Source organism: Candidatus Omnitrophota bacterium (genome assembly GCA_040755155.1).
Taxonomy (GTDB): Bacteria; Hinthialibacterota; Hinthialibacteria; order Hinthialibacterales; family Hinthialibacteraceae; genus JBFMBP01.
The window spans coordinates 57672-115342 of sequence record JBFMBP010000153.1; the positions used below are offsets into that span (position 1 = coordinate 57672).

Here is a 57671-nt window from a genome sequence, read left to right on the forward strand (position 1 = left end):
AAGAATTCGAGTGAACTGCCGAGGTGACCGAACAACCTTCGGAGTTTCGAAGGTTGGCGTTGGCGGAGCTGACCAACAGCCTTCGGTAACTTAAAGGCCGGGAAACAAGCGGAGCTTGCGACCGGTCTTTTTCTTTATACCCGCTATGCTACCGTACAAAACCGGCGTATCTTGTCTCTTCCCGTCAGACGATTAAACTGTTAGAAATTTGTTAGAATTTATTTTAGGCCATACCACACTATAGGCATATTTTTATTACCTCATTAAGCTCGTTTGTAATTCCCCGAGCGAAGGAATGAATGCAATCCCCAATACTTTCCGAAAATAACTTTAATGGGGACGCTTGTATCGAGATTCATAAGCTTCATAGATGCAGAAAGAGGAAAAACATGTCGCTCTATTTTTATCTAGCAGGCGCGATCGCCATTGGAATGCTCATCTGGAATACGATCGAAGTAGGACGCAATGACGCTACGAATGTAGTCAACGCCGTCTTTGGATCGCGGGTATTGCGGAGAAAGACAGCCGTTTATCTTTCGGGAATCGCCGTCATTTTCGGCGCATGCGCCGCAACGCCGGTTATGGAAACGGCGCGAAGCGGCATTTTCGATCCCGCTACTATTCCCGTTTTGGAGGATTGTTTATCGATTTATATCGCCGTTTATTTGACGAATACCGTTTTACTTTACTCCTTCTCCGCTTTTGGTATGCCCATCTCCACGACGGCGTGTCTGGTCTTCGCGTTGTTGGGCGGAGGCTATGCGATAGGCGGGGCGGAATCGGTAAAATGGGCGAAAAGCCAGGAAGTGGTTCTCGCCATCCTATGTTCCATCTTCATCAGCGGAGCAGCCGCCTTTTTTATCCAACGGGCGTTTCGCGGCGCTATGGGCCGCCAATGCGACGATCCGGAAAAAGTAAATTTGCACGGCCCCTGGATCGGGGGACTCTTGCTGACAGGCCTGGTTTATTTCGTGTTAATGAAAGGCATGAAAAATGTCGATTTCGTGAAATTTCTGCGAAAAGCGACTTTCGACGAGTTCGGAGCGCCTCTTGTCCTCTTTTCATCCTGGGCGGTTATGGCTTCGTTCGTTTGGCTTCTGCTTCGCATTGGCGGAGACGCCATCCGGCGCAAACTTTTTGGAGGGATGGCCGTGTTAGGCATGTTAGCCACCGCCTTCGCCTTCGGCCAGAATGACTTGGCGAATTGCGCTTCGCCCGGCATAGCGGCATGGATGATTATCAAGGAAAAGCACTTAGCCTATAATTCGAATGTTCCTTTATGGTTCTTGCTTCTTTGCGGCTGCCTGTTGGCGATGGGTATGGCCACTCGCAATGCGCAGCGGGTTACGCGCGCCGAAGTCAACACCGGCAGCCAGGGAGACGTCGTGCGACTCTATGCGCCGCGATGGTGCGTGGGTTTGGCGAAATTCCTATTGCCCAAACAAAAAACGGACGCCTTGGCGCCGCAGCCGGTGCTGGACGAATCCCACCGGAAATTGCAGCATTACGACGCTTTGCGCGCCGCCGTCATTACCTCCATTTCCGGCAGCGTCATCGCTTTCGCTTCAGGCCGGGGGCTGCCCGTATCGACGACCTACGTCGCCTTTGCGGCGGTAATAGCGACGGGATGGGCGGATCGCATCTTCGCGCGCGGCGACGCCGTATTGAAAATGGGACGTACGATTTGGGTCGTCTTCTGCTGGTTTTTCTCCGCTTTTCTCTCCGCCGTCATTACGGGAATGGGGGCGCTCGTCATCAGTCGATTTTATACGATAGGCATCCTGGTTTTACTAGCCATTAATCTATTGGTTCGTTATTATATGGATCAACGCGCAAATCGGCAGGAAGAAATTTTGCAGTTGGAAGCCGCCGAGAGAAAGAAAGCGATCTATGGCGAGTTGGGCGAGCATCACGTTATCGCTTCAGAAATGGATGACGAGCATTGATGCTAATTACTAACTATGGCGCCTTACATCTTTTTCTATTTATAACTCATGTTACTCTCAATGGAAAAAGAGGAATGGTTTGCGCCGCTTATTGAATCACGAAAACAGGAAAAAAAAGAAAAACACGAAAAAGGAATCCATTCCTAAACCCGCCGTTGAAACGGCGGGCTATTACCGTTTGCCCCTTTAAAGGGGCATTTGGCAATAGCCCAGCCTTTCAAGGCTGGGATGAGAAATTTCGTGAAATACGAGTTACTTTTTTTTTGCGATTCAAAAACGCAACAGAACCGTAACAGATTAATTATTAGTGTTTCATAAGAGTAACGATATTGCCTCCTCTTCGTAATGTAATTGTCTTTTAGGAATAATCGAATAAGAGGTTCCGAGATGAAACGACGAAACTTTATGCAAATCAGTTCGGCGGGAACAATGGGAATTGCGTTAGGAAGTTTCTTCTCGCAACCGGCGCAAGCCAGTTCTCCCCTGCGGATCGAAGAGCCGTTTCACGGCGCTGTGCTTAACCATCGGCATGGAAAAGAAGATAACAGCGCTTTGAAGATTATTGTGCAAGGGCAGGCTCCTCTGCGCGACGCTGTCATTGTGAATGGGCAGCGCGCCCGGCGCGAAGGCGATCGATTTATCGCCGAAGTCCCCCTGCGCGAGAAAGAGACGGACATCATCGCCGTTTCCGAAGGCGTGAGTGGACGCCAGGAGCATCGCGTCCGCGTTGTATGGGATCGGAAATCGCAGCCGCGTTATCGATTTTCCATCGATGACAATAGTTTCTTTTTGCGGGATATCGCCCAGAAAGAATATACATCTCTCTTCGATTGTTTTTATTTGAATATCTTGCGGGAGCTTCACGCCAAGTATGGGACGCGCTTCTCGGTTAATATTTACTTTACGACGGAGGACGGTTTCGATCTTACGCAATTCCCCGACCGTTACAAAGGCGAGTGGCAGGATAATTCCGATTGGATGAAACTGGCGTTTCACGCCTACGCCAATTTGCCCGATCGGCCTTATCAATACGCTTCCGCGGAAAAACTGATCGGCGATTTGGATCAAGTGGCGGAGCAAATCCATCGTTTTGCGGGCGAATCCGTTTACGCGCCGCCGACGGTCATCCACTGGGCAATGACGCAGCCCTCTGTCTTAAAGCCGCTCGCCGAACGCGGCGTGCGCGCACTGAGCGGATATTTCGACCGCAGCCCCAGCGGGTGGGACATCAATTATCTTTTGGACGACGAGCGTTCCGAATATCTATCCCGTCACGATGCGCTGAAAGATTTCGCCAGCGGCATCGTCTTTTCGAAAGTCGATATCGTTTGCAACACTACGCCTGTGGATAAGATCGTTCCCACTCTCGAACCGCTGACGCATAATCCCAATACCGCCGAGATCATGGACCTATTCACCCACGAACAATACTTCTGGCCATTTTATTCCCATTACATTCCCGATCACGCCCAACGGTTGGATGCCGCTATCCGCTGGGCGACGGAGCAAGGCTACAAACCCGTCTTTTTCCACGAAGGGCTTCTTGGCGGCCCCGAAGAGTAAACTTCAAGTCCTATTAAGAATGTAACTTAAAATTCCCTCGCCCTTTGGGAGAGGGTTAGGGTGAGGGGGCGAATCCTCAATGGTTTGACATCTATCCAAACCCGAATATCCCTAATTTTTATAGTCTTTTAAGGCGGATATTACGGTAAGCAACGTCAGCGCCGTGATCCGTCAGAATGATGAAGCCGTCGCGCAGGCGGTATTTCAATTCATCGTAATCGTCAAAATTGAGGTCCTGCGCCGTTTGTCCATTTAGGATGACTTTGACGCGCGGGCCGTTGCAAGTAATTTCCATCGAGTTCCAATCGCCGGAGGGCTTATTGGCGTTGACTTGGGGCGGGATTTCATAATAGATGGAACCGGTGCTGTTTTTATTAGGTTTATCCCCATAATCTCCCATGATTTGCACTTCGAAACCTACTTTGGATGCGCGGTTGGTGCGCGGGCAATGCACTTGAACGCCGCTGTTTCCATTCTTTACGATTCGATACTCCAAGCGCAGGATAAAGTTGTCGTATCGTTCGACGGTTCTCATCGATCCGCCGCCCGGCGTTCTTTGCAAAAGGCCATCTTTGGCGATGAAGCCGCGCCTTCCTTTGGATAACGGCAGCCAGCCTTTCGTCGTTGCGCCGTCGAAGAGCGAAACGAATCCATCTTGGCGTTCTTGTTCGCTTAAATGGGAATTGTCGGGTTGCCAGGGCTTATATTCTTCGAGATCGGCGTTCCACTGATCGAAAGTATTAAGGTCTTCCGACGTATCTTTTAATAGGAAATGGATGTTTTCCGGCTTCTGGGAAGGCGTCGGCCCGATGACGATAACCGGTTTTTCCGGCGCTTCTTTTGGATAGGCGTCAACTACTTCCATATCCCCTCCCGGAGCGGCTACGACTAAGCCCGGCGCGATTTTCTTGAATTCCTTGGCCAGCGAAGCCGCATCCGGTCCGTCGATCCAAAAGATAAACTGATTTTCTTTTTTGAAATAATCCGCTACGGTTCGGACTGTATGTAAACGAATCGCGGGATCTTTGGTAGCGGCGGCGCCGAATACTCGGCAAAAGCCGTTGAGTTTCATATAGAGCAGCCGGTCGATCATTTTTTGATAGAAAGCGTCGGCTTCTTTAGAAAAACTATTCCCGTCCGGATTCAAGCCGTATAGATCGAATGCAAGAATATTCCCGCCGCCATAAGATATTTTGCTGATGGATTCGATAAATGTTTTGGGCGCTGTTTGGGGATCGCCCGCTTTGGCAGTATAGATGGACGCGATGCGGAAAGGGATTTCTTCCCGCATCAAGCGATGGTCGACAACGCTGAACTGGCATTCGTAGACCTTTTTCAATAAATCCCCGTTTTCTCCAATGGATATTCTTAACCGGCGCTCCGTGCGGCCTTGAGCGGCAATCAAGTAAGCCTTTTTCCCTTCGTAAGTTGTTTCCACGGCGCTGCGTACTCGGTAATTGTCCAATTCCCGATCAAGAGTATTGCGAACCGCTTGAGGAAGGTTCAATTCCACCGCCTGGCAAACGTTCATAACGAATAGACTTACAATGGCAGTTACCCATACTCGAATAATTAAAAAGAATCTTATCATGGCGCTTATTACTCCCCATTAATGGAATCAATTTTACGCAGTTTTGCTGCATGAACAGGGAAGACAGCCGCTGCTTCTTATCGATCGTCCGTTTTCCGGCGGGCGGCGCCGCTGTCGATAGCCGCTTTGGCGACGGCATTGGCTACGGATTTGAAGACGCGCCGGTCGAAGACGCTGGGAATGATGTATTCTTCGGACAATTCCTTTTCCGGGATGGTGTTGGCGATGGCCTGGGCGGCGGCGAGTTTCATCTCTTCGTTGATATCGCTGGCCCGCACGTTGAGCGCTCCGCGGAAGATGCCGGGGAAGCAGAGGACGTTATTGATCTGGTTGGGATAATCGGAACGGCCAGTGGCCATGATGCGGCAGTGGCCAAGCGCCGTTTCCGGCGCGATTTCCGGATCGGGATTGGCTAAGGCGAAGACGATGGGATCATCATTCATGGATTGCAGCGCCTCGAGGGGGAAAAGATTCGGCCCGGAGAGGCCGAGAAAAACGTCCGCTCCTTTCGCCGCTTCGTAAATGGAGCCTTGAATCCTTTCGGGATTGGTGTTTTCCGCAAACCATTCCTTCATAGAGTTCATGCCTTCTTTGCGGCCTTGGTAAATGACGCCTTTGCTGTCGAGACCGACGATGTTGCGCACGCCCAATTTCATCATCATCTTGGCGCATGCGACGCCCGCCGCTCCTACGCCGAGGATGACGATTTTAATTTCCGCAATGCTCTTGCCGATGAGTTTCAGCGCATTGAGAAGGGCGGCGGAGGCGACGACGGCGGTGCCGTGCTGGTCGTCATGGAAGACGGGAATGTCGAGCCGCTTTTTCAAACGCTCTTCAATTTCAAAACAGCGTGGGGCGGAGATGTCTTCCAGATTAACGCCGCCGAAGCCGGGAGAGATGGCTTCCACGATGCGGACGATCTCGTCAGGATTTTTCGTCTTCAAGCAGATGGGGTAGGCGTCGACGCCGCCGAATTCCTTGAAGAGCATCGCCTTGCCTTCCATGACGGGCATAGCCGCTTCGGGGCCGATGTCGCCAAGCCCCAGCACGGCGGTGCCGTCGGTAACGATGGCGACGGAATTGGATTTGATGGTGAGGTTATAGGCGGCGGAAGGATCTTTGGCGATAGCGCGGCAAACGCGGGCGACGCCGGGAGTGTAAGCCATCGACAGCGCATCGCGGGTATTGAGCGGCGCTTTGTTTTCCACGCGGATTTTGCCGCCGAGGTGCAGAAGAAAAACGCGGTCGGAGACGTTGCGCACTTTGACGCCGGGAACTCTCTTGACCGCGTTGACGATATCTTCCGCATGTTGCTCATTACGCGTATTCACCGTAAGGTCGCGGATCATCAATCCTTTTTTCACGCCGACGATGTCCACGGCGCCGAGATCGCCCCCTTGATCGCCGATGACGGTGGCGATTTTGGCGAATTGGCCGGGAACGTTATTGATTTCCACCCGGATGGTGATGCTGTGGCTGGGTCCTGTGGGGATATTTTGCATATTCTTTCTTCCCTTGATTGGAAAAAAATGGGCGAGCGGCGCGACGGGCGAAGATGACGGGCATAACTCCACAGTGTACCAGAAATCTTAAACTTTGATAACTTCAATTTACCGAGAAATGATGGAATCGTTGTCCGCTTCCATCCATATCAGCATCAAGACCTCGGAATGGCGAATGGCGGTTGTGGGAAATAGCTCATTACGTCTTATGGGGAATTGTGTTGCGCCCCAGGTTCCAAAGAGCCAGCCGTTAACATCATGATTGCGTACGATCACATCGCTGGCGCCAACAAAAGAAGCGGACCAGACGTCGTCATCATCTAAAATATTGAGATCCCAGTAACGGCCGAAGGGATCGTTAAAGCATTCCCCAGCGGATTGCCCTTCGCCATCGATAGTGCAGACCGCCGCGCCGAAAGAGTATTCGGCGTAAACGAGTTGCAATCCGCTCTTAAGCAAAAGTTGCCATCCGGTTATGGTCTCGCCGGGAAATTCAACGATTTTTATCACTCGTTCGCCGTCGCTGTGATCGATGACCAGCGCCGCTTTGCTGACCGTTTCGCAGACGGCGGCGAAATCGAGAGCGGGCGGCTTTTTCTCATAAGTCGGCGCCACGCCGCTGGGACCGCATACGAATCCGATCAGCGAACCGGGAACTGTGATGACTGTGGAGATATCGTCCGAAACAAGCGTCCAATCATTGCTTTCGCGGCGATAGGTTCTCCACGCCAAACCGCCAGGGATCATGGAGCAATCCGAACGCCCGTCGTCGTGCAGAAAGCAGAGGCGTTCGCCGGAATCCGAAGTATTAACGATCATTTTGAAGCCGCTGCGTTGCAACAGTTCTTTTAGGGTAAGCGACGCTTCTTCGAATTCCACGCAGCGGGTAATGATTTCGCCCGTCGAGTTTTGAATGACGATTCCCGCCTTGTTGGAGGCGAAAGCCGCCGGAGCCGTCAAACCCAATGCTACTAAGATTACCATCCATCGATTCATCTTGTTTTTCTCCTTTTGAACTTAACGTTATTTTGAGGAAAGGGGAGGCGGCGAGTGCGGAGGAGAGGAACCGGAAAGAAAACGCCCCGGTCACCTCACGGTCCGGGGCGTTGAACGATCGAAGCATCCTTCGTGTTGCCACGCTCTCTCTTTCCGAAGAGGTGACATCGTCTCAAGCGGCAGGTTTCCTGGCTTCCGGATTACAGCCTACTTCCTCGCCTTCTCATCCAGTGATGGACAATGGCTCGTTGAGGTTTCGTCTCCGGTTACAGTGGCGGGACCGCGCCGGTTTTGCACCGGCTTCCCTTTTCATCCGCACGAAGCGGACGCCGTATGAGTTTTTGTCGAATGGCATTATAGAGAATCCCGCCGAACGCGCAAGAGAAGTATATTGAATTTTGAATTTTGAATTTTAAATTAAGAATTAAAAATTAAAAATTTTTCACGCTGGATTCTCTTTCTTAATGCTGACGCTGCCGTTCGTGGAACTGATGTTGACTTTGGCGTCGCCGCCGGAACCTACTTTTCCATAAATGCTTTTCTTGGTTACTTTGCCATCGATGGGGAAATCGCAACTGACGCGGCCGTTCCAGGTAGAGGCGTCCAACTGGCCGTTGAAATCAGGCGGCAGAGTAACATTGACGCCGCCGTTGGTCGTGGACGCTTTCAGCGACGCAACGCCTCCCAGCGCTTTGACAGTGAGGCCGCCGTTGGTGCTGGAGACGCGAATGGGCGCAACGCCTTTGGATATAGTAACATTGACGCCGCCATTGGTAGTGGAGAATTCGCCTTCTTCCTTCAACTCGCCGATGACTGCTTTCAAGCCGCCATTGGTCGATCCCGCTTCGATCCGGCCATCGACGTTTTCCAGTTCGATGCCTCCGTTCGTAGTATGCGCTTTGACGCCATTGGTCATATTCGAGACCGCCACTTTGCCATTGGTGGAGTGAAGATCCGCCATCAGCGATTTGGGGGCTTCGATGGTGAAATGGACGGAGACGTTGATTTTGAAAGTGGTTTTAGGTTGTTCGCTGTATACCTTAACGACATCGCCTTCGCGCTCGACGTGAATTTTCACTTTCGGAGCGAAATTCTCCGCTTCCTCTTTCGTCCAGGCACGGACGACTTTACGCGAATGGACTTTGACTTGATTCGAGTCGACGCCGGTAAGAACAATGGCGCCATTCGTCGTGTCCGAATCGAGCGCGGCGGCTCCAGTGGCGTCTACGGTAAAATCTTCTTCTTCCACGTACTCCTCTTGCGGAAAATTAAAATCGCATCCATAGGCCAATAGGCAACAAACCGCGAAGGCCGCCATCATGATCCATCGATAATTTGTTTTCATCGTTGCGTCTCCATATGGGTATATTAACCGATCCATACAATATTGGTTTCTTTCGTTTGTTGAGAGAGGCGCGTGGGGCAGCCGCATTTTTCTACGAATTGCTGGAAGCGCTTCATGCGGTTGTCGGTTTCTTTCGGGGATGCGTTTCGAGCGCCGGATTTTGATTTAGGATTTTCTTTTCTAAACGGTTTTTCGCGAAACATGGTCTTATACCTATCCTGTAAGAGGATTTGAGAGTTCATGATTGCGATTTCAGTTATTTATACGCTTTAAAAGGGGAAATGATTCAAAAAATCAGGAAATTTTTCGCGGGGACGAGATTTCCACATCGGCGCCGTCAAAGCGGAGACCGAAATAGGATCCCGGCGTAAGGACTGAAAATTCTTGAGTTGGCTGTTGCACGATTTCCACCCGGCAGAGGCGGCAGCGGGCGCGAAAGACGACGGAATACGCATGAACTGCGTCTTGGATAAAAGTAAGATAATTCAGAACGCGCTGGAAGGGAAAATGGAAGCCAAACTCGCGCCAGCGCATTATAATTATGTTTTCTCCGAGATTTAGTGAAGCTTCGCCCCGTGTGCCGTCGACGGCGATTTCGATTTTTCCCATCGTTTTATTAAGTCCCCAGATTTCCCGCCCACCCTTGTAAGCCGCTGGCGAATCGACGGCCATAGCGTCGATATGCAAGCCCCGGATCTTGGCATAGCGGGCATAACATGCCACATTTCCCCATTCATGCCAGACTTCAGGTTCGCCCGGCGCAAGAGGCGAATAGTATTGTGCGATGTAATAGCCGCCGAGAGTGCGTCCGGGCAGAATGCATTGAATGGCGCAATGCGGCGGCGCTTGCGTTTGCGCGGCGGGAATGGCGCGGAAGACGATCAAACCGCTGCCAGAACAGCGCCAGGGCGGCGGTGGATAGAGGACGTTATCGGATGTGTCATTCATGGCGCAAACGAAGCTGACCGCAGGCGGCGTCAATGTTGCGGCCGCGGCTGTAGCGAACGGTGGCGTCGATATGATATTGCAGCAATAGTTTTTTGAAGGTTTGGATTTTGTCATGCGAGGGTGGACGATAGGGAAATTCGCCGACTTTGTTGCAAGGAATAATATTGACGTGGCAAAGGAGGCCTTCCATGAGTTTTTTCATCCGTTCGGCGTCTTTAGGCCGGTCGTTGACGCCGTCGATCAATAAGTATTCGAGGCTGATTCTCCTGCCGTTCCGGCGCTGGTAAAAACGCAGAGCGTCCATGAGCTGATCGATTTGGTAAGCTCGCGCCAGGGGCATTAATTTTTCACGGCTCTCGTCCGTAGTAGCATGAAGCGAAGCCGCCAGTTTGACTTTCCAATCTTCCAAGGCGATCCGGTAGATTTCCGGCACGAGACCCACGGTGGAAACCGTCAGGCGTCGAGAGGATAAACCCAATCCCTCCTTGGCGCAAAGAATATCGATCGCATCGCGCAGAGCGTTCAGGTTGTGCAAGGGTTCGCCCGTCCCCATGAAAACAGCATGAGTGATGTTTTTGCCTTCCCAAAGAAACGCGAGGACTTGGGCCACGATCTCGCCAGCGGTAAGATTGCGCTTCCAACCGGAGCGCCCGGAAGCGCAAAAGCGGCAGCCGAATTGGCATCCGGCCTGGGTAGAGAGGCAGATCGTATATTCTTCGGATTCGGACGGCTCCCGCTTATTTACTTTTCCCGTTCGCGGTTGAGTTTGGATTTTTTCGGAGTAATAGGGCATGACTACGGTTTCTACGCCCTCGCCGTCGGGAAGCCGAAACAACGCTTTAACGGCGCCGTCGGCCTGATCTTCCTGGCGCGAGGCGATTTCCGGGATTTGCAAGGCGAAATGCGCTTCCAACTCCCCTCGCAGAGATTTGGATAGATTCGTCATTTCCCCGAAATTTCTCGCTCGTTTTCGATAAAGCCATTGGTAGAGTTGCGCGGCGGCGTAAGACGGATGTCCATGCTGACCTAGCCATTCGCGCAGGGCGGGCATGGGATAATCGAAAATGGAAGGGCGATCCGCTTCAATAGGGGATTTTGGTTCGATGGTCATGGAATCTTTCTAAAAAATCGCGTCGATCAGCGAGTCATTATTAGGCCGTTGGGGACGAATGGTTTGCCCAAATCGTTTTCGATGGTAAAATTACATTCATTCAGAATTTGATTGCTTATTCGCTCCCAATCGCCTGGGAGGAATAAAGGAACCATGCAAGAATTTTTATCGTATGCCATTAAAAGGATAATCCTTTTTCGCTCGCCGAGAAGCGCAGCGATCGCCGTTCTTCACAGAAGGAGAGATAAAATGCTCTGCCTCTGTTGTCGCTAAACCTCCGACCACCCATTCCATTCGCTGAAATAAATACCGTTTTTTTTTCGATAAGGAGATATAAGCCATGTTTGGCCCTATTAAAATTATTGTAGAAGATTTTCGTTCTTGCATGGAGAACGATCCAGCCGCCCGCGGATTCTGGGGCGCGGTGGAAGTGATTTTTACCTATGCGGGCTTTCACGCCATTATCGCGCATCGCATCGCGCATTTTCTACATGCGAAACTGCATCTGCCATTCATCCCCCGCGCCTTATCCCAATTCAGCCGCTTCATGACCGGCATCGAGATTCATCCCGGCGCCCAAATCGGCAAAGGATTCTTCATCGATCATGGCATGGGCGTCGTTATTGGGGAAACCGCCATCGTGGGGGATGGCTGCGTACTTTTCCAAGGCGTTACGCTCGGCGGAACCGGAAAGGAGACCGGCAAACGCCATCCTACGTTGGGGAATAATGTCATGGTTAGCGCCGGAGCCAAGGTGTTGGGCAACATCACGTTGGGCGATAACGTCAAAATCGGCGCGCAGTCGGTGGTGTTGAAGGACGTTCCTGCAAACTGCACCGTCGTTGGAGTGCCGGGGCGGATCGTGATCCGGGAAGGTCAGAAAGTAACGCGAGGCGTGGACTTGGATCAGGTCAATTTGCCTGACCCGATTATGGAGCGCTTGGAAGCCTTGCACCAGGAAATTCTCGACGTTCATCAAGAAATCCACAAATACCACAAAGAGGAAATCGAGAAAACCGTTGCGGATGCGAGAGAATAAATCTTGAATCGTCAATTCCCCTCTCCATTCTTGGAGAGGGTTAGGGTGAGGTCTTCCTAATCTTGAACCAGCACGATCCCCTGTGGCTGTCGTTTCCCCGTTGGATTGAAGAAAGTAGCCTTCCATCGCTCATGAGCGAGGAAATCGGCTCCAACGCTTGGCTGCTGTTCCGTAAGTTGGTGGAGATGGAATGCGGCGCCAACCTGACGCCGGATTGGTTTCCCTTCACCGTCGATCTTCTCGCCCGCTGGACGGGAATTCCCGCCGCTGAAATCGAGCCGCTGCTGCAAGGGCTGGAAGCGGGGGGCTGGATCGATCGCGCCGACGCGGAATGCGCAACGCAGCGGGCGCGCATCGCCGCGCCGCTGCCGGTTCCCTTGGAAGAAGAGGAAATCCGTTCGCGGCTGGAGGAGAATGGAGCGCGGCTGGGGCGATGCATCTGGCGCTATTACCAAACCTTGGACGGCCTCAGCCAGGTGGAGCGCGTCGTCTTTCTCTACCAAATGCTTTTCGGCGCCCGTTTTACGCCCCGCATCGTGGAAGATTTGGAATGGATCGCCAATACGTTCGATATGAGCGTGATCTATGACGCCTTTCAAGAGGCCTACGCCAAAAAAGTAAAAAGCCTGTCGTGGATCAAAACCCACTTGCATTTGGAGAGCGAACCGGAGTAAAGTAAATGATGAATGATGAATGATGAATGATGAATTTCATGTTACGCGCGATGAAAAAAGAGGAAAGTTAACCCGCCGTTGAAACGGCGGGCTATTGTCGTTTGCCCCTTTAAAGGGGCATTTATAATAGCCCAGCCTTTCAAGGTTGGGATAAGAAATTTCGTGAATATCGAGTTACTTATCATTGATTTCAATTCCGGACGTTCTTTTCGGCCATTCTGCGCGATTTCATGGGGGTTGAGGAAACGATGAAAACATTCGCCTCGTTAAATAAAAACATTGAAGAACTGGCCAAAACGATTCCTCATCTCGATCGACTGCCGGACGAAGATCCTAACCTCTGTCCCCTCTGTGACGGTTATGGGCATATCATCGACGAGAACGGCGCCCGAGCCTGTTCCTGCGTACGGCGGGAGATCATCTTGTCGGAATTCGAAGACGCCCGCATTCCGGAACGCTTCAAAGAAGAGATGTTGGAAACTTTCGATCCTTACAAAGCTTCGCTGAAGGCTTTACAGAAGGATATCCGGGAATATGTGGAAAACTATTCCGTAAGCCACGCCAAAGGATTGTATATCTACGGCTCCACCGGCTGCGGCAAGACGCACTTGGCGGTGGGGATTTTGAAGGCGCTGATCGAGCGGGGGATCAATGGCGTCTTTTATAACGTCGTCGATCTCTTGGACGCCATCCGCGACACCTACGATCCGCAAAACGGCCCCAATCCCAAATCGCTTCTGATTCAGCAATTACAGCGTCAGGTCTTCGTGCTGGACGATTTTGGCGTTCAGAAGGCGACGACGTGGGTGGCCGACCGACTTTACGCTTTGATCAACCGGCGCTATCAGGATTGCAAAACCATCATCATCACTTCCAATATTCGTATGCCCGACCTGATGATGCGCGTTGACAGCACGCTCGCGTCTCGTATCATCGACATGTGCAAGGAAATCGAAATTCAGGCGGACGACTTCCGGAAGCAGCGCAATCGCTACCAGGTCTCCAGAAAACCGCCTGTGCGAACGAAAATAAGCGCGAAATAACATACAACGAGGCGCAACGGCATGACGAGAAGCGGTTCGGATTTGAATTTAGGAGAAGTGAGAAAAGCGGTTATTCCGGCGGCGGGACTAGGAACGCGATTTTTGCCCGCCACCAAAGTGCAACCGAAGGAAATGCTGCCCCTGATCGATACGCCCACGATTCAATACGTGATCGAAGAGGTGGTGGAATCGGGGATTACGGATATTTTGATTATTACAGGCAAGGGCAAGCGGGCCATCGAGGATCATTTCGACCGGTCTTTCGAATTGGAAAACGCCCTGGCCTCTTCCGGCCATAACGAACTGCATAAAAGCATCAGCGATTTATCGATGATGGTGAATATCCACTATATCCGGCAGAAGGGCTGCAAGGGATTGGGCGACGCCGTTTACTACGCCAAACAGCATGTGGCGGGCGAGCCGTTCGTGGTGCTGCTTGGAGATACGATCGTAGCGTCGAAGGTTCCCTGCACGCGGCAGCTGATGAATTTCTACCGCAAATGGCGCTGCCCCGTCATCGGCGTAGAGCGCGTTCCCCGCGAAAAGGTTATCAATTACGGCATCATCGCGGGCAGGGATGTGGACGAACGCACGAGCATCGTTCACGATCTCGTGGAAAAGCCAGAAGTGGAAAAATCGCCATCCACCTTGGCAGTGGGAGGGCGGTATATCCTAACCTATGACATCTTCGAATACATCGAACGGACGCCGCCGGGCAAGAACGGCGAGATTCAACTAACCGACGCCCTGCGCTTGATGGCGCAAGATCAATCCATCTACGCCTACGAATTCGAGGGCAAACGCCACGACATCGGCAACCGCCTGGACTACCTCAAAACCACAGTCGAATTCGCCCTCAAGCGCAATGACCTGGCCAAAGATTTCGCCGCCTACCTGCGCGAAGAACTCCCCGCGCTGCTGCACGAAGCGGAGAAGGAGCATCCCGCGCCGAAAGTGAAAAAGGGGTGAAGTTACTATATAAACTATCATTTCCAAACTTAGGAAATAGATGAATTGCTTGAGATTTTTATAGGACAGACCTAAGTTTTTCTGCATTTTATTATAGATTCTATTTACACCGCTATATGATATTCCTTCAGTTGCTAAATCGTCATGTTTTCCGAGACGATTTTCTTGAGTCTATGGTCTTGGGCAGCATTTGCGAGAAAATCGAACAAGCTCGAACGCATGGGATACGACCAACTCCGAAAGGGGATTGCCGGTTCTCATCGTTCGCAGCCAACTGCGAAATCGCACCCCTACTTCCTTCCCATGAACCAGCGATAGGTAGAGCAACAGCCCTTGGGCGATTTAACCCAATTGAACGTACCGATGATACGCTTCTATCTTTCGCTTGACGGCTTTCCGATAGGCTTCCGGTTTTTTATGAAGATATTGTTTTCCTTCCCTCCGGCGGATCGGCTTCATGGACTTCATCCAAAAATGATAGGTATAGGTTCCGATCCCATGAATCGCGCTGCGAAATCCCACCTCGATTTTGAACCGAGAAGAGGCTTCGGATAAAACTTGCAACCCCGGCGCACTCCGTTCGAACGGAAAATCCCACCAAAACCAGAACCAAATACATAAAAATTCGTGAACGCGAACACGCGGCTTGAAAAGGGCGGACGCAGCTATACCATTGACTCTATAAAATCATTGTGATATCCCTCAATCCGAAAAGTAGAAATTGTGAATGAAAACGATTTCTCTTTACGGTAAAGGGATTTTTTATTTTGAAATAGAGGCCCCTTTCTTCCGGGTTCGCGCTTTATTAACTCAAAACTTCGTACTCTCCAGTATTCTTTTATTTTGTTAAAATTACGCCGCATCTCTGCAATCGTCGAACGCCGTTTCATCAACAAAGGAATCCAGCCTCATGACCATCCGGTCTCGTTTGACCATCGGTTTTATCGTCGTCATCCTCGTCGCCAATTCCTTTTTGTCGCTGGTAACCGCTCTTCATGTCGGAAACGTATTGATAAAAGAAGTCCAGAAGCGCGTCCGTCTCGATCTTAATTCCGCCCGCCGGGTTTACAACGATCACGTCGAGAAAATCGAGCGCGTCCTGCGCACCGCTTACGTGCGCCATCTTTGGGATGAGCCGCCCTTGGATCAAGTAAAAAGCCACCTGGACGCCGCCTTCCAAACCTTAGGCCAAGAGACGCCTCTGGCCGTTATGACGTTCGTCGATCCTCAAGGGCGAGTTCTCTATCGCGCTCATAATCCAGAGGCTAGCGGCGACGATCTCTCCTCCAATCCCCTCATTGCCAAAGCGATTAGGCTGGGCGAACCCGTTAGAGGAACGCTCGTGGTTTCCCATGACGATCTGGTGCGAGAAGGAGTGGATTTATCCCGGCGCGCCATGATTCCGATTCACGATACGCCGGCGGCCCGTCCTTCCGGCAAAACGCTGGAATCGGACGGTATGATGATTGCCGCCGCCTTGCCAATCCGCCGCCGCGATTCCAACGGTGAGTTATTGGGCGTCTTGTACGGCGCCAATTTGCTCAACCAGTGGTTCGAGATTGTCGATGTCATCAAGGACGAAGTTTTTCAGGACGAGACTTACGAGGGAAAAAACATCGGCATGGCCACCATTTTCCTAGGCGACCTGCGCATCTCCACCAACGTCCCCGCCAGCGACGGCTCCCGCGCCGTCGGCACCCGCTTGAGCGCCGAGGTTTACGACCGCGTTCTTATGAAAGGCGAAATCTGGGACAAGCGCGCCTTCGTAGTCAACGATTGGTACATCACCGCCTATGAACCCATCCGCGATCCCGGCGAACACATCATCGGCGCGCTCTACGTCGGCCTTTTGGAAAAGCCATTCAAACGATCCTATATTCTTATCGTCGCCGTTTTTCTGATTACGGTAACGCTCACAACCGTCTTGAGCCTTTTTCTTCTCGATTGGGTAACCAAGCGGATTCTCAAACCTATCGGACGCATCACCGTTATGGCCAAACAAGTCATCGAAGGCAATCTCACCGCCCGCGTCGGCATCCGCCCTCCCGGCGAAATGGGCCGGCTCTGCCGGGAAATCGACCTAATGGCCGACGCCGTCTATCAACGCGAAGAGTTGCTCAAACAAACCACGCGCCGCCAAATCGGCCAGAGCGAAAAACTGGCTTCCGTAGGCCGCCTCGCCGCCGGCATCGCCCATGAAATCAACAATCCCCTCACCGGCGTTCTTACTTTCGCGCATCTGCTGCATCAAAAAGTAAACATGAGCGAAGAAGACAAGCAGGACTTGGAGGTTATCATCCGCGAGACTACCCGCGTCCGCGAAATCGTCCGCGGACTGCTCGATTTCGCCCGCGAGTCTCCCTCCACCCGCGAGCCGCTTGACGTTAGCGCCGTTATTCAACAGACCTTCAAACTCGTCCGCAGCCAAAAGGAATTTCGGAAAATCAACATCGTTGAAAACCTGGACGAAACCTTGCCTTTGGCGACAGGCGATAAAAATCAGTTGCAGCAAGTCTTTCTCAATCTTGCCCTCAACGCTTGCGAAGCCATGCCTGAAGGCGGCGAATTGAAAGTATCTACGTTCCTTCGGGAAGATGGGCGCATCGCCGCCGTTTTCGCCGATTCCGGGCACGGCATACCGCCCGATTGTTTAGAAAAAATCTTCGATCCCTTCTTCACCACTAAGCCCGTCGGCAAAGGCACCGGTCTTGGCTTAAGCGTCAGTTACGGCATCATTCAAAATCACGGCGGAACCATCGACGTACGCAGCGAGCCGGGCGAGGGCGCCGTCTTCACCATCCTTCTCCCCGTAAATAGCGGCGATGCGAATAGCAAACCGGAAGGAGATGCGGCCTCATGAATTCCACCCAACAAGATACGGCTTTCGCTCCGCGCGTCCTCGTTATCGACGACGAAGCGGTGGTATCCCTCAGCTGTCAGCGCATTCTCGCCCCCGAAGGCTACGCCGTCGAATCCCGCCAGGATGGGCGGCTAGGTCTTCAGGAAGCGCTGACCGACGCCTACGACGTGATTCTTCTCGACATCGTCATGCCGGACATCGGCGGCTTCGAAATTCTTAAACGAATTAAAGAGGCGGGCGTCTCTTCCGAAGTGGTCGTCATTACCGGCTATTCCACGGTGCAAACCGCCGTCGACGCCATGAAGGAAGGGGCCGCCGATTACTTGAGCAAACCTTTCACTCCCGACGAATTGCGGGTGGTGATGAAAAAAGTCATGGAGCGCTCCGCCCTCTTAAGGGAAAATCTCGCCCTGCGCCGCGAGTTGGAACTGCAACAGGGCTTCGAAGGCATTCTCGGCGGCAGCCGCGCTATGGAAAAAGTATTCGCTCTCATCAAGCGCGTCGCTCCCACGGACGGAGCGGCGTTGATTTTCGGCGAAAGCGGAACCGGCAAGGAACTGGCTGCCCGCGCCATCCATCGCCTTAGCCGCCGCAACCAGCACTCCTTCGTCGCCTGCGATTGCAGCGCGCTGACGCCCACCCTGCTGGAAAGTGAACTCTTCGGTCATGTCAAAGGCTCCTTCTCCGGCGCCATCGCCACGAAGAAGGGCGTCTTCGAAGCGGCTCATCATGGCACGCTCTTTCTCGACGAACTCGCCAACATCAGCCAGGAAATTCAAAGCAAACTGCTGCGCGTCCTCGAAACCCGCCGCGTCAAGAAAGTCGGCGACGCCGAAGAGCGCGAAATCGACATCCGCCTCATCGCCGCCACCAACCGCGACTTGATGGAAATGGTTCAGGAAGGAGAATTCCGCGAAGACCTCTATTACCGCCTTAACGTCGTCCCCATCTATCTCCCCCCGCTGCGGGAACGAACCGGCGACATCCCCAAACTGGCCATCAGTTTTTTGGAACGCTTCCGTAAATCCAATCCCATCGCCGTCCAAGGCTTCACCCCGGAAGCGATGGCCCTAATGGAAGCCTATCGCTGGCCCGGCAACGTCCGCGAATTGAAGAATATTGTCGAGCGCATGGCTATCCTCTGCGACGCCGAACGCATCGAACCGGTTCATCTGCCGCCCGAACTGCGCCAACCAGCTCCTTCCTACGCCGCAGCGCCTTTACCCACATCCTGGGAGGAATTCAAAGAATATAAGCGCCAGGTCCGCGACGCCGCCGTGCAGGAAATCGAACGCCGATTTCTATTCCAGGCGCTGGAACGCTCTCAAGGCAACGTCAGCAAAGCGGCGGAAGCGGTCGGAATGCAGCGCACCAATTTTCACGCCCTCATGGCTAAATACGGCCTCGCCTCGGACTCGGAATCCAGCTAATCGAGAGACCGCAGCGCAGACGCCATCTCCATACACTGTACAAAGCAGTCATACAGAACACAGAACAAATCCATATTCATATTGCCTTGACTCAAGTTGAACATTGCGTTGGATCGCATATTATAAATATAATAATATCAAATAGTTGTTTAATTATCTTCCATCTATTCCATTCCCGATAATTCTCCTTGCATCCTCTTGGCGCGCTTTATGCAGATATCAATCCACACCAACGGATTCGATTCCAAAAGGAGAAAGAACATGATCGCCGAACGAAGACTCCTCGTCGTGGATGACGAAAAAGTAGTATGCGACAGTTGCTGCCGCATTTTTTCGGGCAATGGATATAACGTGGATGCCTGCACGGATCCCCTGGAAGGCTTGCAGCTGGCGGACCGCAACGTCTATTCCGCCATTCTTGTCGATATGAAGATGCCCGGCGTCGACGGCATTGAATTTCTGCGCAGCATCCGCGAGAAGCATCGCGATATTCCCGTCATGATTATCACCGGATACGCCAGCGTTCCTTCCGCCGCCGAAGCCATGCGGCTGGGCGCATCCGATTATATCCCCAAACCCTTCACGCCGGACGAAATCGTTCAGGCCGTAGAACGCATCCTCGCCGAAGACGACGATCAGGATTCGCGTCCAATGACATTGCCCGAATTCGCACCGGCCCCATCCGCCGCTCCTCCATCCGCATCCATACCAGAATATCCAGAAGATGCCGATTATCTCTTCTGGGACGAATCCTGGATGAAACTAGGACGCAGCGCGGCGGAGCGTACCGATCCTTTGGTGCAAATCGGCGCGTTTCTTTATAATCCAGATGACGCCGCCGTTCGTTCGATTCGCTTGCCACAACTGGGAGAAGCGGTTTTTCAAGGTCTTCCCTATTTCGCCTATGAACTCGAAGGCGAATCTTCTCGCGTCGTCCCCTCTCCCATAACCGGCGTAGTTGTTGAAATCAATCCAGAATTGGCCGCCAATCCCGCTGCGTTTTTCGGACGTTCCTGCTGGGATGGTTGGATCGCCCGCGTCCAGGTTACGGAGAGAGAGAAGGACCTCCCCGCCTTGAAACCGCGTAACGTCATCCTCGCCGCGTGCTACGAACGCTCCTGGGAAGCGCAACGGCAATGGCTGAGGGACGATGGCTGCCGCCTTCAGGAAGTGCGCGCCTATGGCGAACTCATGGAAGCGCTTTTCCAAGACAACAGCGCGCTGCTGATTTTCGACGCCAAGTCCTTCGATGTCAGCGGTCCCAAAATCATCCGCCGCATCAATCGCCAATTCCCCCAGGTTAAAATCGCCGTCGCCAACGACGCCGAAGCCCGCATGGAAAACGCTTATCGCGCCCATAAGATTCTCTATTACTCGGCGGAGCCGTTTTCCAACCGAGAAATCAAGGAAATCCTTTTTTCCGTTTATCGCCCCGCTAACCGTCCCGCGGCGGCGGTTGACAATTCTTCTCCCCTGCCGAAATGGATCGGCGGCTTGCGCGTCTCCTTCCCCCAAGGCCGCTCGGCGGTTCTTGTTTCTCCACAAATGGTTTTGCGCGAAGATAGGGGATTAGGCTTGCAACTCAAACGCAGCGTCTTGGAAAAAGGTCTGCCGCTCGCCATCGATCTATGCGCCGGTCAAGTCAACGTGGAAGCCTTCCTGCGCGATAGCCAAGAAGATGCCCGCGTACTTATCCTGCAAACGGCGGAAGCAGGCCGTTTGCCAGGAAGCATCATCCGCAAGGAAAAAATCCTCCAAGCGTCATTCCATGGCGAAAAGGCTAAATCGGTCAATATTTACGCCATTCAACCCGACTGGAGCCAAAACGAACCGTTGGACTTTGATGATCGTCTCGCCAAAACGCTGGCGGAATTCTTTATCCGGGAAATGAACCATGGCAAAGATGAAAACGAATAGCTCATGTTACGCGCGAGAAAAAGTAGGATAAGTCTATTATGATCGTCGCGTTGAATCGCGAAAACGCGAAATAAAAAGAAAAACACGAAAAAAACAGTTGGCGAAAGGGATCGCGCCGTGAAAAAGTTTATTCCGTTGAATCCCAAAGATTCTGTGCTATCCATGATTCGAAAATTTCGTGGGATTCGAGATTTTTCGTGGTTTCGTGATTCAATAACGTAAAAAAATGAAATCCTTTCTGCTCTTTTGATCGGCTCTACTAATTGGGGTTGAAATACTAACGCCGAAAGCGAAAGAACATTGGCTGCGTAACATGAGTGAATAAAACGCAATAACGAAATCCCGCCATCCAAACGAAAGCCGCGCTTAATCACCCCAAAAAGCGCGGCTTTGTTATTGTCGCATCGATCAAGCATCTTAACATAGAGAAAACGATGGTTTTAGAATAAATCATCTAAAAGATTGGAGTGATTATAATGAAATCCACGCGCCGCCTTTTCTTAAAACAAGCCAGCGCTTTTCCCGCGATTTTCGCCCTCAATGGTTGGAACCGCCAAGCGCAATCTTCACAGAAGATGAATGTTCTTTGGTTGATCGCCGAGGATATGGGGCTTGAACTCGGCTGTTATGGCGATTCTTTAGTTCAGACGCCGCATCTCGACCGGCTGGCGAGCGAGGGAGTCAAGTTTACTAACGCCTTCTCGACGGCGCCCGTCTGTTCCGCTTCCCGCTCCGCTTTTATGACCGGCATGTATCAGACCTCGATCGGCGCTCATAACCACCGCAGCCATCGCCGCGATGGATATCGCTTGCCCGAAGGCGTCCAATTGTTGACGGATTATTTCCGCGATGAGGGCTATTTCACCGCCAACGTCAAAACGGCGGCGCCCGGCGTTGTGGGAACACAGAAAACGGATTTCAATTTTACCGTCGAACGTCCCTTCGACGGGACGGATTGGAACCAACGCCAACCGAGGCAGCCCTTTTTCGCCCAAATCAATTTTTCCGAAGCCCATCGCAATTTCAAGCCTGTGAAAGAAAACGCCGTAGATCCCGATAAAGTGGTTTTGCCGCCCTATTACCCCGATCATCCCATAGCCCGGCAAGATTGGGCGCTCTATCTGGACGCCATCAGCGTTCTCGACCAAAAAATCGGCGCAGTTTTAAAGCGGCTCGATGAGGAAGGATTGGCGGATCGTACCATCGTCGTTTTCATGGGCGACAATGGCCGCTGCCACGTGCGCGGCAAACAATGGCTTTACGACGGCGGCATCCGCATTCCCCTCATTGTGCGCTGGCCCGGCCAAGTCCAAGCAGGAACTGAACGGGAGAGCATGGTCAGCTCCATCGATATATCGGCTACTTGTTTGACGATCGCGGGCGTGGAAATTCCCCTAAAAATGCAAGGCAGCCCCTTGTTTGGACCGTTGGCGAAAGAGCGCGAATATATCGTCGCCGCCCGCGACCGCTGCGACGAAACCGTGGATCGCATCCGTTGCGTCCGCACCCAGCGCTTCAAATACATCAGGAATTATTTCACCGAAAAACCCTATAGCCAACTCAATCGTTATAAAGAGACGCAGTATCCCGTAATGCGTCTCCTGCGCCGCCTTCACGACGAGGGAAAATTGACGCCGGAACAGGAACTCTTTATGGCCCCAACCCGGCCGCCGGAGGAATTGTACAATCTGGTCGATGATCCTAACGAATTGCGCAATCTGGCCCAGAATCCCGCTCAATCTTCCACCTTGAAGGAGATGCGGGAGACGCTCGATCGCTGGATGAGAGAAACGGGAGACCAAGGCGGCGTCCCTGAGGACCCCGCCGCGATCCAGGAATTCGAAGAGCAAATGAAAAAAACTTATTACGAAAAATTGAAAAAAATCTACGCCCAGGAAGGCATGAAATGGATTTGGTAAATAGGGGTAAAAGGCTCTTTCATCATTAGTCGTTTTCTCTTTTTTTGTGTTACACTATCCTCTAAATCCAACCGCGACCGATTTATCGAAAGGCCGTTTCGTGAAAAAACTGTTTATATTCGCTTTATTGGCGTTGTTCTGTTCGGGATGTTCAGGATTATCCATCCCTGTAAACCAAATCTTGCCCTTCTTCTTAATCGATCAACGCAACTTTTCGCCTAGCGGCGAAAAGGATGACTGCTTGAAGGAGACGCCTTCGCTTGATTTCCCCTCTACCACTCCCCTCTTTCTGGTCAATGATTTCCCATTCCCCCAACAGCCCAATCGCTACGGCCCTCTTCGCTACTCGATGGAAGAGAGCCATCCTGACAACGTTTGATTTATCCATTCCCCTGATGCGATTATCTAGGCGTTACTTTCGGCCAAGCCGTAGCAATGCCTTGCGAGCGGATCATGCTTTGAAAATCCTCCAGTTTCGTCTTGGCGTTGCGGATGCCGCGTGGGCTTTCCTTGTGGCTTAAGGCGAAGACGGCCAGCATACCCGCCGCCTCGCCGATATTCCATTCTACCGGATGCAGCCGGTAGCAGCCGTTGGTGATATGAGTAACGCCCAGATTCTTACAGGCGGGCAACAGGTTTTCCATTCGTTGCGGAATCAACGCGCCCAATGGAATTTGATAAGGCAGGCTGCTGATGTCGATATAGTTATCCCCGCCCGTGCTGGGGTGAAGATCGATGCGATAGCTGCCGATGCCCACGGAATCGGGGAAAAACTCCGCCTGAACTTCCTCTCGTTTTTGCCCTGTCGCTTCCATGCGGGAGTCCGTCCCTACATGATGTTCCAACACCGTGAATTCTGCCTTGATGCGCCGCGATTCGCGGATGTAGGGATATTTCGCCAGCCCATGCTCCGTCCCCAACAGATCGCCGCGCAGCCGCAATCCCGGCCATCCGGTTCCGCCATCGGGACGGGGCGCTTCCGTTTGCATCCAATAAAGCAGGGAATAACTCAATTGCATGGCGCCGTGCAGATGTTGGCGCCGTTCTTCATTCGAAACCTCGAACAGATTGCCTAGCAGGTAATCGTTCATAGGCCAATTCACCAGCGTGATGTCGCTGTCGTAGGTTCCCTCGGCGAAGTTCCGTTTATGGACGATGCGCCGGTAATGCCAAAAGCCGTAATACTCGCCTCGGCTTTCGCGTTGGGGATCGCAAAGCCGCTCGATAGGCTCTAACGTAACGGGATGCGTATAGGTCCAACTCAGCAATTTCCCCGGCCATGCAGGCGCCAGTTGCGGAATATAATCGCGCCAAAAATTGTAATTTTCCGGTTTGTCGATAACACAGTTCTCTCCCTCCAGCCAGTCCATGGCGAAGCACCAAGTGCAGGATTGCATGTTTTGCGGCTGCGCTTCGCTGGGAGCGTGCTTCTCGCCCGTATCCTTCTGCGCTTCGAATCCCGTAACGTATTCCGTTCCCGTCAACGGCAGAAGATCGCCCATTTCCGTTGCGTCGATGAAATAAGGCGCCGATAACGCCGTCAAATCCCCCGTCTTTGCGTTGCGCGCCAATACGGTCTTCACTCGGTCTCCGTCTACGTCGGCGGCGCAGGCCGTATGATCCAACAGCAGCGTCAAGCGCCCGCCGCTGAGATAAGGCGCGAACAACTCGGTCAACGCCGCCAGACCGACGCGCGGCTCATGGCAAAGATAGGAAACTCCGCCGTCGCCGGGATTGAGATTCCAGCGTCCCCGCGCCTCCGCCGTCAGGGGGTAGCAGCGGCGGTAAATCTCGCGGATTCTTTCCCGCAGCTGCCGATAGGAAAGCGTCCCGCCAAAGGTTTCGATCCAAGGATTCTCGTCCGGCGGCACGCCTTGCTGCGTCATCTGCCCGCCGATCCAATCCGTCTCCTCGGTCATGATGACCTTCAGCCCATTGCGCAACGCCGCCAAGGCTGCCGCGCAGCCGCCCAATCCGCCGCCGATGATAACGATGTCGGCGCTCAATTCTCTCCGCTTGCCGGTTTCCTCCGCCGCCGCGAAATTCGCAGGAGTCAAAAGGGCGGGTGTAAAGCTCATTGCGCTAAGAAACGATCGTCGATCCATAACCATGTCCTATCTTCATTTCAATTTTGTCGCGTAAGGAGAAATAACTTTTTTCCTATACGCGCATAAACGGCTGACTCGGCGGGAGAAAATTACTGAATATCCCTTTCGCTCGCTTCGAGCGTTGCGTTATTCATAATTTGTCCAAAGACGAATTACTTGGATTACTCTCTCTTTCTCAAGTGATTGGTATACTAACCAATGTGCACCATCGTCATACGCATAGATCTTCAGGCCGTTAGCTTCTCGACTTCGGCGGGAATCTTGCTCAAACTGATTTCCCGAAGATCGACCTTGCGGCTGGCATTGTCAATATCGATGCCCGCTATATTTCCTGCCTCATCGTAATCCACAACGACGCCCTCGGATATTTCCACAGAATCGACGCTGGGCTTGGAAATCAAGTCAATGTATAGCGAATCCGTATCTTTGTAATAGCTTAGTTTCATTTTTTGAATCTCCTGTCTGGGAATGCGCTATGATCCCTCGTTAACGCATAGGAACAACCGAATAACTATGATTTTGGCGCTTTAGGGAGCTGCGCGCCATGCCAAACTGCCGCAATCCAGACAACATCTCCTTTTATTCTATAAAAGAACCGGTATGGCGATACGATTACCTCTCGGTAAGGAAACTCTGGAAACTCCGGTATAATTTTTCCGGATTCAGGAAAATCCTTAAGCCTGCGTAAAACCAATTCCGTTCGCTTGCGGAAACGAAGCGCCGCTGAAGGTTTGTCGCGCCTTATGTAAGCAAGAACAGATAAAAGCGTAAAAAGAATCTTCACGATGGCTCATCGGAAAGAAGCGAATCGGCTTCGGCAAGGACCGCGTCTAAATCATAGCCCTCGCCTAACTCGATCTCACGCTCACCCTTCGCTAATAGACGCAGGATTTCGTTATCGCGCTCGGATTGTTTATAGGCTTCGATGCCGAGCATAACGGCGGCAGCTCGCCCTTTTTGCGTAATAATAAGGGGTTCCTTAGAATTCTTAACTTGATTCAGAACCTTAGCCGCATCCTGCCTCAAATCGCTCATCGGAATGATATTCGATAATTTTTTCATGATTCGTCTTTCTTAATAGACAGTGGAAACGCATAGCAGTCAGACCGGAAATTCGAAGTAGTGAAAGATTTCAAATTTCCCTCGTCTTTCCCGCTTTATGCTCCGCCAAAGCCTCCTGCGCCAGTGCGTCGAGTTTGCCCGCCTTTATATCCTGCTCGATTTCTCGATCCCATTCGTCCGCATCGAACTCGTAGAACCAACTTCGAAAGGCAGCTAATTCAGCGGAAGAAAGTTGACGAATATCTTTTTCGATCTCTTCGAGCCTTGTCATAGATTTATCCTCCAACAGCGGCGGCGATTCGCTGATATTATACACTGCGTAAGATCGTCAAGCCACCATATTCCCTCTCGCCACCGCCGCCGCGTGGTTTACGGCGTCTACGGGGGTTCGTCCGTAATAGTCGCAGCCGGTCATGTTGGACAAGCGGTCGGAGGCCGCCGCTCCGCCTAGCATGATGGAGATTTTTTCTCGCAGTCCCGCCGCTTTGAACGCTTCGACCGTTTTCGCCACCGATTTGTAGCAGGTCGTCAGCAGCACGCTCATGCCTACCAGCATGGCGTTTTTTTCTTGAGCGGCCTGGACGAATTTTTCCGGCGGGACGTTGATGCCCAGATCGACGACGTCGTAGCCTGAGCCGCGCAGCATCATGACGACGATGTCTTTGCCGATGTTATGGATGTCGTTCTGCACCGTGCCCATCACAACGCAGCCCGCCGACGGCGGACGGGGAGCGTCTTTCAGCAGCGGCTCCAGATCGCTTACAACTTTATCCATGATTTTCCCGGCGAGGATCAATTCGGGGATGAAGCAATCCCCTTGATCGAAGCGGCGGCCCAATTCGGTCATGCCTTGATGGCATTGGGACAAGATATCCATCGCCGACGCGCCCGCGCCTTTCATCTGCGCGATCAGAGAAAGCGCTTCGTCTTCTTGTAAGGAACATAAAGCTTGCGCCAAGGGAGTTAGTTCGGTCATTGCAGGCTCCTCAGAATTGGATTAAACAAAACCATACATACAAATAGGCGAGCAGGTCGTTGTCTTCCCACGCTTTTTGTACGATTTTTTCGTCGCCCAGGATTTTTTCGTATTCCTTGCGCTTCACTTCCCAGGGAATGCAAACGCCGGGTTTCAGTGTTTTCTCTTGATCGGTCATTGGAATTCTCCTAAATGATGAGTGATGAGTGATGAGCCGCCACACCGAGGGAATCGGCGATAGCAGAAAGAAAAAGGATTGAGGAGTCTTGGCTCGGCGGGAGCCTCGCCCTCCCTTCTTGTTTGAAGGTGAATTGCGGGAGGGCGAATCTCCGTTTTTCCCCCTGCGTCCGGCATCGCGGCATGTCATTTCGAGGGAGCGCAGCGACCGAGAAATCTTCAACCCGCGTGTGGAAGGATTTCTCGCTATCGCTCGAAATGACAGAGTCGCAGCATGACAGAGCCGTGATGAGCCTGCCAGCTTTCTGTTTTCTTAGGAGTGATGAAAAAAGATTATTCATGATCGGAAACGATCTTCTCCTTGCCAACCAGTCTCCCAGTCTCCCAGTCTCCCAGTCTCCCATTGGTGGGCTACGCTTCGCTTTGAGCCCACCCTACATAAATTTTCTTCGTTCAATAAACGCCGTATTCTACCGTGAAGTCGGTCATGGCTTTGACGTTTTCTACTTGAGGATCGTCCTGCATGATGGCGCCCGCGTCCATGATGTAGCCGCCGTCTTGGGCTACGCCGTCGATGACTCTTTTGCAATATTCCCGCACTTCATCCGGCGTTCCGAAGGTGAGCAGTTCGTTGGGAATGCCGCCGCTGAGGCAGAATTTATGGCCGACGGCCTTATGCACGGCGAAGATGTCGCCGCGGTCGACATGATAGATAATGGAACGTTCGGGCAGTTTGGCGATATGCTGCAAATGGCGGTCCCAATCGCCTTCGGCGTAAAAGAGAACCTGATGGCCGAGTTTCCATATCTCCTCGATGATCTGCTTCATCATTGGCCAGCTGAAGCGTTCGAACTGTTCGTAGGAGATGAAGGGAACGCAGCCGCGATGCAGCCATATGGAGATGGGGACGTTTTTGCTGGGATCGGCGCCCGCCAGCGCGTTGAACATCATGTGCGGCATCAACGCTTCGCAGGCGGCTTCGACTTTTTTCGGCTGCTTGAAGAGGTCAGAGCACAGCGGAATGAAGCCGCGCAGTTTGTCGGCGAGGATGTCGAAGGGCGATTTCAGGCAGCCGGATATGGCGCCGACGGTGCCCGATTCCGCCCGCAGGCGCGCGTTTTGCTCGCCGAATTTGTTGAAATAGGTCAACATTCCCATGCCGCCCTTGAGCCAGGAAAGGTTGTTGCGAAAAGTGTTGGGCTGGCCGTTAGCGGCGACGTCGAGGTTGACGCGGGGCATCCAGACATTGGCGAGGAAACCGGTGGGATCTTCGATCAGCAGATCGTACTCGTCCGCGCGCATATAAGCGTTCTCTTCGTCCTTGGGTTCGATGTACTGAAAAGCGCTGTCGGGAGGGCAATCGACGCCGGGGATATGATAGTATTTCGTTCCCACGGAATCGACGAGGCCGGTCCAAACGTAAACCATATTGCCGACGGTGGCGTCCCAGTTAAAATCGGCGGCGCATTGGCGGACGGCGGCGAAAGCCAGGTCGAAGTCGTGCGTAACCTGCTGGCAGGTATAGCCCGCGTATTTCCCGGCAAATTCCGCCGCAAACGGGCGGATGGGAATGCGGTCCGGCTTTTCGTTGCGCATGGCAGCGACGTACCGCTTCAGTCTCTCTTGGTACAACTGCTCCATTTTCTCGCTCATAGGAAAATATCCCTTCATTTGCGAATCGATTTTAACGAATGCTTTTTCATTAAAGTACTATAAGGAGAATGGCTACGCTTCGCTTTGATCCCACCCTACGCGACTGCGCGACTGCGTTTTTGAATCACGAAACCGCGAAAAAACTCGAATTCCACGAATTTTTCGAATCGTGGATATGACGGTTTTTGGGGATTCCACGAAAAATGCCTTTTCACAGCTTGATTTCTTGCCCCAGTGTTTTTTTCGCTTTTTTTCGTGCATTTCTTTTTCATTTCGTGTTTTCGTGATTCAAAACGATGATCGCCATAGAACCATTCAACTTTTTATTGCGCGTAACATGAATTAATTGTATAAGATATTCGGTATTTCTTCGCCCCCATATCGATGAAGAATATTGAAATTCCAATTCTATTCGATTACCAAATGAAAGGGCGTTCGTCAAGCGAAACAGCCGGAATTCCTAACGAAATCCCGGCTGCTCTCCACGGCTTTTATCAGGAATGGTCATGGGCGGAAAAAAAACTTCGCCTTTGCCACCCCAAATTCATCATTCATCATTCATCATTCATCACTCATCATTCATCATTGCTTTTCATGTCCGAACAATAAATTATAAATCACAGGAATGACGATCAATGTAAACAGCGTCGAAGCGAAAATGCCGAAGATGATCGACCACGCCAAGCCGCTGAAAATCGGATCCAGCGTTATGACGATATTGCCAAGCAGCGACGTGCCCGCTGTCAGCACGATGGGCCGCAGGCGCACCGCTCCCGACTCGATCAGAGCGTCCCTCAGCGATTTTCCTTCTTTGAGAGCGTTATGAATAAAGTCGATGAGGATGATGGCGTTGCGCACGACAATTCCCGCCAGCGCGATCATGCCAATCATCGCTGTCGCCGTGAAGAAAGTGGGGTCTTGATAGCCGCCGACGGGATGGTTGGTTAACAGATTGAGCAAGAAAAAGCCGGGCATGATGCCGATCATCGTCAAAGGTATGGCGATCATGATTACCACCGGCATGAAGAAGGAGCCGGTTTCGATAATCAAGAGAATATAGATGCCCAACAGAGCCGCCCCGAAGGCGATGCCGAGATCGCGGAAAACATCGAGGGTGATATTCCATTCGCCCTCGCCGCTCCAATGGATCGTGAATCCCGGCGGCAAGGGATTTTTCTTAAAGTGGGATTGCAATTCGAGAATAGCCTCCGCTGGAGCGCGTCCCGCCATCTCGGCGAAGACGTAGACGACGCGTTCAAGATTTTTGTGATAAATGGAGATGTCCTGCGTGGTCTTTTTGAATTTTCCCAATTCCGCCATCTGCACCAATTCTCCCGAATCGCCATGCACGGCGACGCGAGCGAGACGGTCGGGGCTGGAGCGTTCGTCGCGAGGCAAGCGCAGGCGGATCGTCAAAGGATTTCTTTCCGAAGGAGCATGCACCGCTCCGGCGTCAATGCCGCCCAATGCGATTTTCAGATTCTGGGCGATAGTTTCGGGAGTAACGCCATTCAACGCTGCCTTCTCCCGATCCACTTCGAAGACGAATTTCGGTTGAGCGTATTCCACCGTATCGTCCACATCGACCATGGCGTAAACTTTCTCCATTTGGGCGCGCACGGTCTTGGCCGCCGCGACGATCTCGTCGTAGGATTTCTCCGGCGTTCCATAGATTTCCGCCACGACGGTGGCGATGACGGGCGGCCCCGGCGGCGCTTCCACGATTTTTACGTTGGCCGAATATTTTTTAGCGATGGCGGTAATGTCGTTGCGCAGCCGGAGGGCGATAGTATGGCTCTGCTGCTTGCGGTATTTCTTGTGGGCGAGATTGATGCGGATGTCGGCCATATTCTCGGACTGGCGGAAGTAGTAATGACGCACCATGCCGTTGAAGTCCATCGGCGAGGAGGTTCCCACATAGGAAGTAAAATCGGTAACTTCGGGGACGCGGCGCAGAAAATCCTCATACTCGCGCGCAACGGCGTCGGTCTGCTCCAACGTCGTCCCTTCCGGCATGTCGATGACGAGTTGCAGTTCGTTTTTGTTGTCGAACGGCAGCATCTTCAACGGCACCCAACCATAAATGGCGGGCAATGCCGAGGCGAACAACAAGACGATTACCCCCAAAACCAAAAGATAAGAAAGCGGACGCGAGTCAATGAAGGGACCGAGGATGGCGTTATATAGCCGATAGACGACGCTGGATTTGAGATTATACCCTTCTTCCTTGGCCTCGGCGTAAACCTTCTTCATGACGTGATACGTCATCCAAGGCGTAACGGTAAAAGCTACCAGCAGCGACATCAGCATTGCCAGAGGAACATTTAGCGCCATCGGCGCCATATAGGGTCCCATCATGCCCGTGATGAAAAACATGGGGAGAAACGAGACAATAACCGCCAGCGTAGCCAGAATGACGGGCGGACGCACTTCATCCACGGCGTACAATACCGAATCGCGCGGCCCCCGGATTTTCAAGGCGAAGTGGCGATAGATATTTTCCACATCCACAATAGGATCGTCGACGACCAGCCCCAACGACAACGTCAACGCGAAGAGCGTCACCCGGTTGATGGTGTAGCCGAGAAGCAAGTTGAAGAAGAGCGTCAACGCGAAGGCGATGGGCACGGCGAAGGCGACGATCAATCCTTCGCGCCATCCCAAGATATAAGAGATAAGAGCGATGACGGTGATGACGGCGACAAGCAGACCCTCCACCAGTTCGTTGACTTTGTCGTTGGCCGTCTCTCCGTAATTACGCGTAATGAGGACATGGACATTGTCAGGGATGACATGACGCTTGATCTCTTCCAATCGCGAGAGAATTTCGTCCACCACCCAGACGGCGTTGGTTCCTTTGGTTTTGGCGAAAGCGATCGTCACCGCCGGGACGCTTTTGTTCATCGTCTCTTTCGAAATGTTGACCTTATGATGAGCAGCGGGGCCGAATCCAGCGCGGGTATATGTTTCCATTTCCGCCGGTCCGTCGATGATATTGACGACGTCGCGCAGATAGACGGGCTGGGATTCATAGACGCCGACCACCAGGTTCTTCAATTCTTCGATCGAACCGAAAACCGTCGATCCTTCCAATAGAATGTCGGCGTTGTCCTTTTCGTAGGAACCGGCGGGAATGTTGACGTTCGTTGCGCGGATTTTTTCCACGATGTCCAACGGAGACAATGAATAAGCCATTAATCGTTCGCGGTCGAATTCGATGCGCACCTGCCGCGGCGGACCGCCGACGATGAACGTGTTGCCCACATTCTTCACTCCTTGCAGGCGATCGATCGCTTCTTCGGCAACGCGGCGCAGCGTATAGATATCCGCGTCATCGCTATAGAGCGTCAAATTCAAAATAGGAACATCGTCTATCTCGACAGGCTTGACCACCCAGCCGGAAACTATCGAGGGAACTTTATCGATATTGGATTCGATTTTGTTGTATAACTTAAGCAGGCTTTTTTCCCGATCCTGTCCGACGTAAAAACGCACGGTAACGACGGCCTGGCCGGGGCGCGATGTGGAATAGACGTACTCCACGCCGTCAATCTGCCACAGTAATTTTTCCAGCCGCGTAGCCACAAGCCGCTCCACCTCTTCGGCGGACGCGCCCGGCGCGCTGACGTATACATCCGCGAAGGGCACGACGATCTGCGGCTCTTCCTCGCGGGGCGTAATCATTAATGCCGCCATTCCCGCCACCAGGGAAAGCAGGATGAGGACGATGGAAAGATTCGAATCGAGAAAGACGGCGACGATCTTGCTGAAAAACGAGAGATGCTTCTTCGGTTCCACGATCCACCTCACGCTTTCCGAGACGGAACGACGATCTCATCGCCTTCCGACAGGCCGGAGAGTATCTCCACGTTCTTGTCGAATTTCATTCCCGTACGGATGGAACGAGTGGTCAATACGCCTTCTTTTTTCATGGTAACGATTTCCAATTGTCCCACCTTGCGCACGGCGTCCGCCGGAATGACGAGACATTTGACCGGGTCGAGCGGGATGCGGATGCGTCCATACATGCCGGGATAGATGCCTCCCTCTCGGGGAATGGAAACTTTGACGACGACGGAGCGGCTAGCTGGATTGGCGGAAGGAACGATCTCTTCCACCGTCCCCGTCATTTCCTGACTAATGGCGTCGATGACTACCGGCGCGGAATCGCCGATCTTCAGCCGCCCAGAAAGTTGTTCGCGCACGGCGACCTCGACGCGCAGATTGCTGGGATCGTACATGGTGAGAAGGGTTTTGCCGGGAGTGGCGATATCGCCGGGATCGCAGTATTTCTCGGTGATGGTCCCATCGATGGGGGCGAAGATTTTAGCGTTGGAAAGCATCACGTCCGCTTCTCGCACTTGTTGGTTGGCTTGTTCCAAGCGCGCCGCAGCGATTTGTTCGGCGTTGGCGGCGTCGTCCAACGTATTTTGAGTGATGGATTGGGTTTTCAACAGCGATTCGAAGCGCTGCCGGTCTTTTTTCGCTTTATCCAATACGGCTTGAGCCGCTTCGACGGCGTTGCGGGTTTGCTGCAAACGGGCGCGCAGATCGCGGTCGTCCAGCGTAATTAGCAAATCGCCTTTCTTCGCCTGACTGCCGGGCCGGACGGCGACGGTTTCGATGGCGGCGAGAATTTTGCTGGCGATATTAGTCGTGCTGCGGGACTGAATGGAGCCGACGGCTTCGGCGCTCTGATCGGCCATGATATAGGTGGCGGCGACCGTAGACGCGTCTTTCGCTTCTTCTTGCCGATCCTCCAATAATCCGGGACCGATGCGTCCTTTGGTAAACGACCCCTGCATCCACATCAGCATCAGAAAGAGAACGGCAAGGCTTACAGTGGCTAATACGATATTCTTTACTATTTTCATCATGATTCACCCTATAATTATGTTATTTGGCCAATTTGCCAAATAGGAATACAGTAATTATTATAATGGCAAAATTCATGAATGCCAAACAGAAATTAGAAAAAATGATCTACTATCAAAAGAGCAAATCACAAATGAAGTAATTACGGCAACTTGCAGTCTTCAATATCCGCGTTGGCGCTGCTGGTTTTCGCCGTCAAATCGTCGCGCAGAAAGCCATGCTTCTCGTCCGCGATAATATCGCCTTTGGAAGTCAAGCCGTTCGTGGGATCGTAGGGACGCCGGGGATACGATTGGCGCGTCTTATCCGGCCCCCATCCCCAAACCCAATATGAGCCGTGCAGCGTATCGACAGGCAGGTTTTTTTTATGAGCGACGTATAGATACCACCCTACCGGCAAGCCGTCGCCGCGGTTGTCGCCGATGCGCACGCCGGTAATGTCGATAAAAGGATCAAAGGGTATCGTGGCGACAAAAGCGACGGGCGACGTCAATCCCGCCATATTGTACGTCGCCTCTATTTGTTCTTCGTCGCAAAGCCCGCACGGCCAGCCCGGCCGCCGGAAAGGAGGGCTGTTATGATCGATGCGGTACATGTTAACGGCGTCGGACAAGGTGCGTATATCGGCCATAGAGCGAGTCGCCAAAGCGCGCACCCGCGCATTGAGGAAATTGGGAACGGCGATCGCCGCCAATATCCCGATAATAGCGACGACGATCAACAGTTCAATTAAAGTAAAACCCTTCAAGCGCCGCATGACATTCTCCTCTCCTCGCTCATAGTCGAATTATCATCTCATAGAAAGGATGATTCTACAAGATTGCGATTAAAAGTGGGATTCGTTTCCTTAATTCATATTATGCCTGTTGGCAGAGCGGGCGTTCCGCTTGCAAAAGCGAAATACGATGAATGCAAAGATGCTCGCACTCCCATTTTAACTTACGCTATATAGGACGTTTCTGCATGAACCTTGTCTTATTCGCGATATTATATATGATATCATCAGTCTAACCTATAATCGCCAGACATGGAGAATTTATCCGAGGAAGATGATGAGCAAGATGAATCGTGATTTGAATTACTACATGTCTTTGCCGTATAAAATAGAAATCGAACCATTGCGAGAAGAGGATGGCGGCGGCTTCGAAGCCTTTATCCCTCAATTGGGCAGAATGACGATGACCGCCGCTGGCGACACGGAAGAAGAGGCTATACAAATACTAAGAGAAGTGAAGGAAACTCTCTTTTCTCATTGGATCGAAGAAGGTTTTCCCATTCCCGAACCGGAGGAGGAATCTCCCTACAACGGCAGAATTCTGGTTCGGACGACAAAAGAATTGCACCGGGAATTGGCTATCGAAGCCAAAAAACAGGGTGTAAGTCTTAACGCTTTTATCAACCAATCTCTTTTGTTGGGTTACACTTTTCAATCTTTCAAGATGAATCTGGAGAAGATTTGTTCCCATTGGTCGGCGGGCAGCGCTTCGCAATTTAAAATCGAATTGAATATCGGCGTTTCCGATTTTTCTTCTCTCGAATCTCTGCCGCCGGAGAACAAATTACATCTTGTCGCATAACCAAGGTTATGATAATGCCGAAAAAAAACGAAGAATCTTTGCAGATTTTGTTTCAACAATTCCGCGAATTCCTTCGGGAGTTGGAGCTCAAACGCATTTGGATCAGCCGCATTCACGCTGATTTGTTTGATGAAACTCCTAAAAAAAATGAATGTATCAATATTCATTTGAATAGCACAGCGGAATATAAAAATCTTGACGGCAACCGAGCAAAAGCGTCGACATCTTATCGATTATGCGCCGAAGATAACAATAAAAATGCGATCCTGAATATCGAGTTTGTAATCGATTCGGAATATGATTCCAAAACACCGTTTACGGATGAGTTGTTCGCCCTGTTTACGCAAAATGTCTTACCTTCTCAAGTCTATCCCTACGCTCGCGAATTTATCCAAAACGCCGCCGCTCGCATGGGATTTTCTCCTTTAACCATGCCGCTTTGGAAAGCGCCTCCAATTGCCTCGACTGCGAAGAAAAAAGCAGCGATGAAAAAATCCGACCCCAAAAAATCGGCGGCAAAGATTAAAACCCGATCTTCCAAAACTTAATAACATCGCAGGGATTCTCCATTCTCATTTTTAAAACCTCCTTTACAATATACAAAAACGTAAAGCGAGGTAAACGCTCATGGCTCATACACCCTCCACTATGCTTCCCTTAGGAACGGCGGCGCCGGATTTCTCGCTGCCGGATACGAAGGGGAATATCGTTTCTCTAAGCGATTTCGCCGATGCCCCCGCGCTGCTGGTTATGTTTATCTGCAACCATTGCCCCTTCGTCAAGCATGTGCGCGGCGAACTGGCGCGGCTGGGCGTGGATTACGCCCAACGCGGCGCCGCTATTGTCGCCATCAGCGCCAACGATGCGGAAAATTATCCCGACGATAGTCCCGCTAAAATGGCGGAAGAGGTTCAATCCGCCGGATACGTCTTTCCCTATCTCTACGACGAATCGCAAGAGATAGCTAAAGCGTATCGCGCCGCCTGCACGCCGGATTTCTTTCTTTTCGATAAAAATCGTAAACTCGCCTATCGGGGTCAATTGGACGACAGCCGTCCCGGCAACGATAAGCCCATTACCGGCGCCGATCTGCGAGCGGCTCTCGACTCCGTTTTGGCGGGTGAAGAATGTTCCATGGCGCAAAAGCCCAGCGCGGGATGCAATATCAAATGGAAAAAGGGAAACGAGCCGGATTACGCCTAGAACGCTCCGCTGGTTCACGAATTCCTAACGATTATCCTTCTTTTCTCGCCAATTTTTCGGGATAGGATAAAGCATGATTTTATTGTAAATATAGGAGCGATTCTATGAAACTTCGGCGTTCGATTCTTGTAAGTTTTTTCATTGGGATTTTGACGATCTCCCTCTCTCCCGTTCGGGCTTTGGAAAACCAAGAAACGGCGTTAAAACCTTCGGCGAAGGCTGGATATCACATTTACGCCCACTCCCATAACGATTATGAACACGAGCGTCCCCTGTTGGACGCTTTGGATAACCGCTGCTACAGCGTGGAAGCGGATATCTGGCTGGTGGACGGAGAAATTCTGGTTTCCCATAACGAAGGAAAATACAAAGGCGGATTGAAGGAGCTTTATCTCGATCCTTTGCAGAAGTTGGTCGATCAAAAAGGCTTCGTCTTTGGAGACGGCGAAACGGTTTATTTATGGCTGGACATTAAAGATGCCCGCCCCGAATTGAGACCGGTTCTGCATGAGCTGCTGAATCGCTATTCCATGTTCACTGTCTATACCGATAAGGAAATCAAGGCGGGACCGGTTACGGCGATTTTGACGGGAGACGCGGAATCCAAAACCCGGTTCGTCGAACAATTCCCCGTCCGGAAATTCTGCCGCGACAGCAATGACTATAAATCCGGCGATCCCAAAGCGGACAATCGATGGACATGGTACGCCCCGAATTGGAGGAATTATATCCAATGGAATGGAGTAGGCGAAATCGCGCCTGAGCAATACGCAAAACTAGTGGAAATGGTCAACGACGTTCACGCCAAGGGGCGAAAAATCCGCTTTTGGAGCGTTCCCGACAAACCCAGTTTTTGGAAATTGGCGCTGGAAACCGGAATCGATCTCATCAATACCGACAACCTGACGGATTTGAATCGATTTCTGGAACAACAATAACAAACCTAATGAATTGATCCGTAGATCCATAGGATGGGCTCAAAGCGAAGCGTAACCCACCACCATTCTTTTATCCACTTGTCACTCGCCACTTGTCACTGTTGTTTAAATATTTTCATAGGGTGAAAATAAAACGCTGACCGATTCGCCATTGTGAATCCGGCGGATAGCTTTGGCGAAGATTTCTGCAACGGACAGCGTTTTGATTTTATCGATTTTCTTTGGCCCTTCGACGGGGATCGTATTGGTTACGACGACCTCGCTCAGATTGGATTTCTGAATCCTTTCCACGGCGTCCCCGCAAAGCACGGCGTGGACGACTCCGGCGCGGATGTCGGTTACGCCCTCGTCCGAAAGGCTATCGACGGTATTCAGCAACGACCCGCCAGTACTGATTTCGTCGTCGAAAATAATGGCTCTTTTCCCTTTCACGTCGCCGATGATGTGCTTGACGACGGCTTTATCCTTGTTGTCGATGCGCCGTTTATCGACGATGGCGAGAGGAAGATCGAGCAAGCGGGCGTATTTTTCGGCGCGTTTGGCGGCGCCCGCGTCAGGCGCGACAACGACGGTATTTTCCAAATTAGAATTTTTAAAGTAATCGATCAGAACCGGCGTAGCCAACAAATGATCCGTGGGAACGCGGAAAAAGCCTTGCACTTGGAACGAATGCAGGTTCATGGTCAATACCCGGTCCGCTCCCGCCGCTTCGATCAAATCCACCATCAGGCGGGCGGCGATGGAAATTCGGGGCTGGTCTTTCTTATCCGAACGCACATAGGGAAAATAGGGCAGCACCGCCGTGACTCTCGCCGCCGAGGCGTGTTTGAGCGCGTCAATCATGAGAAGCATTTCGATGATGCGGGTATTGACGGGACTGGTGGAAGTCTGAATGACGAAGGTATCGCATTCTCTGACGTTCTCCCCGATTTTGACGAAAAGGTTCTCGTTTTTAAATTCGATGATATCGACTTTGCCCAAAGGGATATCGAGATGGCGGCAGATTTCCTCGGCCAAGGGCCGGTTGGACAATCCCGCAAATACCTTTAATACTCTTCCATCCGCTCTCACATTTTCCTCCATTTTGCGTAGTCAAAATCGCCGGCGGCGTTCCTTTCAACTTTGTAATTTCTGGTAGGCGGCGCGAGCTACGATCAATTCTTCATTCGTGGGAATCACCCAGATCGAGACGGGGGAATCCTCCTCCGAAATGAGCGCTTCCTCGCCGGAACACGATCTATTTTTATCCCGATTCAAGCGAATTCCCAAGTGCTCCAAGCCTTGGCAGACCGCCTGCCGCACGCGAAATCCCCTTTCTCCAATCCCTCCAGCGAATGCCAAAACGTCCAATCCGCCGAGAGCGGCGTAATAGGCGCCGATGTACTTTTTCACCGCATAGGCGAAAGCATCGAAGGCTAGTTGCGCTTGCCGGTCGCCTTTATCCATGGCGGCTTCGATGTCCCGCATATCCTCTGATACGCCGGAAAGGCCCAGAAGGCCGCTTTCCTTGGTTAATTTTTTATTGATTTCCTCGATGGAGCAGCCTTCCTGCCGCATGACGAACAAGACGGCGAAGGGATCCAATTCGCCAATGCGCGTCCCATGAAATACGCCGCTTTGAGGCGTAAAGCCCAGGCTGGTATCGATGGATTTCCCGCCGGAAATGGCGCAAAGCGACGAACTGCCGCCTAAATGGCAAGAAATCGCTTTGAGTTTTTCTATGGGCCGTTCCGTCAATTGAGGAATACGTTCGGAAACGTAGCGATGCGATGCGCCGTGGAAGCCATAGCGCTGAATGCCGTAATTCTCTCTCCATTCCTTGGGTACAGGATAGACGCGGGCGTACTCAGGCATCGTAAGGTGAAAAGCCGGTTCGAAAAGCCCAATCAGTGGAGCGTTTGGCAACAATTCCCGAAACAATTTAATCGCCTTGATATAAGGTGGATTATGGGCGGGAGCGAGGAATACGTAATCCTCCATCGCTTGCAATACGTCATCATCCAATCGCTCGCATCCCACGAAGCCTTTGGCGATCACGGTTTTAAAGGCGACGCAATCCAATTCGGAAACGGAAGCGATTACGTCTTCCTTCAGCCGGTCGAGGATAAACTCGATCGCTTCCCGGTGAGTATTGAATGCTTGTTCGACATTTCCTTTTCGTCCGCCATGATCCCAAGAAGCGACGCCCTTGCCGGCGCCGATTCTCTCAAGGCGGCCAAAAGCTAATAAGTCTTCCCTAGGAAGATCGTATAAACGGTATTTCAAGGAGGTGCTGCCTACATTGGTTACTAAAATACGCATATCGACCTCAAAAAAACAATCATGGAATAAATCGGTTGACTGAAACCAACAGCGAAGATATTTGGAATAACTATAGATGCGAAGCCGCAAATCGCGCAATCCATAATAAGGACGCCGCAGGTTTTTTTTTAACGGCGAAAGAACAATTTAGAAAATTTATTCTTGACTTCATGGTTTAAATATTGTAAATTCATACGATTAAATTAATATTCGAAACACAGATATAGCGAAGCATTCTTAATTTGTAATAAAGCGGGAATGGGAAAAAGAGCGCAAGCGCTTTTCCCTTTTATTTCCGCTTGGCGGGATAGAAGGCGTATCCATGCGAATACCGCCATAGAAAGGAGGCAAGTCGATATAGAAAAAAAAATAAGAACAAAAAAGAAGAAGACGATGGAATGAATGGAAAATCATATGAAACTTGTATGGGAGGAATTATGAACAAAAAAATTACTTTTCTAACATGTCTAGTATTATTAACCGTCCCCAATGTTTACTCTCAACCGCTAGGAATCTTCACCGATCAAACAGGCATCGGCGATGAAGGCATGGGAGCGGCCAGCTTCGCCAACGGCGTTTATAAGATCGAAGCCAGCGGCAGCGACATTTGGAACAACGCGGACGGTTGCTACTACGTCTATAAAGAGGTCGAAGGCGCTTTCATCATCGAAGGCGATCTCGAATGGGGCGACCAAATTATTCCTGGCGGCGGTCCCGATGCGGGTAACGACTGGAAAAAATTGGGCTTCATGGTTCGCGAAGATCCTAATGCGGCGGGTTCCCGTCATGTAACCGCCATATTGCGCAAGGATTACGGCTCCGATGTTCAATTCCGCGAAACGAAGGACGGCGCTTCCGGCGAAACGCCGGGTTTGACAGCTAAAGGGGCGGCAGACACGAACACTATCCGTCTGATGCGGGTTTTCAACGGTTTCACGATGATGCGCAAACAGACGGACGGCTCTTATAAAACTATCGGCTCCAAGCAGATGGACCTTCCTGCGAAAGTGAAACTGGGATTGGCGGTAACAGGGCATGACACGGCGGCATTGGAAACGGGCATTTTCAAGAATGTAACCATTACGTCGATTCCCGTCAGCATTGAAGTTGCGCGATCCAGCTCGCAAACAACCTTCCTGCCAGGCGTACCGGTTCCAGGAATCAAGTTGACGGTAACGATAGAAACCGGTAAAACCGCCGATGTAACCGTGACGGAAACTCTTCCCGTAGGTTGGACAATCAATAAAACCACTCCTACAACCGGCGTAACGGTTGCGGGAAATATTCTCACCTGGAAACTGACTGGCGCCTCCGGCTCGAAGACGTTAACTTACGATCTAAAACCGGCGGCGGACGCGGGCGAGGGAGTAATCCTTTCGGGAACGGCGGCGGACGCCAGCGGCAATATTTTTGGAATCATCGGATTCGCAAGTCTGGATTTGGAAGGCGCCAGCACCGCCAAAGCGCCTATGATTACCACTAACAAAGTTACGCTCGATGGAAATATAAGCGCGGGCGAGTACGAAGGCGCTTACCTTTTTAAATTCGATCGAGCCAACGCCGTAGCGCCCGGCGTTCTTATCAGCGGCCCCAGCTACACGCCCGAACAATCGAGCCTGACGATTCGCGTTTTCCATGACGCCGATAATATCTATGTCGCCATGGATATGGTCGATCCATTAGTGGATTACACATCGTCCGCCAATGTATGGGAATGCGATGGAGTCGAGCTGTATCTGGATGGAGACTACAGCAAATCCAATCCCAAAGACGCCAACATGTTTGGATTCCAAGCCACGGTTATCGGCAACGGCGTAAGAACCGCAGGCAACGATCCTCCGACGCCCGTTGAACTTCCCGGCGGCGGATATGCGTCCGACGACGGCCAATATTGGAATTTCGGCGCCAAGGGGAAAGCGGACAATTCGGGATTTATCGTGGAGTACAAAGTCGATAAAAACATGGTTCTCGATCCGCTCACGATTAAAATCGTCGGCTTCGATATCGGAGTCAACGATGCCAGCAACACCGGCGTCCGGACAGGCAAGTGGGCCTGGTGGCACTTCGATATGGATACGGGTTTGCGTAAGGATTCCTGGAACGACGAACGCGGATGGGGCACGCTCGAACTGCTGAGCGGCGCATTGCCTCCGCCCGTCAATGTTTCGGATTGGTCCTTGTTCTGAAATTTTTAGGAACAATCGTACAGTTGAATTTTCAATAGTCTCATGCCGGGGCGGCGCTTTTCTCAAACGCCGCCCCGTTTTTATGTTTCTGTTTTATGTGGATATCAAGAGAAAAATCGATTAACGATTAAGCATCTCGCTTATGGAATCGGAGAACGCTGGCATCACGCCCGCTAAAAACGATGCGGACAATATAAACCGCGCTCCCGCTTACCCCGCGTTATCTCTAGCGCTTCTTGAAACAAAAAAAACAATCCCATCCGCTTCTCTCAATAAAACTTTAATTTAAATCCCATATTCGTGGTATAATCATTCTTGATAACACGGCCTTTGCGTATATCGAAAAGGAAATACCTTATTAGCGAATTGCGATGCATTGAATAAAGCCCGCCATGAGATCGCTCCATCCTACGCATTTTTTTTGCAAAAAAGGCGGCGAAGGAGGATAAGCTCATGAATATGCTGGAGAGAATGGAAAAGGGAGTCGTCGTGCTTCAACCTTTGCAAAGAATCGACGCTTCGGTTTGCCCGGAATTTTCCTGCCGTTTAAGCAAAGCGGTGCATGAGGGATCGGGTAAAGTGCTGCTCGATCTATCCCAAGCCGTATTTATCAGCAGCTCGACGTTGAGCGTATTGATGGCGGCGCAAAAACAATCCCTCGCGGAAGGCGGAGTCTTGGCGCTTTGCGCGCCGAATCAAGCGGTCAAAGATTTACTGAGCGTCGTTCATCTGGAAAATAGTTTCTCCATTTACGATAATTATCGGGAAGCGTTGGAAGCCCTTCACGATTGATGCATCGAACGCTGGAGAAATGGAGAGGATGCAATGCCTATCGACAATTGTTCCCGGTGCGGCGAACTATTCAACAAGATTAAATACAACATCTGCAATAAATGCCTGGAAGAGGAAGAATCGTTATTACGAGACGCCAAGGATTATCTCCTCGAACATCCCAACGCCATGATTATCGAATTGGTGGAAGAGTTGGAAATCGAAGAATGGATGTTTGAAAAATGGATCCGGGAAAAGCGCATCCAGATATTGTCGCCGGAAGAAATGATGAAGAAACGGCATTGCGTTCAATGCGGCCGCGAGTTGAAGGACGATAACGCAATGTACTGCAAAAACTGCATGTTCAAACAGACGCTGCAAAAAAAAGTCGAGGAAAAAGAGGAAGCGCCAAAAGTAAAAGAAGAGCCGCTCTCCTACGATCGCCGCGGAATGCACTATAAGAAATTCAAGCCGTCGCACTGAATTTTCCAGTTTCATTACAAAACATTTAAAATTGTAGGATGGGTCACGCTGTTTGACCCATCCATAACTCCATTCCATAAATATCGATGGATCAAAAAACGCGACACATCCTTCTTTTCCGATCTTTACCCAAAAGTAGTAGTGATTAATTAAAATAGTGGATTACGCTTTGGTGGACTACGCTTCGCTTTTAGCCCACCCTACGATTATTGGCAAAGATTCAAGCGGCGATTGTCCCTATCAACGGAAATCGTTAAGATGGCGTTGAAGATTTCATAAAGAAAGGGAAGCAATATGCCGTTAAAAACCTTGCGCGTGGGCATGGCGGGTCATGGATTTATGGGGAAAATGCACGGGCATGCCTACCGTTCCCTAGGATTCTATTACGATCCCCCTCCCGCAAAAATCGTCCTGGCCGGCGTGGCGGCGAAAACGGAAGCAAGTTGGAAGCGCGCCGTGGACGAATGGGGATTCGAATTCGGAACAACGGATTTTAGGGAACTCTGTTCCCGAAGCGATATCGATATTATCGATTGTTGTACGCCGAACTATCTCCATAAAGACGTTTTGCTCGCCGCTTTGGAAAACGGCAAGCATGTTTATATGGATAAACCTTTATGTTGTTCGCTCGCGGAAGCGAAGTCGATGGCGGAGGCGGCCGCCCGCCATCCCGAATGCGTCACTCAGATGACGTTTCAATACCGTTTCGTCCCCGCCATGCTGCGCGCCAAACAACTCATGGAAGCGGGGGCGCTGGGGCGCGTCTTCTCGGCGCGAGTGTGCTATCTTCACGCGGGCTACGTCGATCCCAACCGTCCGGCGTCCTGGCGGCTCGATATGGCGCAAAGCGGCCCCGGCGGCGCGCTCTTCGACTTGGGAGCGCATGTTGTAGACCTGACGCGTCATTTATTAGGCGACTTCGCCGAAGTCTTCCACCTCGGCGAGACCTTCATCAAAGAACGGCCGCTTAAGAACGATCCATCGCGCAAAGTTCCCGTCGAAGTCGACGACCTATCGATTATGCTCTTCCGCCTAAAAAACGGCGCCGTGGGAACGCTGGAATCGTCGCGTCTGGCAACAGGCGTACAAGACGAAGTGCGCTTTGAAGCCCACGGAAGCAAGGGCGCCATCCGCTTCAATCTCATGCAACCCAATTTTCTCGAATTTTTCGACGGTTCTTCGCCGGAAGGAATCTACGGCGGGGATCGCGGCTTTAAAGCCATCGAATGCGTCTCTCGCTACCCCAAACCTTTCACGCTTCCCGGACCGAAAAACACCATCGGTTGGGAACGCTTCCATGTTCATAGCATTTTCAACTTCGTCTCCTGCGCGGCGCAGGGCGTCCACGCACAGCCGGATATTCTCGAGGGCGCCAAGACTCAAGCCGTTTTGGAAGCCGCTTTGGAAGCCAGCCGGACTGAACGTTGGACGGCGGTTCCGGAAATATAGTTTCAACTCCTCTTTTCCTGGACGGCTTGATTCGCCGGAAAAATTCTGGGATAAATTGGATGTTTTGGATCATGAATATATAAATAATAAGATTACCTATTCGAAGGAGCCAAAACCATGAGCAACCTTCCTGAACGAAAAAATGACGATCATCATCCCGCCGCTCGCCGCCGGGATTTTCTTAAAACCAGCGGCGTTTCTCTTGCCGGTTTGGCTCTCGCCTCGCAAGCGGGGCAAGCCGTCGATACGGCGCCGAAAAAAATCCGCATCGGAGTCGTCGGCGGCGGATTCGGTTGTTCTTTCCAATGGCATGAGCATCCAGATTGCGTCGTGGCGGCGGTCAGCGATCTGCGACCCGAACGGCGCGAGCGATTAATGAATGTCTATAGTTGCGATAAAGCCTACGGCTCGTTGGAAGAACTGGTAAAGGCGAAAGATATCGACGCTGTAGCCATCTTCACGGACGGGCCGCTGCACGTCCAGCATGTCGTAGAAGCCATGAAGAACGGCAAGCACGCCATCAGCGCCGTCCCCGCCGCTTACGGCTCAATGAAACAGGCCGATCTTCTGCACGATACGGTAAGAAAATACAGCCTTACATACATGATGGCGGAAACCAGCTATTACCAGCAAAAAACCATCTCCGCCCGTAAGTTTTATCAGGAAGGCAGATTCGGCGAACTCTACTACTGCGAATCGGAATATCAGCATGACGGCCTGGAAAGCCTCTATATGGAAAACGGCCAGCGCACCTGGCGCTACGGCATGGCGCCCATGCACTATCCCACGCATTGCACGGCGCATCTGCTCGGCGTTACGGGCGAACGGTTAGTTAAAGTAATGTGCAATGGCTGGGGCGACGACGATCCCATCTTGAAGGATAACGTTTATAAGAATCCTTTCTGGACGGAATCGGCCATGTTCAGCACCGACCGGGGGCACGGCTTCCGCGTTAACGTTTGGTGGAAAGGCGCTCATCGCGGCTGCGAGCGCGCCCAGTGGATCGGCGATAAGATGAGCTTTTACGACGCTCATCCCAACGGCGTGGGGCCGGTAATCGTCCGCAAGGGCGATCAAACGGAAAAGGACGACGCGGGCTATGTACGCAACCTTCCCCAATTCGAACAGTATCAACAAGTGCAATGGTGGAAGACGGATTTGCTTCCCGAACCGTTGCGCCGCGATACCGGCCACGAAGGCTCCCATGCGTTTTTGACGCACGAATTCATCGACGCCCTGACGCATGGCCGCCGTCCGACGGTCGATGTCTACGAAGCGCTGGCCTATACGGTTCCAGGCATCATCGCCCATCAATCGGCGTTGAAAAAAGGCGAACAGATGAAGATTCCGCAATTCCCTAGACCTGCGTAAGGTTTAGGCGAAAGGATTGAAGGGGTGGCAAGGGCAAGGTCGTTTCTGCCCTTGACAAATCCCTCCGAGTTGTGGGAATAGGTCAAAGATGGCTAAGGTAACTCATGTTACGCAGCAAATACTTTCAGGCCATTAGAAATATCATTCCAAACAAACGTTGAGGCTTCCATGATTATCACTCTTTCGAAACGTGAAAAGAGTCGAAAGCCGTGAAATTTCTTCTCCCAGCCTTGAAAGGCAGGGCTATTGTCAAATGCCCCTTTAAAGGGGCAAACGATAATAGCCCGCCGTTTCAACGGCGGGGCGAGGAAGGGATTCCTGTTTCGCGTCTTTCTTTTCATTTCGAGTTTTCGTGATTCAATCGACGAGAGTAAGAGATTCCTTTAATGATTCATTGCGCGTTACATGAGTAATGTAAATGTCATTTAAGGGATTAAGGAGTATCAATCTCATGAATAGATTATGGAAAGTCATTTCCATTCTCAGTGCGTTAACGCTAGGCGCAATGGGTTCGGAGCAAGACGCCCGCGTCGATCAACTGGTGAATGAAATCGCGAACAAAGGATGGATCGCCTACAGCGCCCGCAGCGACAATGGAACCTGGGATATATTTTTTTCCCGGCCCGACGGTTCGCAACGGCGCAATATCTCCAATACGGCGGATTACGAAGAAGCCGCTCCTCTATTTTCCTGCGACGGAAAGCGGATGCTCTATCGCCGCATCGCCAAAGGCGCCACGATCAATCATGATCTGTGGGGTTTTCAAGGCCAATTGATTTTGGCGGATGCCGACGGCGGCCATCCACAAGTTTTTGGTAAAGACGCCGAATACGCCTGGGCCTCCTGGTCTCCGGACGCGAAACAGATTCTATGCTTGACTCGAAAAGAAATTCAAATCGTCAATATTGCCGATAAGAAGATCGAACGAACGCTTCCCCGCAAAGGCATCTATCAGCAACTCTTCTGGTCGGCGGACGGCCAATGGTTTACCGGCACGGGCAACATCGGCGGGCAGCAATGGTGCGTCGTGAGGATGAATGCTCAGAGCGGCGTCGTCAATCCGGTTATCATTTTTCAAAGTTGCACTCCCGACTGGTTTCCCGACTCCAAGCGCGTGATTTTCTCTTCCCGACCCGCCAACCAATCCCCCACTAACGAATACGGTTGGACGCAACTGTACGCCGTCGACGGCGACGGCCAGAATTTGCAGCTGATCTACGGAGAAGACGGCAATCATATTTACAGCGGCTCCATCTCTCCCGATGGCAAGTATGTTCTCTTTACCAAATGCCCCAAAGACGGCGGCGCTTCGGAAGAATCGGGCGCCCCCATCTGCGTTATGCGCATGGACGACGCGCCCAGCATCGGCGGCGAAAGCAAGGACTTGCGCCGGGCGCATCCTCAAACGAAAGACGGTCCCATCCTCACGCTGACGGCGGGATGGGAACCGTGCTGGACCTATGCGGAATTGGGAGAAAGGAAATAAGTTCCAACTATGAAAACGACTCATAAACGACGCTGCGTTTCACTTGGTTTGATTTTATTCGTAGGACTAATCAATCTGTCGTGCGGAAAAAAAACCGATACGGGCGAAGACCCGAAGGTAACAACGATGGGCAGTTTGGAAGTAACCGCCAAACTAGTGGAAATCAAAGGCGAACTTCCCGACATCCCCCTCTACGATTACGCTTTCGTATTCAAATATGAAGTATTGAAAACTTACCGGGGGCAGTTGGACGCCAAGACGATTTACGTCGGGCAATACAATCCCCTGAAGCCCCGCAGCAGCGTCGCCGACGCTCGTTCCGGCGAGATCGGCGGAAATCTGAAAAAATTCCAGGTCGGCGATATTCACCGCCTGGCGTTGGAGGTTCCCATCGACGATTATTTCATGGGGGGAATTGTCAATCGCTATTTCGAAGAGAACGTCAGCCCCATCTATTGGGCCGTATGGACAAACCTGGTTATCGAATAACCTCGAAGGCGAATAGCAACCTATGGTCTTCACATCCCATATTTTTATCTTTTATTTTCTCCCCATCGTTCTGGCGATTTATTACTTGCTTCCCTTCAAGCGGAATTTTTTTCTGCTCACCGCCAGTTATGTTTTTTATGGATGGTGGAATCCGTGGTTCGCGTTTTTGATGTTGCTGGCCACGGCGATTAATTATTGGGGCGGGCGCATGATCTCGCAATCTCCTCCCGGTTCTCCCCGCCGCCATACCGCGCTCATCGCCTCCGTCGCCGCCAGCCTCAGCATGTTGGGTTTTTTCAAATATTTTATGTTCATGGAAGGCAACGTCAATTTTATGCTGCGGCTCTTCGGCGCCAATGCGCTGCCCATCCTTGAAGTTACGCTGCCGATCGGCATTTCCTTCTTCATTTTCCAGAGCATCAGTTACACCATCGACGTATACCGCCAAGAATCGCCGCCGGTGCGTTCCTTCTCCGATTTCGCTTGTTTCGTGGCTTTGTTCCCCCAACTCATCGCCGGTCCTATCGTGCGCTACAACACCATCGCCGAGCAACTCGTCGAACGGACGCATTCGCGGGAAAAATTCGCTTCTGGAATTGCGCTGTTTATTTTGGGCTTCGCCAAGAAACTCTTTTTAGCCAATATTATCGGGCAATCGGCGGATGCTGTCTTCAACGCGGAAGCGCCGGGAATGTTGGACGCCTGGTTCGGCGTTACGGCTTACGCCTTTCAGATTTATTTCGATTTTTCCGCCTATTCCGACATGGCCATCGGCCTGGGGCGCATGTTCGGCTTCGAATTTCTGCGCAATTTCAACGCGCCCTATCACGCCGACAGCATCACCGAATTCTGGCGGCGATGGCACATTTCGCTCTCCACATTTCTGCGGGATTATCTCTATATTCCCCTCGGCGGAAATCGCTATGGCCCCCGCCGCACGTACATTAACCTGACGATTACCATGCTGCTCGGCGGCCTCTGGCACGGCGCCAGCTGGGTTTTCGTGATTTGGGGAGCTTATCATGGCGCGCTGCTGGCCTTCGAGCGCTGGCGAGGCAAGAAGAGCGTCTACGAGAAGCTGCCCCGTCCAGTGCGCGTCGGCGTAACGTTCGTGCTGGTATTGTTTTCCTGGGTGTTGTTCCGCTGCCCCACATTGGAAGGCGCGTCGCGATTCTTCCAGGCGATGTTCGGCATGGCTGGCGCCAGCGGCGGTTCCATCCTGTTGGGAGCGGAAATCTATACCCAAGGCCAATTTCTTATGATGACTCTCTGCGCTCTGTTGGCGTTTCAGAAAAAGCAGGCGTTCGATTGGGCCGTCAACATTACCTGGACGAAGGCGATTGTATTAATCGTTCTTTTTATATTCTCGTTAATGGCGATGTTCGCCCAATCGTTCAATCCATTCTTGTATTATCAATTTTAGGAGAATTTCCATGACGCAAGCGCGTGGAAAAGAGATTTTTCTGATAGCGGCTTTTTTAACGATTATTTTCGGGGCTGGTCTGATTCAAGCGGGCGTCGAGATGAGCCAAAGCGAAAAGCCCCAAGTACTCGAACTATTCCAGCAAAAACCTACATCGAGCCATCTCCGTTCCTTCGAAAAAAATCTAGAGCGATCTAGTTGGTTTTCCCAAAAATTGCAACCCGTCATGCGTTGGCTTCAATATGAAATTCTCAAAGATGCAGGCGACAAAGCGCTTATGGGCCGCGATGGATGGTTCTTTTACAAACCGAGCGTTCAGTTTCTCATTGAGTGGTGGCCCATGCCCAAAACCGCTTTCACCAACCTGATCGCAAAGACCGCCTTGGCGGAAGCAGAAAATCCCGTTCCCGCTATTCTTCATTTCCGCGATCAACTGGCGGCGCGGGGAATCCAACTGTTGGTTATGCCCGCTCCCAGCAAAGCCAGCATTTATCCGAATAAACTCGTTTCCCGCGCCGTGGATGAAGAGCGGCCAGTTTATATTCACGCGAAGAAAGTAATGGAGGAGTTGCAAAAATCCGGCGTGGATGTACTCGATCTTTTTGACGTTTTCGCAAAGACTCCGCCTCCTCCAGGAGAAGAGTATTACCTGGCTCAAGATACCCACTGGTCGCCGCAAGGCACGAAATTGGCGGCGCATGCGGCCGCCCGCAGAATTCTCGAACGCGGCTGGCTGGACAAAGGAACCACTGCCTACGAACTGAAACCGGCGCCAGTGCGGCGGCATGGCGACGTGCTGCGAATGATGGACCTCCCGCAAGCCGCTCGCGATTATGTCCAGGAAGATTTGCATTGCGAGCAAGTCGTACAGAACGGCGGCGAACTCTTCCACAACGATTCCCAATCGGAAATCCTCGTCATCGGCGACAGTTTTTTGCGCATCTACGAATTGGACGAGCCGAAATCGGCGGGCTTTATTGCTCACTTGTCCCGCGAACTGCAACGCCCCGTCGCCTCCATCGTCAACGACGGCGGCGCCTCGACGCTCGTAAGGCAGGAGCTAGCCCGCAAATCCTCCCTGCTCGCCAATAAAAAAGCGCTGCTATGGGAATTCGTCGACCGAGACATCCGCTTCGGAACGGAAGGCTGGCGCAAAATACCCTTGCCGCAGTGAGAAGTTCATCCCGCTCCAACCGTCTTCCACCCATTATCCTAAAAACGGCAATTGGCAATGGATTTAAGAATATTAATTCTTGTTTTTCAATTGTTGCGTAATGGAATTCTTATTACCCAAAAGGAGAGAGGAACATATTTCATAAGCCACTGAATTTCTTTTACTAATCACTTGTCACTCGTTACTAATCACTATTTTTAGGATTATTCGTCCTCTTCCCAAGAGACAATGGTTCGATTTTAATATCGCAAACCGCTATTTAAATTTCTTATCCTAAAGGACGGCTTCGATTCCGTTTGCAATTTTCGTTTGTGGAGTAGATATCGATGATTATTCTTCATGCCGGTTGGGTTGAGGAAAGGCTATGGATTTGGGGCGAAACGCCAAACGAACTAACAACATCTTCTTCCAGTCTGCGTTCTTTGCGAAACAACTCTTCTATTCCATTTTATTCTTATGACGCCGGTTTCGCTTTATTATCCGAAACGCTTTTCGCCGCCAGTTTAGCGCCTAGCTTTCCCCAAAAAGATTCCCGCGAGTTGTTCGCCTGGATTCCTGCAAAAGGAGAGCGCCCCTTTGCTTCCAGCCCCTTGATCGGCGAACCTCCCGTCTTGCGCCGGAAAACCGCGCTCGTTCCCTGGCGGATAACAGCCTTGCCTCTCGCCGCCGGTTCGCTGATTTCCTTTCTTTGTTCATGCGTCAATAAAGAGATGTTTTCGCCGGGCGTCTTGTTGGGCGCCGATCTGAAATACTGGGCGGGGGGTTTTCGATTCGCCGGAAGCCTCGCGGCGCGTCAGCAATTTCTTCCCGCTATCGTCGAAGACAAAAACGTTTTCCGGGCGCGATGGAAACCTGTCCTCGGCGGGGAAGACGTAAAACGAAAAACCTTGTTGGCTAAGGCTATGCCCGCCGCCTGCCGCGCTCTTTCCTTGGAGGAAAACAGCGTGCCTGACGCCGCGCCGGAAACAATAGCAATCCAATTTATCGAGGCGATCGTCGACGGTCTGGCGCGTTCGCAGAAACCGAAGATGGCATCCTTCCCTTCCATCAAAAAGAAACCCGAAAAAATAACTTCCTTCGACAGTCTGCACGACCAATGGCTTCATGCTTTACATTCCGCAGACGGCGAATTGGATGGCGGTTTAGACGAACTCCGGAAGTTAGCGGAAGATATCCGCGTTTGGCGGCGCCCAATGGATATCTCCGCATCGACGCCATTGCGTTTGTGCTTCCGCCTGGAAGAACCGGAAGAGGAATCCGAGTTGGAAAGAAAAAAGCGCGCCAAACGAAAAGACTGGTTTGTGCGTTATTTGCTGCAAGACGCCGCCGATCCCAGTCTGCTTATCCCCGTCATGGACGCATGGACTCCAAAAAAACGAACCGCCAAACTCTTGGAGCGTCCCCATTTTTCGCCTACGGAATATCTTTTGTTCTCTCTTGGCCAAGCGTCGAATGTTTGCGTTCCCATCGAGGCCAGTTTGAAATCGGCCGCTCCGGCGGGATATGAAGCCAGCGCCGAGGGCGCATTGGAATTCCTCAACGAAAGCGCGCTCTTGCTCGAACAGATGGGATTCGGCGTATTGCTGCCTTCCTGGTGGACGGGAAAAGGGACCAAACAGCGCCTATCGCTGAAAGCGAAAGTAAAAAGCCCGGCGATGCAAGGCGGCGGGGGATTGTCGCTCGACGAGATAATTCAATTCCAATGGCAGGCGGCGCTGGGAGACGAGGAAATTTCTCTCAATGAACTCCTGGAACTCGCGGAGATGAAATCCTCTTTGGTAAAAATGCGCGGCCAATGGGTGCATATTCATCCGGACGAAATTCAACAGGCGATCGAATTCTGGAAGAAAAAGACGAACGAACAGACGACGCTCCGCGACGTTATCCAAATGGCCTTGGGAAAAGCGAATGCGCCAAGAGGTTTCGATTTCGCGGGCGTAGCGGCGGAGGGCTGGGTCGCCGATTTTCTGGATCGGCTGAACGGAAACGCTTCCTTCGAAGAGCAATCGCCGCATCCGAATTTTCAAGGTGAATTGCGTCCCTATCAAAGGCGGGGCTATTCGTGGCTCTCTTTTCTCCGAGAGTGGGGATTGGGCGCATGTCTGGCCGACGATATGGGGTTGGGAAAAACCATCCAGGCGTTGGCCCTATTCCAAAACGAACGGCATAACAATGGCCAAGCCCCGGTGCTTCTGGTTTGCCCGACTTCTGTCGTGGGGAACTGGCAGAAAGAAGCGGAGCGTTTCACTCCCGACTTGTCCGTCATGATTCATCACGGCCTTACGCGCAAGAAGGGGGAGGCGTTCGTTAAGAATGCGTCCCAAAACGCTATTGTGATTACTAGCTATGCGCTGCTGCATCGCGATTTCGAAATTCTCAAAGATATCCGTTGGAGCGGCGTCGTTCTGGACGAAGCGCAAAACATTAAAAATCCCGAAACCAAACAGGCCAAAGCGGCGCGATCCCTTCCCGCCGATTACCGCATCGCCTTGACCGGTACGCCGGTGGAAAATAACGTCGGCGACTTATGGTCTATCATGGAATTTCTCAATCCCGGCTTTTTGGGAACGCAAAAAGAATTCAAAGAAACCTTTTTCATCCCCATCCAGGCCCTGCGCGATCAAGAGGCCATCCAGCGGTTGAAACGTTTTACAGGACCGTTCATTCTCCGGCGTTTGAAGACGGACAAAACGATCATTTCCGATCTTCCCGAAAAAATGGAAATGAAAGTGTATTGCAACCTGACCAAGGAGCAGGCGTCGCTGTATGCGGCGGTGGTGAAAGACGCCGAAGAACAATTGGAATCCTCCGAAGGAATCCAGCGCAAAGGCGTCGTCCTGGCCACGCTTTCCAAACTGAAACAAGTCTGCAATCACCCCGCCCAGTTTTTAGGCGATAATTCCGCCATTCCGCAACGGTCGGGAAAATTGGCGCGTTTGACGGAGATGCTCGAAGAAGTTCTCGCGGTGAAAGACCGGGCGGTGATCTTTTCGCAATTCTCCGAAATGGGCGGCATCCTCCAACGGCATCTCCAAGAAGTATTCGGACAGGAAATATTCTTCCTGCATGGAGGAACGCCGAAGAAGCACAGAGACCGCATGGTGGAGCAGTTTCAAAAGGACGGCGGTCCCAATTTCTTCATCCTATCCCTGAAAGCCGGAGGCACGGGATTGAACCTGACGCAAGCCAATCACGTGTTCCATTTCGATCGATGGTGGAATCCGGCGGTGGAAAACCAGGCGACAGACCGCGCCTTCCGCATCGGACAGACGAAAAACGTCCAGGTGCATAAATTCCTCTGCGCCGGGACTCTGGAAGAGCGCATCGATGAAATGATCGAAAGCAAAAAAGAGATCGCCGGCGGCGTCGTGGGAACCGGCGAAGCCTGGCTCACCGAACTCTCCACGAAGGAACTGAAGAAACTGTTTGCGCTGAGTCAAGACGCGGTTTCCGAATAAATGAGGTCTAATTATGGTTCGCGGACGAAGATACTCCTATTACGATTTCGGATATTATCCCCCTTCCACTCCCCTTGAAGCGAAAGGGGGCATCAAGGCGCAATCTAAGAAAGGAGCATTCGCCCAGAAATGGTGGGCGAAGCGATGGATCGAGGTCTTGGAGAGTTTCCAAATCGGAGCTCGTTTGGGCCGGGGACGCTCCTACGCCCGCCGAGGACAGGTGCTCTCCGTCGATATCGAGAAGGGCGCCATCAAAGCCGCCGTGCAAGGCTCGCGGCCCAAGCCTTATTCCGTCTCCATTCAAGTCAAGCAATTGACTGCGGCGGAGTGGAAAAAAATCGTTGAACAGATTTCCCAACAGCCTCTTTTCGCCGCCAAACTCTTGGCGGGCGAAATGCCGGAAGATATCGAATACGTCTTCCATGATTTGGCGCTTTCCCTCTTTCCCTCGAAATTCATCGACTTGAAAACAGAATGCAGCTGCCCGGATTGGTCGAATCCCTGCAAACATATCGCGGCGGTCTTTTATCTTCTCGGCGAGGAATTCGACCGCGATCCCTTTTTGATCTTCAAAATGCGCGGCCTAACGCGGGATGAATTGCTTTCCCGTCTTACGCCCGTCAAACCAACGGCGAATCATTCCCCCCAATCCGAAACAATCAAAGCCTCTCCCGAACCTCTCCCGGCAGACGAACATGCGTTTTGGCAGGGCGGCGACCTGAAAGAAGAACTTTGGGGGACGGCGAGCATTCCACAAACGCCCGCGGCGCTGCCGAAGCGATTGGGAAATTTCCCCTTTTGGCGAGGAAAAGAATCGTTCCTATCCGTTATGGAAGAATATTATATCCAGGCTTCCCAGCATGGCCTGAATGCGTTCCTAGGCGAACCGCTGGAATAATAGGCGTATTCATATCGAGAATGTATACATTAATCATCATCGCATGTTTTTCATTCTCCCATCCCCAGGACCGGCTCCCAGACGAGGCGAAGGCCTATTCCATAATCATTTCTAGACGTTGTACTCTGGAAATAGCGTTTCGCCGACCGGACATCGCAATAATAAGCGCCGCCGCCTCGGCATACATAATTGATACCAGAGCTTGGCCCGGTTGGATCGATTTGTTCCTTGCTGATATACTGTCCAAACCAATCCTGGCAACGTTCATAAACATTTCCGCTCATATCAAATAAGCCCCAGGCGTTCGGCAGCTTTAAGCCCACAGGGAAGAAAGTTTTTGTCGACGCGCTTACATAATAACACATACGCTTCATTTTCCCATCGCTCCCTAATTCATCTTCCCCCCAATAGTATCTTGTCGTCGTTCCTGCGCGGCAGGCGTATTCCCACTCCGCCTCCGTCGGCAAAAGGAATATCCCCAGTCCTAATCCATTTAACTTTAGCAAATAGGACTGGATAGATTGAAATGTTATTTTATCGACGGGAATATCGTCTTTATCGCTGCGTCTTCCCATCAGAGCATACCACTGCGCATTAGTCGTTTCATATTTGCTTAAGTAAAATGGTTTCGTCAATGTGACCGTATGCTGGATTTCCGACGATCCACGACATATTTCGCCTTCTGGACTTCCCATTCGAAACGTTCCAGGCTGAATATAAACGAAATCAAGCGGAATATTATTGTCAGGCAATCCAGGAAGTAATATCCTGTGCATTTCCATTTCAGTGTTCAAAGTCCATTCGCTTTCCATAACTCGTTTCACGCCGTCCGTGGAAAATCCGACAACACGAAAGCGATAGCATTTGCCTTTTTGAGGACCTTCCCGATAGGCAGGAGAAATAAAAAATTGGCTTTTCGGCGACCATTCGAAATAGCGAATCTCGCCGCTTCCCGTACTTCCTAAAAAATCATGGCCAATCATCTCGTTCACAGTTACGCGGACATGATAATTCTTTATCAAAGAGGAATCTTCGCCGAAATTCCAAGCGATTAGAATCGATCTCCCATCGGAAACGCTAGATTCCGGACTCAGCCAATCCATCGGCGGGTGGATATTTCCCGTCATCAAGTTCGTATGCGCAATAACTCGTCCGGCGGGGACATCCGGCATAGGAATCGTAGGCATAGGCGCCGGTTCTTCTCCTTCTTGAATCATCCGCACTGGCGCCGATTGCTCCAATATGATTCGCGGACCGGATGCTATCCCCAAAGGATATACGCGAAATTGGTAAGCATGATTGAATTGCGGGCCATTTTGATATAGCGGATCAACATTTGGAGCATTTAAATGCCAATCCCAGCTTCTCGCGTCTGTGACGCAACGAGTGAGGAATTGATATCCTAAACCGTCCTGGCGGACATAAATATCCCAACCTTGAACGTCTGAAATATCGCTGTCCCACGCAATCGTAAGATTAACCGCATCGGGAGCGTCGAAGTCGTTTTTCCCTGTAAGATCGTCCGTCGCGCCTGGCTCATCGTAAACATGAACGGCAGTCATCGACTTTAAAACTATGGGAGAGGCCGTGGGCGAATGAGTAACTGTTGGCGTAAATGTAGGCGTAATCGTATATGTAGGCGTAATCGTCGCTGTGGGCGTGAATGTTGGATAAGGCGGCCCCCAATATCTAGCACCCCCCCCTTCAATCGGCCCCCAGCGTTTTCCTGTATAATCGACATGATATACAAAAAATCCATAAGTATGGCCAAATTCTGGGCCATTGCGAAATTTCAAATTGACCATTGGCGAATCCGGTTCCCAAATAAAATGAAAAGGCCGTTCGATCGACCATTGGCTTCCAAGATATTCAGGATTATTACGGTCTTTTTTGTCAACCATTACGAAAATTTGAAATTCTTGAAAATAAGTGCCATCACCGCTTTTTTCCCACCAAATCGCCAATTCTTTTTCTTCTTCCGTATCATAATCGTCATAATGTAAATACTCTGTGGAGTACCTGTCATCCGTAACTGCTACTTCGCATTCATGAACGGGGGGATAGGCGATGAATCTTGTCGGCGTCGTCAAGAAGGGCGGCGTTGGAGTAAACGTTGGAAGAGGCGCCTCGACATCGCCCTTTTCATACGTTACGGGATAATAGGTATAATATCCAATGCCTGCCATTATGCCGCGTTTTGTAACAGGAAATACATGAAAGGAATAAAGGTTTCCAAACACAGGACCGTAGCGAAAAGACTGAGTCGTAAGTTGCGTACCTGTCTTCCATATAAAAATATAGGGAGGTCTGTTTGTATTCGTATGCCCTAAATACTGATATTCTTTTTTGGCTAAAGATAAATGCACATGATAATCGACGATATCCGGATTGCTTTTTTCCGATTCGCTGGGATTCCATCGCAAAACCAATTCTCTGTCGGTAGCGCCGTCATAATCCACCCACCCGCCCAAATCGTCGAAGGTATATTGATTATCTGTAACAATCATCCCATTGGCGGGCATAGCCGGATTCCAAGTCGGCCAAGGAGTAAGGGGAGTCGGCCATTCGGTTGGCGTAAAAGTTAGCGTCGGCGTAGCGGTAGGCGTCTCTCTCGCCGCTTTCGGCGGCGGCGTTGGCGTGGGAGAGTAATACTGCGCATTGGCGATAATCGATTGGATTAGAAGAAGAGATATTGCATAATTGATTGTTTTCATTGCGTTTCCCCCATCATTCCTTTTAGAACCTGTTTTCTTATTGAAA

The 57671-nt window shown here is 51.5% G+C and carries 49 protein-coding genes and 1 riboswitch; of the genes, 26 read left to right on the forward strand and 23 right to left on the reverse strand.

Annotated features, from left to right (window positions below; all coding sequences use genetic code 11):
- The first annotated feature begins 389 nt into the window (after positions 1–389).
- Both AB1656_23945 and AB1656_23950 read left to right on the forward strand, forming a co-directional pair.
- Complete coding sequence (locus tag AB1656_23945) at positions 390–1946, forward strand: inorganic phosphate transporter (GenBank protein MEW6238449.1); 1557 nt, start codon at positions 390–392, stop codon at positions 1944–1946.
- Between the two features lie 387 nt (positions 1947–2333).
- Positions 2334–3509, forward strand: a complete 1176-nt coding sequence (locus tag AB1656_23950; protein MEW6238450.1) for a hypothetical protein — start codon at positions 2334–2336, stop codon at positions 3507–3509.
- A 118-nt stretch (positions 3510–3627) separates the two neighbouring features.
- Here AB1656_23950 and AB1656_23955 read toward each other — a convergent pair whose 3' ends face one another.
- The 7 genes from AB1656_23955 to rlmN all read right to left on the reverse strand — a co-directional run bounded on the left by AB1656_23955 (position 3628) and on the right by rlmN (position 11002).
- Entirely contained in the window at positions 3628–5100 is a 1473-nt protein-coding gene (locus tag AB1656_23955; GenBank protein ID MEW6238451.1) for a DUF1080 domain-containing protein, read from the reverse strand.
- A gap of 77 nt (positions 5101–5177) precedes the next feature.
- The gene (locus AB1656_23960; GenBank protein MEW6238452.1) at positions 5178–6602 is read right to left on the reverse strand and encodes a malic enzyme-like NAD(P)-binding protein; all 1425 of its coding nucleotides are present in this window, start codon (positions 6600–6602) and stop codon (positions 5178–5180) included.
- 108 nt (positions 6603–6710) lie between these two features.
- The gene (locus tag AB1656_23965; protein MEW6238453.1) at positions 6711–7598 is read right to left on the reverse strand and encodes a hypothetical protein; all 888 of its coding nucleotides are present in this window, start codon (positions 7596–7598) and stop codon (positions 6711–6713) included.
- Between the two features lie 160 nt (positions 7599–7758).
- Positions 7759–7947, reverse strand: a riboswitch (cobalamin riboswitch).
- 93 nt (positions 7948–8040) lie between these two features.
- On the reverse strand, positions 8041–8943 hold the full coding sequence (locus AB1656_23970) for a DUF4097 family beta strand repeat-containing protein (GenBank protein MEW6238454.1): 903 nt from the start codon (positions 8941–8943) through the stop codon (positions 8041–8043).
- A 23-nt stretch (positions 8944–8966) separates the two neighbouring features.
- Entirely contained in the window at positions 8967–9146 is a 180-nt protein-coding gene (locus AB1656_23975) for a hypothetical protein (GenBank protein MEW6238455.1), read from the reverse strand.
- A 91-nt stretch (positions 9147–9237) separates the two neighbouring features.
- Positions 9238–9891 carry a hypothetical protein gene (locus tag AB1656_23980; protein MEW6238456.1) on the reverse strand — a complete coding sequence of 218 codons (654 nt, stop codon included), beginning with the start codon at positions 9889–9891 and terminating at the stop codon, positions 9238–9240.
- Complete coding sequence (gene rlmN / locus AB1656_23985; protein MEW6238457.1) at positions 9884–11002, reverse strand: 23S rRNA (adenine(2503)-C(2))-methyltransferase RlmN; 1119 nt, start codon at positions 11000–11002, stop codon at positions 9884–9886. The genes AB1656_23980 and rlmN overlap by 8 nt, the downstream gene beginning before the upstream one ends.
- Positions 11003–11342: 340 nt before the next feature.
- Here rlmN and cysE point away from each other — a divergent pair, with 340 nt between their 5' ends.
- The 4 genes from cysE (at position 11343) to galU (ending at position 14727) form a co-directional block, all read left to right on the forward strand.
- A complete protein-coding gene (gene cysE / locus AB1656_23990; GenBank protein MEW6238458.1) occupies positions 11343–12041 on the forward strand; it encodes a serine O-acetyltransferase in 699 nt (232 codons plus the stop codon).
- A 62-nt stretch (positions 12042–12103) separates the two neighbouring features.
- Positions 12104–12715: a hypothetical protein gene (locus AB1656_23995; GenBank protein MEW6238459.1), complete on the forward strand. Its 612-nt coding sequence runs from the start codon at positions 12104–12106 to the stop codon at positions 12713–12715.
- A gap of 248 nt (positions 12716–12963) precedes the next feature.
- Positions 12964–13758 (forward strand): ATP-binding protein, encoded by a 795-nt coding sequence (locus AB1656_24000; protein MEW6238460.1) that lies wholly within the window; start codon positions 12964–12966, stop codon positions 13756–13758.
- Positions 13759–13779: 21 nt separating this feature from the next.
- Positions 13780–14727 (forward strand): UTP--glucose-1-phosphate uridylyltransferase GalU, encoded by a 948-nt coding sequence (galU, locus tag AB1656_24005; GenBank protein MEW6238461.1) that lies wholly within the window; start codon positions 13780–13782, stop codon positions 14725–14727.
- A gap of 342 nt (positions 14728–15069) precedes the next feature.
- Here galU and AB1656_24010 read toward each other — a convergent pair whose 3' ends face one another.
- Positions 15070–15291: a hypothetical protein gene (locus AB1656_24010; GenBank protein ID MEW6238462.1), complete on the reverse strand. Its 222-nt coding sequence runs from the start codon at positions 15289–15291 to the stop codon at positions 15070–15072.
- 346 nt (positions 15292–15637) lie between these two features.
- On the opposite strand from AB1656_24010, the gene AB1656_24015 reads away from it, so the two are divergent.
- From AB1656_24015 to AB1656_24035, 5 genes are all read left to right on the forward strand, one after another.
- Positions 15638–17587, forward strand: coding sequence for a cache domain-containing protein (locus AB1656_24015; GenBank protein ID MEW6238463.1), 1950 nt, complete (start codon positions 15638–15640; stop codon positions 17585–17587).
- Complete coding sequence (locus AB1656_24020; protein MEW6238464.1) at positions 17584–19017, forward strand: sigma-54 dependent transcriptional regulator; 1434 nt, start codon at positions 17584–17586, stop codon at positions 19015–19017. Before AB1656_24015 ends, AB1656_24020 begins: the two co-directional genes overlap by 4 nt.
- 261 nt (positions 19018–19278) lie before the next feature.
- Positions 19279–20934 carry a response regulator gene (locus tag AB1656_24025; GenBank protein MEW6238465.1) on the forward strand — a complete coding sequence of 552 codons (1656 nt, stop codon included), beginning with the start codon at positions 19279–19281 and terminating at the stop codon, positions 20932–20934.
- 476 nt (positions 20935–21410) lie between these two features.
- Complete coding sequence (locus AB1656_24030; protein MEW6238466.1) at positions 21411–22853, forward strand: sulfatase; 1443 nt, start codon at positions 21411–21413, stop codon at positions 22851–22853.
- Positions 22854–22953: 100 nt separating this feature from the next.
- Entirely contained in the window at positions 22954–23232 is a 279-nt protein-coding gene (locus AB1656_24035; protein ID MEW6238467.1) for a hypothetical protein, read from the forward strand.
- A gap of 22 nt (positions 23233–23254) precedes the next feature.
- Here AB1656_24035 and AB1656_24040 read toward each other — a convergent pair whose 3' ends face one another.
- The 11 genes from AB1656_24040 to AB1656_24090 all read right to left on the reverse strand — a co-directional run bounded on the left by AB1656_24040 (position 23255) and on the right by AB1656_24090 (position 34461).
- Positions 23255–24958 (reverse strand): FAD-dependent oxidoreductase, encoded by a 1704-nt coding sequence (locus AB1656_24040; GenBank protein MEW6238468.1) that lies wholly within the window; start codon positions 24956–24958, stop codon positions 23255–23257.
- Positions 24959–25188: 230 nt separating this feature from the next.
- Positions 25189–25407, reverse strand: a complete 219-nt coding sequence (locus AB1656_24045) for a DUF2283 domain-containing protein (GenBank protein MEW6238469.1) — start codon at positions 25405–25407, stop codon at positions 25189–25191.
- Between the two features lie 65 nt (positions 25408–25472).
- Positions 25473–25745, reverse strand: coding sequence for a type II toxin-antitoxin system RelE/ParE family toxin (locus AB1656_24050; protein MEW6238470.1), 273 nt, complete (start codon positions 25743–25745; stop codon positions 25473–25475).
- Positions 25742–26023 (reverse strand): type II toxin-antitoxin system Phd/YefM family antitoxin, encoded by a 282-nt coding sequence (locus AB1656_24055; GenBank protein ID MEW6238471.1) that lies wholly within the window; start codon positions 26021–26023, stop codon positions 25742–25744. Before AB1656_24055 ends, AB1656_24050 begins: the two co-directional genes overlap by 4 nt.
- Positions 26024–26093: 70 nt before the next feature.
- Complete coding sequence (locus AB1656_24060) at positions 26094–26294, reverse strand: hypothetical protein (GenBank protein ID MEW6238472.1); 201 nt, start codon at positions 26292–26294, stop codon at positions 26094–26096.
- 57 nt (positions 26295–26351) lie between these two features.
- Positions 26352–26999 carry a cobalamin-dependent protein gene (locus AB1656_24065; protein MEW6238473.1) on the reverse strand — a complete coding sequence of 216 codons (648 nt, stop codon included), beginning with the start codon at positions 26997–26999 and terminating at the stop codon, positions 26352–26354.
- Between the two features lie 10 nt (positions 27000–27009).
- Positions 27010–27177: a hypothetical protein gene (locus AB1656_24070; GenBank protein ID MEW6238474.1), complete on the reverse strand. Its 168-nt coding sequence runs from the start codon at positions 27175–27177 to the stop codon at positions 27010–27012.
- Between the two features lie 452 nt (positions 27178–27629).
- A complete protein-coding gene (locus AB1656_24075; GenBank protein ID MEW6238475.1) occupies positions 27630–28829 on the reverse strand; it encodes a uroporphyrinogen decarboxylase family protein in 1200 nt (399 codons plus the stop codon).
- Positions 28830–29411: 582 nt separating this feature from the next.
- Positions 29412–32627 (reverse strand): efflux RND transporter permease subunit, encoded by a 3216-nt coding sequence (locus AB1656_24080; protein MEW6238476.1) that lies wholly within the window; start codon positions 32625–32627, stop codon positions 29412–29414.
- Between the two features lie 8 nt (positions 32628–32635).
- Positions 32636–33706 (reverse strand): efflux RND transporter periplasmic adaptor subunit, encoded by a 1071-nt coding sequence (locus AB1656_24085; protein ID MEW6238477.1) that lies wholly within the window; start codon positions 33704–33706, stop codon positions 32636–32638.
- Positions 33707–33846: 140 nt separating this feature from the next.
- Positions 33847–34461: a prepilin-type N-terminal cleavage/methylation domain-containing protein gene (locus AB1656_24090; GenBank protein ID MEW6238478.1), complete on the reverse strand. Its 615-nt coding sequence runs from the start codon at positions 34459–34461 to the stop codon at positions 33847–33849.
- A 304-nt stretch (positions 34462–34765) separates the two neighbouring features.
- Between AB1656_24090 and AB1656_24095 the strand changes: the two genes are divergently transcribed.
- From AB1656_24095 to AB1656_24110, 4 genes are all read left to right on the forward strand, one after another.
- Complete coding sequence (locus tag AB1656_24095; protein MEW6238479.1) at positions 34766–35281, forward strand: toxin-antitoxin system HicB family antitoxin; 516 nt, start codon at positions 34766–34768, stop codon at positions 35279–35281.
- A 47-nt stretch (positions 35282–35328) separates the two neighbouring features.
- Entirely contained in the window at positions 35329–35829 is a 501-nt protein-coding gene (locus AB1656_24100) for a hypothetical protein (GenBank protein MEW6238480.1), read from the forward strand.
- Between the two features lie 79 nt (positions 35830–35908).
- Positions 35909–36484: a thioredoxin family protein gene (locus tag AB1656_24105; protein ID MEW6238481.1), complete on the forward strand. Its 576-nt coding sequence runs from the start codon at positions 35909–35911 to the stop codon at positions 36482–36484.
- A gap of 104 nt (positions 36485–36588) precedes the next feature.
- Entirely contained in the window at positions 36589–37422 is an 834-nt protein-coding gene (locus AB1656_24110; GenBank protein MEW6238482.1) for a hypothetical protein, read from the forward strand.
- Positions 37423–37527: 105 nt separating this feature from the next.
- Here the strand turns inward: AB1656_24110 and AB1656_24115 are convergent, their stop codons facing one another.
- On the reverse strand, positions 37528–38493 hold the full coding sequence (locus tag AB1656_24115; GenBank protein ID MEW6238483.1) for a ribose-phosphate pyrophosphokinase: 966 nt from the start codon (positions 38491–38493) through the stop codon (positions 37528–37530).
- Positions 38494–38538: 45 nt separating this feature from the next.
- Positions 38539–39723, reverse strand: a complete 1185-nt coding sequence (locus tag AB1656_24120) for an acetate/propionate family kinase (protein MEW6238484.1) — start codon at positions 39721–39723, stop codon at positions 38539–38541.
- Between the two features lie 437 nt (positions 39724–40160).
- On the opposite strand from AB1656_24120, the gene AB1656_24125 reads away from it, so the two are divergent.
- The 5 genes from AB1656_24125 (at position 40161) to AB1656_24145 (ending at position 45983) form a co-directional block, all read left to right on the forward strand.
- Positions 40161–41909, forward strand: a complete 1749-nt coding sequence (locus AB1656_24125; GenBank protein ID MEW6238485.1) for a sugar-binding protein — start codon at positions 40161–40163, stop codon at positions 41907–41909.
- Between the two features lie 453 nt (positions 41910–42362).
- The gene (locus tag AB1656_24130) at positions 42363–42701 is read left to right on the forward strand and encodes an STAS domain-containing protein (GenBank protein MEW6238486.1); all 339 of its coding nucleotides are present in this window, start codon (positions 42363–42365) and stop codon (positions 42699–42701) included.
- A gap of 33 nt (positions 42702–42734) precedes the next feature.
- Positions 42735–43163 (forward strand): hypothetical protein, encoded by a 429-nt coding sequence (locus AB1656_24135; GenBank protein ID MEW6238487.1) that lies wholly within the window; start codon positions 42735–42737, stop codon positions 43161–43163.
- Positions 43164–43457: 294 nt separating this feature from the next.
- Positions 43458–44612: a Gfo/Idh/MocA family oxidoreductase gene (locus tag AB1656_24140; protein ID MEW6238488.1), complete on the forward strand. Its 1155-nt coding sequence runs from the start codon at positions 43458–43460 to the stop codon at positions 44610–44612.
- A gap of 117 nt (positions 44613–44729) precedes the next feature.
- Positions 44730–45983: a Gfo/Idh/MocA family oxidoreductase gene (locus tag AB1656_24145; GenBank protein ID MEW6238489.1), complete on the forward strand. Its 1254-nt coding sequence runs from the start codon at positions 44730–44732 to the stop codon at positions 45981–45983.
- A 107-nt stretch (positions 45984–46090) separates the two neighbouring features.
- Here AB1656_24145 and AB1656_24150 read toward each other — a convergent pair whose 3' ends face one another.
- Complete coding sequence (locus AB1656_24150; protein ID MEW6238490.1) at positions 46091–46324, reverse strand: hypothetical protein; 234 nt, start codon at positions 46322–46324, stop codon at positions 46091–46093.
- Positions 46325–46434: 110 nt separating this feature from the next.
- Between AB1656_24150 and AB1656_24155 the strand changes: the two genes are divergently transcribed.
- The 6 genes from AB1656_24155 (at position 46435) to AB1656_24180 (ending at position 54911) form a co-directional block, all read left to right on the forward strand.
- The gene (locus AB1656_24155) at positions 46435–47469 is read left to right on the forward strand and encodes a hypothetical protein (GenBank protein MEW6238491.1); all 1035 of its coding nucleotides are present in this window, start codon (positions 46435–46437) and stop codon (positions 47467–47469) included.
- Positions 47470–47478: 9 nt separating this feature from the next.
- Positions 47479–47958, forward strand: a complete 480-nt coding sequence (locus AB1656_24160; protein MEW6238492.1) for a hypothetical protein — start codon at positions 47479–47481, stop codon at positions 47956–47958.
- A gap of 22 nt (positions 47959–47980) precedes the next feature.
- Positions 47981–49381 carry an MBOAT family O-acyltransferase gene (locus AB1656_24165; protein ID MEW6238493.1) on the forward strand — a complete coding sequence of 467 codons (1401 nt, stop codon included), beginning with the start codon at positions 47981–47983 and terminating at the stop codon, positions 49379–49381.
- Positions 49382–49391: 10 nt separating this feature from the next.
- Positions 49392–50555 carry a hypothetical protein gene (locus AB1656_24170; GenBank protein MEW6238494.1) on the forward strand — a complete coding sequence of 388 codons (1164 nt, stop codon included), beginning with the start codon at positions 49392–49394 and terminating at the stop codon, positions 50553–50555.
- 326 nt (positions 50556–50881) lie between these two features.
- A complete protein-coding gene (locus AB1656_24175; protein MEW6238495.1) occupies positions 50882–54013 on the forward strand; it encodes a DEAD/DEAH box helicase in 3132 nt (1043 codons plus the stop codon).
- A gap of 13 nt (positions 54014–54026) precedes the next feature.
- The gene (locus tag AB1656_24180; protein ID MEW6238496.1) at positions 54027–54911 is read left to right on the forward strand and encodes an SWIM zinc finger family protein; all 885 of its coding nucleotides are present in this window, start codon (positions 54027–54029) and stop codon (positions 54909–54911) included.
- Positions 54912–54961: 50 nt separating this feature from the next.
- On the opposite strand, the gene AB1656_24185 is transcribed toward AB1656_24180, so the two are convergent.
- Positions 54962–57625, reverse strand: a complete 2664-nt coding sequence (locus AB1656_24185; GenBank protein MEW6238497.1) for a formylglycine-generating enzyme family protein — start codon at positions 57623–57625, stop codon at positions 54962–54964.
- Between the last annotated feature and the right edge of the window lie 46 nt (positions 57626–57671).

What these genes read in the sequence shown, in the direction of transcription:
- AB1656_23945 (MEW6238449.1), top strand. Translation starts at nt 390, where the DNA reads ATGTCGCTCTATTTTTATCTAGCAGGCGCGATCGCCATTGGAATGCTC.
- AB1656_23950 (MEW6238450.1), top strand. Translation starts at nt 2,334, where the DNA reads ATGAAACGACGAAACTTTATGCAAATCAGTTCGGCGGGAACAATGGGA.
- AB1656_23955 (MEW6238451.1), bottom strand. Translation starts at nt 5,100, where the DNA reads ATGATAAGATTCTTTTTAATTATTCGAGTATGGGTAACTGCCATTGTA.
- AB1656_23960 (MEW6238452.1), bottom strand. Translation starts at nt 6,602, where the DNA reads ATGCAAAATATCCCCACAGGACCCAGCCACAGCATCACCATCCGGGTG.
- AB1656_23965 (MEW6238453.1), bottom strand. Translation starts at nt 7,598, where the DNA reads ATGAATCGATGGATGGTAATCTTAGTAGCATTGGGTTTGACGGCTCCG.
- AB1656_23970 (MEW6238454.1), bottom strand. Translation starts at nt 8,943, where the DNA reads ATGAAAACAAATTATCGATGGATCATGATGGCGGCCTTCGCGGTTTGT.
- AB1656_23975 (MEW6238455.1), bottom strand. Translation starts at nt 9,146, where the DNA reads ATGTTTCGCGAAAAACCGTTTAGAAAAGAAAATCCTAAATCAAAATCC.
- AB1656_23980 (MEW6238456.1), bottom strand. Translation starts at nt 9,891, where the DNA reads ATGAATGACACATCCGATAACGTCCTCTATCCACCGCCGCCCTGGCGC.
- rlmN (MEW6238457.1), bottom strand. Translation starts at nt 11,002, where the DNA reads ATGACCATCGAACCAAAATCCCCTATTGAAGCGGATCGCCCTTCCATT.
- cysE (MEW6238458.1), top strand. Translation starts at nt 11,343, where the DNA reads ATGTTTGGCCCTATTAAAATTATTGTAGAAGATTTTCGTTCTTGCATG.
- AB1656_24000 (MEW6238460.1), top strand. Translation starts at nt 12,964, where the DNA reads ATGAAAACATTCGCCTCGTTAAATAAAAACATTGAAGAACTGGCCAAA.
- galU (MEW6238461.1), top strand. Translation starts at nt 13,780, where the DNA reads ATGACGAGAAGCGGTTCGGATTTGAATTTAGGAGAAGTGAGAAAAGCG.
- AB1656_24015 (MEW6238463.1), top strand. Translation starts at nt 15,638, where the DNA reads ATGACCATCCGGTCTCGTTTGACCATCGGTTTTATCGTCGTCATCCTC.
- AB1656_24020 (MEW6238464.1), top strand. Translation starts at nt 17,584, where the DNA reads ATGAATTCCACCCAACAAGATACGGCTTTCGCTCCGCGCGTCCTCGTT.
- AB1656_24025 (MEW6238465.1), top strand. Translation starts at nt 19,279, where the DNA reads ATGATCGCCGAACGAAGACTCCTCGTCGTGGATGACGAAAAAGTAGTA.
- AB1656_24030 (MEW6238466.1), top strand. Translation starts at nt 21,411, where the DNA reads ATGAAATCCACGCGCCGCCTTTTCTTAAAACAAGCCAGCGCTTTTCCC.
- AB1656_24040 (MEW6238468.1), bottom strand. Translation starts at nt 24,958, where the DNA reads ATGGATCGACGATCGTTTCTTAGCGCAATGAGCTTTACACCCGCCCTT.
- AB1656_24045 (MEW6238469.1), bottom strand. Translation starts at nt 25,407, where the DNA reads ATGAAACTAAGCTATTACAAAGATACGGATTCGCTATACATTGACTTG.
- AB1656_24055 (MEW6238471.1), bottom strand. Translation starts at nt 26,023, where the DNA reads ATGAAAAAATTATCGAATATCATTCCGATGAGCGATTTGAGGCAGGAT.
- AB1656_24060 (MEW6238472.1), bottom strand. Translation starts at nt 26,294, where the DNA reads ATGACAAGGCTCGAAGAGATCGAAAAAGATATTCGTCAACTTTCTTCC.
- AB1656_24065 (MEW6238473.1), bottom strand. Translation starts at nt 26,999, where the DNA reads ATGACCGAACTAACTCCCTTGGCGCAAGCTTTATGTTCCTTACAAGAA.
- AB1656_24070 (MEW6238474.1), bottom strand. Translation starts at nt 27,177, where the DNA reads ATGACCGATCAAGAGAAAACACTGAAACCCGGCGTTTGCATTCCCTGG.
- AB1656_24075 (MEW6238475.1), bottom strand. Translation starts at nt 28,829, where the DNA reads ATGAGCGAGAAAATGGAGCAGTTGTACCAAGAGAGACTGAAGCGGTAC.
- AB1656_24085 (MEW6238477.1), bottom strand. Translation starts at nt 33,706, where the DNA reads ATGATGAAAATAGTAAAGAATATCGTATTAGCCACTGTAAGCCTTGCC.
- AB1656_24090 (MEW6238478.1), bottom strand. Translation starts at nt 34,461, where the DNA reads ATGCGGCGCTTGAAGGGTTTTACTTTAATTGAACTGTTGATCGTCGTC.
- AB1656_24095 (MEW6238479.1), top strand. Translation starts at nt 34,766, where the DNA reads ATGAATCGTGATTTGAATTACTACATGTCTTTGCCGTATAAAATAGAA.
- AB1656_24105 (MEW6238481.1), top strand. Translation starts at nt 35,909, where the DNA reads ATGGCTCATACACCCTCCACTATGCTTCCCTTAGGAACGGCGGCGCCG.
- AB1656_24110 (MEW6238482.1), top strand. Translation starts at nt 36,589, where the DNA reads ATGAAACTTCGGCGTTCGATTCTTGTAAGTTTTTTCATTGGGATTTTG.
- AB1656_24120 (MEW6238484.1), bottom strand. Translation starts at nt 39,723, where the DNA reads ATGCGTATTTTAGTAACCAATGTAGGCAGCACCTCCTTGAAATACCGT.
- AB1656_24125 (MEW6238485.1), top strand. Translation starts at nt 40,161, where the DNA reads ATGAACAAAAAAATTACTTTTCTAACATGTCTAGTATTATTAACCGTC.
- AB1656_24130 (MEW6238486.1), top strand. Translation starts at nt 42,363, where the DNA reads ATGAATATGCTGGAGAGAATGGAAAAGGGAGTCGTCGTGCTTCAACCT.
- AB1656_24135 (MEW6238487.1), top strand. Translation starts at nt 42,735, where the DNA reads ATGCCTATCGACAATTGTTCCCGGTGCGGCGAACTATTCAACAAGATT.
- AB1656_24140 (MEW6238488.1), top strand. Translation starts at nt 43,458, where the DNA reads ATGCCGTTAAAAACCTTGCGCGTGGGCATGGCGGGTCATGGATTTATG.
- AB1656_24145 (MEW6238489.1), top strand. Translation starts at nt 44,730, where the DNA reads ATGAGCAACCTTCCTGAACGAAAAAATGACGATCATCATCCCGCCGCT.
- AB1656_24150 (MEW6238490.1), bottom strand. Translation starts at nt 46,324, where the DNA reads ATGAAAAGAAAGACGCGAAACAGGAATCCCTTCCTCGCCCCGCCGTTG.
- AB1656_24155 (MEW6238491.1), top strand. Translation starts at nt 46,435, where the DNA reads ATGAATAGATTATGGAAAGTCATTTCCATTCTCAGTGCGTTAACGCTA.
- AB1656_24160 (MEW6238492.1), top strand. Translation starts at nt 47,479, where the DNA reads ATGAAAACGACTCATAAACGACGCTGCGTTTCACTTGGTTTGATTTTA.
- AB1656_24165 (MEW6238493.1), top strand. Translation starts at nt 47,981, where the DNA reads ATGGTCTTCACATCCCATATTTTTATCTTTTATTTTCTCCCCATCGTT.
- AB1656_24170 (MEW6238494.1), top strand. Translation starts at nt 49,392, where the DNA reads ATGACGCAAGCGCGTGGAAAAGAGATTTTTCTGATAGCGGCTTTTTTA.
- AB1656_24175 (MEW6238495.1), top strand. Translation starts at nt 50,882, where the DNA reads ATGATTATTCTTCATGCCGGTTGGGTTGAGGAAAGGCTATGGATTTGG.
- AB1656_24180 (MEW6238496.1), top strand. Translation starts at nt 54,027, where the DNA reads ATGGTTCGCGGACGAAGATACTCCTATTACGATTTCGGATATTATCCC.
- AB1656_24185 (MEW6238497.1), bottom strand. Translation starts at nt 57,625, where the DNA reads ATGAAAACAATCAATTATGCAATATCTCTTCTTCTAATCCAATCGATT.